Source organism: Domibacillus sp. F004, from assembly GCF_057814295.1.
This window is the reverse complement of record NZ_JBVATB010000001.1, coordinates 1-57671: the sequence shown is the minus strand read 5'-3', so window position 1 is coordinate 57671 and position 57671 is coordinate 1. Positions and strand designations below refer to the sequence as shown.

The following is a 57671-nucleotide window of genomic DNA, read 5'->3' as shown; positions in this document are numbered from 1 at the left end:
CAAGATCGAATTCATCAGCTACACGTTTCAAAATTTTCAATCCCTCAACACCAAGACCTTGGAAGTCGTATGGTGATGTACGCGGCTTGAATGCTCCGCCACGCATCATTTTCAAACCTTTGCCTTTAATCGACTTTGCCACTTCCGCAACCTGCTCATATGACTCAACCGAACATGGGCCGAATACGAATGTTGGAGTGCCATTGCCTACCTTATGGCCACGAACAGTAACGATTGTATCACTTTGTTTCTTTTTACGGGATACAAGAAGCGCTTTACGGTGGTCATCTTCTTGCAATTCAAGACTTGCTTTGAAAATTTCTTTAAAAATATGTTCAACCGTCGAACGTTCAAACGGTCCATCGTTTTTTTCTAAAAGTGTGTTAAGCATAGAACGCTCGCGGACTGGATCGTATCGATTTACACTTTGTTTTTCTTTAATGCGGCCGATATTTTGTACAAGCTCAGCTCGCTCATTGATTAGCTTTAAAATTTGGACGTTCATCTCATCCACTTTTCCTCTTAATTGATCTAGTTCTTGATTACTCACTTTTATCATCCTTCCGCAAGTTAGAAATTCAAATTATTCTCGCAATTGACTGTAAAAAAAACCATTTAAATCCTGCTACGAGTTAATAACGTTATTATAATTCATCCCTTTCAAAATGTCACGAAAAATTTGCTTTATTAATTAAACGCTTTTAAGCACTAAAGTGTTTTGGTTAAAAAAAGTCCAGACAAACAACGTCCGGACAACAATTTTATCCAATTGTTGCTAAATTATTTTTTGTGATTTTCCAGTGTGACTCGTTCCATTTCGGCTTGCCCTTTTTAAAAAAAATGACTTGCGGCGACTCATGGCGAATGTCTGTTGTTTCTGCAATGTAATTTGATAATTCACGCGAACCCTGTACAGCTAGATAATATCCTGTTTGATCGTTTTCTTCTCCATCTAAAAAGGCTTTATATTCATCAAATGCCGCTGCGCTTACCGGACATGTTGTACTATGTTTAAACAAAAAAAAGGCTTCTTTTTCTTCAAGCAACTTTTCAAATTGAGCAATTCCATCAATCTTTTCCACTGTAAAGCCTCCCTTACTCAAAAAGAAGCTGGGACACGCCCAGCTTTTTATTATCTAGTATGTGATTTCTTATTGTTTTTATTATGATTGTTCGTGCTATTAGCAATACTATTATTATTAGTATTACTATTATTATTGTTGTTCGTGGTGTTATTACTGTTTGGAGTGCCGCCGTTTGGCTTTTCCTCATCGATCCCTTTGGCAGCCGGGTCAGTCCATCCTTCTGATTTTGGTTTTTGAGAAGTGCTTGTTATATCGGCAGAAGATGATGTGCTGGATGACTTTTCCATTTCATCAAATGCTTTTTTCGCTTCATCCAGCTTTGTTTTGGCCGTTTCAGCTTCGTCAACCGATTTTTCGCCTTCTGCTGTTTCTGAATTTGTCGAACTGCCGCTAGGTTTAAGCGACTTTACTTTATCAACAATCGCTGTAGACTGCTCTTGAACCGTTTTAGTTAAAGTAGATGTTTTGTCTTTAGCTGTATCGGTTAAAGTGCTTGCACGTTCCTTTAATGAACCTGCTTGTACATTCAAGTCGTCGCGCAATTCACGTCCCGATTTTGGTGCCACCATCAGCGCTGTTGCAGCACCAACGAACGCACCGCACAATGCCCCGATAATAAAATCTTTCGTGTTAATTGAATCATTATAGTAGCGCTCTGTATCCAGCTCGAAATTTTCATATTGTGTTTGTTTTGGTGCTGTTGTTTCACTTTTTTTAATATTGAATTGATCATACGTATTATTATTTCTCATGAATAAAACGCTCCTTTTGTTTTATAATTTATTTTGTTACGAATTCGTGTGCGTGCTGACAGGAATAGCTTTATTCTGACTAGATGACGAAGCTTGATTCCTGCGTCCCATTTCTTTATCTTCTTTAAACTTATCCACCATTTGCTTCACAACATTGCCCCACTGGACAACCTGCGAAATTTTGTACTGGTTTTTCTCGACTTGTGAAGCAACCGTGGTTGTTACTTTTCTTAAAGACTGATTCAAATTATGGACGGATGATCCAACATCCTTCACTGCATAAACCACTGTGTTAAGCTGTTCCGTTTTATGTTGTACATCTTCAGCTAATACATTTGTTTTATGTAGCAGTGCCGCTGTTTCTGCTGTCACATCTTTCAATTGCCCTTCCAGTCGGTCTACCGTTCGAGACAGCGTGTCCAGTGTGTTATCGACTGATTTTAATGTTTTGGACAAATTAATGACCAAAATAAGAAACGCGATTGCCGCAATGGCTGCGCTTAAGTAAAGAATAATTTCCATTCCGTGACACCTCCTGCATGTTATATTTAATAAAATTACCCTGCCTCGCTAAATCTAAACACTAATTCATACAATTCTTTTTAATACAATTCTTTAAAATGCTCTTTTTTCCTTCTTTTGCACAAAAATAGTGATCGTCGTACAATGAAATAAATGAAAGGGAGGCGTTTTTTATGAAAGACGTAAGGATTCAAAAATTAGCAGCTAATTTAATTAACTACTCTTGTGAGATTCAGCCGGGTGAGAAAGTGTTAATTGAAAATTTCGGTCTTCAGCGTGAGCTTGTCACAGCACTTGTAGAAGAAGCATACAGAGCAGGCGGATGGCCCTTTGTTTTATTGAAAGATCATCGTGTTGATCGCTCACTTTTAATGGGCGCAATCGACAAACAGTTTGATTTAATGGCGGATTTTGAAGCAAATGTGATGAAAGAAATGGATGCATACATCGGGCTGCGTGCTGGTGATAACATTAATGAACATACAGATGTGCCAGCAGAAAAAATAAAAATTCACGGGAATACAGTCGGCAAAAAAGTACACCGTGATATTCGTGTGCCGAAAACGAAATGGGTCGTTTTAAGATATCCTACAGCATCCATGGCACAGCTTGCCAAAATGAGTACAGATGCATTCGAAGATTTTTATTTTAACGTGTGTAACCTTGATTACCAAAAAATGGCGGCGGCTATGGACCCGCTTGTTGAATTAATGAACCGGACGGATCAAGTTCATTTGAAAGGACCAGGAACCGATTTAACGTTTTCCATTAAAGATATTCCCGCGATTAAATGTGCCGGCCGTTTAAATATTCCAGATGGCGAAGTGTATACAGCACCCGTTCGCGATTCTGTGAATGGCGTTATTTCATACAATACCCCGTCTCCTTATAACGGCTTTACATTTGAAAATGTAAAGCTGCGGTTTGAAAACGGCAAAATTATCGATGCTCACGCCAATGATATAAAGCGAATTAATACGATTTTTGATACGGATGAAGGGGCTCGTTTTGTAGGAGAGTTTGCGATTGGCGTCAATCCTTACATCCTGCATCCAATGCAGGATATTTTATTTGATGAAAAAATCGCTGGGAGCTTCCATTTTACACCAGGAGAGTGTTATGAAGAAGCATACAACGGCAACCACTCAAATATTCACTGGGATATGGTGAATATTCAGCGGCCGGAATACGGCGGCGGCGAAATCTGGTTTGACGGTGTTTTAATTAGAAAAGATGGATTGTTCGTTTTGCCAGAACTGGATGGTTTGAATCCAAATAACCTGCTGTAGAAGTTTGAAGTGAACAGCAGAAAGGCCCTTCTCCAAAACCAGCGAAGGGCCTTTCTCTTTTATACACTATGCTGTTCATACGCAGCCTGGAATTTTTGAATATCACCGGCACCCATAAAGATCAGCACGCTCGTTTCATGCTGTTCAAGCACTGCTGTGCCATCTTCTTTAATCAATCTCGCTCCCGGAATTTTCATTTGTAAATCTTCGATTGTCAGCTTACCATGATTTTCGCGAGCCGATCCGAAAATATCGCACAAATAAACAGCGTCTGCTTTATTTAAAGCATCCGCAAATTCCTCAAGAAATGTTTGTGTCCTTGAAAATGTATGCGGTTGGAAGACGGCAACAATTTCACGGTTCGGATATTTTTGACGAGCCGCATTAATGGTTGCGCGAATTTCTGTTGGATGATGCGCATAGTCATCAATTAATACTTGGCTGCCTACTTTCTTTTCTGTAAAACGGCGTTTTACTCCTGAGAACGTTAAAAGGCGTTCTTTTACAATATTTGTATCAATCTCTTCATATTGACAGATCGCAATAACGGAGAGGGCATTTAAAATATTATGATCACCATATCCTGAAATACGGAATTGCGCATAGTATTCGTTGCGCACATAAACATCAAATGCTGTACCATTTTCGTCAAATACAACGTTGCGAGCTTGAAAATCATTTTCCTCGCCAAAACCATAAAATACAACCGGTACATTTGCTTGAATCCCTTGTAAATATTCGTCATCGCCACATGCAAAAATCGCTTTTTTCACCTGTTTTGCCATTTCCTGAAAAGCAGAAAATACGTCTTCGACATCAGCATAGTAATCCGGATGATCAAAGTCAATATTTGTCATCACTGCATAATCCGGTGCATAGGACAAAAAGTGGCGGCGATACTCACACGCTTCAAATGCAAAATATTGGGCATCTTTTACACCGCGGCCTGTTCCATCTCCAATTAAATAGGAAGTCGGTGATGCACCGCTAATAACATGTGCCATTAAACCCGTCGTTGATGTTTTACCGTGGGATCCGGTAATTGCTACACTTGTAAAATTTTGAATAAAATCACCTAAAAACTTATGGTAGCGAATAACAGGCACGCCTATTTCCTGTGCACGCTTAATTTCTTCGTGATCATCACTAAATGCATTTCCCGCAATTATCGTCATCCCTATTTGAATATTATCTGCGTTAAATGGCAAAATTAAAATGCCGGCATCTTCAAGTGCTTTTTGTGTAAAAAACGTTTTTTCGATATCTGAACCCTGTACCGCATACCCTTTATCGTGAAGAATATGCGCGAGGGCGCTCATTCCCGAGCCTTTTATTCCAACAAAATGATAGGTTGTCATCATTAAACCTCCAACATTCTCTAACCTGCTACATACAGTATATGTATTATCGTTTATTTTGAAACGAATGGCAGTCAAATCATTGCATTTGTACATTATAACACTTTTTTAAAAACATGACTATGCCACTTGAAAAACCGGTGCCATGGCACCGGTTTCTCAGTTCACCCTGCATTAATGGTAATGGGCAAGAAGATCCCCCAAGTCGTAGAAAAAAAGGCTTTGTTGCAGGGATCAACTGCCCGTAAAAGCCCGATTGGTTCGGGCCGTCACGAAGCCCCGATCACTGATGTATTGCCGTAGGAAGCGGCGCTTTTTGCCCGATTTCCTTTTATTCAATGGAGGCAGCAGAACGCAGAAGACTAAGACCGTCACTTCCTATGATAACGTCTTCATAACCCACGTCCTGTGGGCCTAAGTCCTCCACTGAATAACGTTTCACCTTGTCTCTTCCCAAAAAGCAAAAAGTTCTTCCTCAGATACAAGCACTTCGCGCGGCCGTCCGGCACGCTGAGCCGATATAAGCCCCTGTTCTTCCATCATTTCAATCAAATTGGCTGCCCGATTGTATCCGACTTTTAATTTTCGCTGCAACATAGATGTTGAGGCCCCGCCCTGTCGGACAACAAATTCACAAGCTTCTCGGAACAATTCATCCTCTTCATCTTGAACGACCGCTCTTTGCAGAAGCTCTTCTTGTTTAAATAAATAATCTGGTTTTTGCTGTTCTTTGACGAATTGGACAACTTCATCAATTTCTTCGTTTGTTACAAACGTTCCCTGCAAGCGGACTGCCTCACTGGCCCCATTGTCTAAAAATAACATATCGCCTTTGCCAAGCAGTTTTTCTGCTCCTACTTTGTCTAAAATGGTACGAGAATCAATTTGCGATGATACAGAGAATGCGATTCTCGTTGGAATATTTGCTTTAATAAGGCCCGTAATCACATCAACAGACGGGCGCTGTGTAGCAACGATTAAATGAATACCGCACGCACGCGCTTTTTGAGCAATGCGACAAATGGCTTCTTCCACTTCCGACGGTGCCATCATCATTAAATCAGCTAGTTCATCGATAACAATAACGAGAGAGGGTAAACGCGGTTCATTAAATTCCGACTTCTCTACTTTTGCATTATAGGAAGTGATGTCGCGTACGCTGGCATGAACAAACAGCTGATAGCGACGCTCCATTTCTTCAACAGCCCACTTCAATGCCGCAGTAGCGGCTTTAACGTCGGTAATGACAGGACTAGCCAAATGCGGAATGCCATTATAGGGCGTTAACTCGACCATTTTCGGGTCAATAAGAAGCAATTTTAATTCGTGCGGAGCTGCTTTATACAAAAGACTGACTAATATTGAGTTAATACACACACTTTTTCCTGAACCTGTTGCGCCGGCAATAAGCCCGTGCGGCATCTTTTGCAGATCCAATACGACCGGTTCGCCTGCGATATTAAGGCCAAGGGCAGACACAAGCGGAGATTTAGCTAACTGAAATTTACTATGACTGATAATTTCACTAATATAAACGGATCGGCTTTTATCGTTCGGCAGTTCAATGCCCACCACTTCCGTACCCGAAATCGGTGATTCAATTCGGATTGTTCTCGCTGCCAGACTGCGCTTTATATCATCTGTTAAGCTGGAGATTTTACTCACTTTTACACCGATTGATGGTGTGACTTCAAACCGGGTAATTGCCGGCCCTGTTGTAACACCCGTTACTTTAGCATCAATATTAAAACTTTTAAACGTTTCATTTAATCGTCCCGTTTTTTCCGCAATCCATTCCTCATCTACTGGCGTTTTCAATGGCGGTGTTAAAATAGAGAGAGGGGGACGGTCAATGGATGCTTCGATCACAACTCTTTCTGCTTTTTTCACGGCCGGTTCAGAGATTGGTTTCATTGCCGGTTCAGCTATTTTTTCACGATCTTTTTTCAGCATAATAACATTAAACGGAGAATGCCGTCTTTCTTTTGATCGTTCCGAATGATCTGTTGACGGCCGTTTCCCCTCTTCTTTATTAACTGCCGTTTGTTTATTGACTATTTCCAACGGTTTTTTTTCCTGTTTCATTTTTGCTGGTGCCGGTTTTTCCGGTTCAAGCGGACGGTTTGCCGTTTCTTTTTTAATGAAAAGAAGCGGCTTCTCCTCTTCCCGTTCTTCCCTGCGAACATCTCTTACATCTTCTTCAGTAGGCCGCGTACGGAATCCGTATATAGGAGATGGTATTTCAGTTGGACGAAATGGACGTGTTGTAATGTGGGCTGATACAGTAGGCGTCTGCTGTTCATAACGCTTCACCACAGGCTCTTCATTTTCTGTTTTAATCGTACGATCACGCTGTCTCTTACGCGGGAGAAGTGCCGGTTCATCGCCGCGCTTTATAGTCGGATAACGATAAGCGACACGCGTTGAAATTTGCTGAGCAGATGGTGCTGTGTTATTGATCAACGGCCTGTACCGTTCCTTTCTTAATTGCGATTCTAACTCTGGCAAATGCGGCTTTGTTTCCTCGCTTTTCCTTTCTTGTTCATCGTGTTTTAATTCTTTATTCTTCAGTTCGTGGATTTCTTCTTCGTCTTCAATTATGTAAATTTCTTCTCTAAAATAAGAGAGAATTTTTTTAAACATATTCATTTTTAACCACTCTTTCCACTCGAAGTTTTCTCCATTGTAACAGCATTATGAAATTTGTTAACAGAAAAACAGCATTTTGGGAAATTAGATGGGCATAAATTAAATCTTTATTCAATATCCAGGCTTTTACATGATAAAAAAAGACCGCCCTTAAAAAGAGATCAGTCTTTTTGCGGACGATTTTGTGCCATAATAAAAATTGGCTCAAGACGGCCTTCTTCATAAATAAATGAAAGAGCCGTAATCGGAACGCGTCCAGCAGCAAAAAAGCTCATGGCCATCTGAGCGAGAATATCATAACCTGTTACGTTACGAATATCCCCGATAATAAGCACGTCGCCGTGAGGAACAGAGACGGTCATATCTCCCTGGACTTTTTCACTCATCTCTTTTAAAAACCGATCGTTTAAAATACGGCTTGAATCGTAACCATCATTTGAATTCAAGAAATAGAAGACATTTCCGGCAACCGTATCTTGCTTCATCTCTAGAGGAAGTGAACGCAGATTAAATTGAGCAATTTCCCGAATCTGCTCCTCTGTCCATTTTTCCTTTGCCATCAGTTTTTCGTCAATGAGCCGGTACGTTGTGCCGAGGTCGATAGCATAATAAATACGTGTTTCCGCTGTATGATCATCGTAAAAAAGCGGTACACCTTCTTCTGCTTCTTTCGGAAAAGAGGCCGCACGAATGACCGGAAAGATGCGTTTCTCTCTCTCTTCCTTTTTTCCAGAACCGTCAAACGCATTTAACGCTTCATTTACATAATAAATCGTTTCTTCTGCAGCTTTTTCTACATTCCCTTCAAATTTAGCGAGAATGCCGCCAAGCGTAACCGTTACCCCTTTTTTTGTATCGCTGTTTTCAAAACGCATTTCTTCTTTTTCCCGATCAAACACGATCGTCCGGTTATCTGTTTTTAATTCTTCTTCCAGCCTTTTTCTCAATTTGTTTATTGACATCTGCTTTATTCCTTCTTTCAGCTGTTTTTAATCGTCTCAACCGTTGTTTTGTCTAGTTTTGCGATCAGTTTCACAAGCAATTCTTTCGCCGCATCATAATCATCGGTATGAATAATCGATGAATGCGTGTGAATATACCGAGAACAAATCCCTATCACTGCACTTGGGACACCGTTACCTGTCGTATGGACACGTCCAGCATCCGTTCCACCCGGTGAAACGAAGTATTGATAAGGAATGTTATTTGATTCGGCTGTATCAAGGACAAACTCTCTCATCCCGCTATGTGTCACCATCGTTCCATCCAGAATGCGCAGCAATACTCCTTTGCCAAGCTGGCCAAATTCATTTTTATCACCCGTTGTATCGTTCGCTGGACTCGCATCAAGTGCAAAAAATACATCTGGATTAATTAAATGAGCAGCTGTTTGTGCACCGCGCAAACCAACTTCTTCCTGTACCGTCGCACCCGAATAAAGCATGTTCGGCACAGTTTTTCCGTGTAATTCTTTTAAAAGCTCAATCGCCAGTCCACATCCATACCGGTTATCCCATGCTTTCGCCATTATTTTTTTCGGGTTGGCGAGCGGTGTAAAAGCGGAGACAGGTATGATGGACTGACCCGGTTTAATGCCGATTTCTTCAGCGTCCATTTTATCGTCTGCTCCAATATCAATTTGCATATGTTTAATTTGCATCGGTTTATTGCGTTGGTCTTCTGTTAGCAAGTGCGGAGGCGTCGATGAAATAACACCTTCTATCCGTCCTTTTTTCGTAAAAATGTGAACACGTTGAGCAAGCATCGTCTGGCCCCACCAGCCGCCAAGCGTTTGAAAACGAATCATGCCGTTATCGGTAATGGCGGTTACCATAAAAGCAACTTCATCCATATGACCTGCCACCATCACCCGCGGGCCCTTTTCATCTCCTTCTTTTACCCCGAACAGGCTGCCGAGACCATCTTGAATAATCGAGTCTGCATATGGCTCCATTGCTTTTTTCATATAGGCACGCACCGCATGCTCATTGCCTGGTGCGCCCGGCAATTCCGTTAATGTTTTAAACATATCTTTCGTTTCCTGTTTCATAACCGATCCCTCCCATTACTTCCTTTTCGTTCATTATACCGGAAATGGTCTCCGCTTTGGAATGAAGTGCCTTTTAGTTTTCCAAAAGAACGAAATCCTGTATACTCTAGAAGTATATGATTAGAGAAACAGGGGGATAGAACATGATAAAGTGTGATCGTACAGCTTTTTTGATCGGTGCGGCGGCCGGAGCAGCTGCAGCCGTTTTAATTCAAAAACAAACGTCCGAGTCGAAGAATACACCACCTGAGAAAGTGTTAAAACAAATTAAAGAAATATTTAAACAGCAAGGTCCAATCAACGGCTCATGGATTCAAATGAAACCGGAAGATTATGCACATAACGGCTTTCAAGTTTTAGTATATAAAGGTGGGATTTCCCGTCCAGGTAAAACGGGTAATGAACAATTTGAATTTGCAGCTGATGCAAAAACAGGTACACTTTTAAACGTAGATTCTGTTTAATAATCTAAAAAAAGCTCAAACGGTGATGACCGTTTGAGCTTTTTTTATCCCGCTTCTCCTTCGTTTCATTGAGCTAGAGCAGCCCTCCAAGCTAGGCCTGAAGCGACCTAAAACCGTAGTTCTAAGGAAGAAGAGCTAAGAAGTCGTTTGATCAACAATAGTGTTTAACATCACCTTTTATTTAGTAAATGAAGTTTCACTTTGTTAGACGCGGCTGAAATTTCGCTTCGGCCCGATAAATACGCTGGCCTTTTGCTGAAAATTTCTCTTCATACTCTGTCATCACATTGCCTTCAAACCCACTGTTATGTAAGTCTAGACTCACGTAAGTAAGCAGCATGCCATACTCCGAAAAACTCTTCAATGAATATTCAAAAAGGCTCTGATTATCCGTTTTGAAATGCACTTCGCCGCCTTCTGGCATAAGTTCTTCATATAGATTTAAAAACGTTTTATACGTTAAACGGCGCTTCATGTGACGGGTTTTTGGCCACGGATCGGAGAAGTTTAAGTACACTTGGTTCACTTCTCCTTTTTCAAAGTAGTCAAAAAGATTAGAACCGTCCACATTTAATAATTTCAAATTAGGCACATCAGCTTCAATTACTAAATCCAGTGCAGATACAATGACACTTTCATACAACTCAATACCGATGTAATTAATGTCTGGATGTTGTTTCGCCATACCGGTCACAAATTGCCCTTTCCCAGTTCCAACTTCAATATGTATCGGATTATTGTTACCGAAAATAGTATGCCATTGCCCTTTTTTAATGGCTGATTCTGGAATAATATATTGCGGATGAGCATCGATTTTTTCACGTGCCCACGGCTTATTTCTTAAACGCATCGTGCCTTTTCTCTCCATTTCCGTATAAATTCTTATCCTCATTCAATAACTGATGCAATGCAGCAATGCTTTTGTTCATATCATGAAAACGGCCTTTTTCACCATCCCATTCAATTGACAATAACAGTTGAGCAGTCGCATACCATTTCATCCGCCGAAAAAAAGAAGGGGTTAATTGGATGCCATACTGCGTAAGCCAGCTTGTCCAATTTTCCCGTTCAACGTAGCCAAACAGCAATGTACCAAGGTCAATTGCTGGATCGGCAATCATCGCTCCATCCCAATCGATTAAATACAAGTCATCCTCATCTGATAAAAGCCAGTTATGATGATTTACATCACCATGACAGACGACAAGCTCTGATTCTGGCACTGAGGGAGGCTTTGTTTCGAGAAATCGGACGGCTGCTGCCACATCTGGGTGTGTATACATCACGTCAATTGCCGCATGAACTTCATCAAGCATCATCGATGGCAAAAAAGGCTTTTTACCTAGCCTCTTTAGCATGGACAATAACGGTTCTGAAGTATGAATTTTCCCCATTAGTTTTGCGACACGGTCAAATTTCATTTCTTCAGGCGTAAGCTCTCGTCCGTTCATCCAATGCTGCGCTGAGATCACATCTCCATTTTCAAGACGCTTTGTCCAGACAAGTTTCGGAACGACTCCTTCAGCCGAGAGCATAGCAAGAAAAGGAGATGAGTTTCGTTTTAAAAAGAACTCTTGCCCTCCCTGTCTTGCAAAAAATGCTTTTCCGGTTATGCCACCTGCCGGTGTTATCTCCCAGTCTCCGCCGAGAAAGTGTTCCACAATACCTCACCTATTTCACAGAAAAAGACAGCAGCCGCTTCGAAAAACAATTACTGTCTTTAAAATTTATATTATTGTACTTTTATTGTAATTGTATCAAACATTGTATCATGAATATTCGCTTTCTACCAGTTCATTTCAAGACAAAGCTATCGAACAAAAACTGCACAGCTAAATCCGTCTACATGGCCGGTTACGAGTCCTTTTGCAACTGGTTTAGTACTAACAATTGAACTAGATACAATTTGATCCCATGAGTTACCTTCTGGAAGAATGAAGCTCGAGATGGAAGCACCGGTATTAAATGACAGCAATATATCGTGCCATTCACCATATAAGCCAACATCTTTTAACCAAATCGATAATGTGTCGACATTTGATGGCCATCTCACAATATGGTGACAAATTTCTTCTTCTGTTCTCATTCGCCATGCACCGTGTGATTTACGAAGCCGAATTAAACCTTTCACGTACTCCACTTGATCAATATACTCTCCGCGTCGGCGCCAGTCGATTTGATTAATGATATCCGAACTCGTATAGCTGTTTTCTACACCATGCTTCGTCCGACAAAATTCCTGTCCAGCGTGTATAAATGGAATACCTTGCGACAATAAAACAAAGGCGGTAGCGAGCCTGTGTTTTCGTTTATTTTGCAAAATATCTCCTGGGAAACAAGCTTCAAGTTTATCCCAAAGCGTATAATTATCGTGGCATTCCACATAATTCACTGATTGCGCGGGTGAATGAAACAGGCGATCAATGCCTGCACACCCTGCATTTGCTGTATACGCAGCAAATGCATGATCCATTAATTGGCTATTCCCAAAGGCAAAGCCCGGTTCGAATAATTGAAACGTGCTCCCTTTAATAGAATCCCGAAACCGGTCATTAAAAAAGGCTGTGCCCGGCAGCTGCTGTTCATTTTGAATCGTCGATTTTTTCTCGGGTGGGAGTGATGTGGTTAAATCCCATCCTTCCCCAAGAATGATGGCACCGGGTTTCTTTGCACGTACCCGCTTTACCGCCTCTTGCATCGTTTCTATGTCGATCAATCCCATTAAATCAAATCGGAAACCATCAATATTGTAGGCTGTTAACCAATAGTCAAGCGAATCGAGAATGAATTTCCTCGCCATCTTCCGCTCCGATGCAAAATCATTTCCGCACCCTGATCCATTTGACGGCATACCATCAGGTCCTTGCCTAAAATAATAACCAGGAATAAGCCGTTCAAATGAAGATGTTTCTCGAATGAATACATGATTGTAGACGACATCCATAATAACGCGTAGTTCTTTTTTATGCAGTGCCTCAATCATCCTCTTTAATTCAATTGCACGAGCATATAAATCAGCAGCATTTGTACTAAAACTTCCTTCCGGAACATTGAAATAAAGCGGATTATAACCCCAATTATAGTTCGCGGAGGCATCAACATCTGAAACACCGAAAAAATCAAAAAAGGGTAAAAATTCAACATGTGTCACACCGAGCGACGCTACGTAATCCAGTCCTGTCGGCTGTCCATCCGGACTTTGCGTCCCTTCTTCCGTTAGACCAAGATACTTTCCACGCTGTTTAATCCCGCTTTCTGGCTGAACCGATAAATCCCGAATCGATGCTTCATAAATAACTGCATCGAGCGGTGAAGAAAATGGCGGCAATTTGTTTTGTGAGACGTGCATCTGATTTTCATCCACTATACGTGCCCATTCACTATGAACGGAGACCATTTTTGCATACGGGTCTACCGCTTCATGCCAAATATTATTAATACGCACTTGATACTGGTAATAATAGCCTTCTGCCTGTTCAGGCAATGTGGCTTCGAACGTACCGCGGGGGCCCCGCTTCATCGTAATGTAGCGCAGTGGGCTGTCAGAACGTTCTTTAAACTTTACAAATGCTTCTGTGGCTGTGGGCGCCCACACACGAAAGTTTGTTTCTTCTGGACTGTACCTCGCCCCAAGCTCCCCATCATAATAAAATAAATGATCGAATTCTTCTGTTCGAATGACAGATCCCATTTGCAAATCAGTCCGCATCAACCGTTCATCGAGAATAATATGCTCAACCCCAAAAGCCGGTGTGTCCGATACGTGGCAAACATACTTCACCATCATCTCAAATTCCTGCTTTTCTACAATCGTCATTTTTGTCACATCATGTCCGCTTTCGATGTAGAAAAAGGCAGACTTCCCCTCGTAGTAGTGCTTAGGTAACAAAACGGTCACTTCATTTAATTTATCTAAATATGCATTAAATGGACGGGTGTTTATCATTATGATTCCTCCTCTTCCCATTCCGGGCGGCGGATGCTGATCGTATCTGCGTGATCTAGCAATGCTTTAGCGGCTTTTAGCTGAATCGTCTTAAGTGGTGATGACATATTTCTCATATAATGAAACCATGTGTCAAACACGCGTTTATCAACATAATCAATACCAGACGGCGCGCTGGGATAATCAATATAGCCATTACGGGATACGATTGCTTTTCGAACTGGAAGATCAATCTTTTCATACCGCAACAGCTTCTTGACGAGCGTTTCAGTTCTCGACAGTGATAAGACTGGACTAAGCAGCTTTGATTCTGACTCCCCGTAGCGTTTAGTCCAAAATCGCTCCGCAGTTCCTAAAAAAACAGCTTCATTTTGTTCTTCTAAGAAAGTAAGACACCACACTTCAATCGGCGTTACGATGACGATGTCAAGTTCAACTATTGCTTTTTGAAATCGTATAATCGGTTCATAAAAGACAAGAAATGTATCCGGCAGACGCTTCAATAAAAATTTTAATTGTTCATCAACGTAGTATTTATGATCAAGAGGTGATTTATGAAGCAATGTCGAACTTGCCCACTTCACCTGAAAATGATACATTTTTTCAACAAATAGTTTCTTCACATCTTCTTCTGTCCGTAAAAATGTCGATTCTTTCTCATTAATAGAAAACATCGTTGTATCTTCCACTTTCTGAATCGATTCTTCTTCTGGCGGCAGGTGTACTTTTTTTGAAAAGATGGAACGAAAAAAACCAGTTCGTTCTTTTTCCCGTTCAATCATCCAGTCATCTTCTATTTGGACAAGCTCTGTAAATGAGGCAGCTTGATAATGAGCCCATTTCTCTTGAAATCTTCCCCATTCCTGCTTTTTTAAACGGACATAGCGGGCTGGATAATGAAACAAATCATTTTCATAACGGGATATGTAATTTTGTAATTTAATTAACTGCGCCATGAGATTAGTCCTCTCTCGTTTCATTTAACAAGTATGACCATTTTTTTGTATATTTAGGGTTTTCCAAATGATTGGTTTCATACAAAGCCACTTCCTTGATAATAAAATCCTTCCATCCTGGCGCAGCAACAGGTTTATATGGCATATCTCCGTTCCACTTTCTTGCTGTCGTTAAATGAGGGCAATATGGCCTTTTATCAAGTTTAAACCCCGCTTTTGTGCAAACATTCACAGTGATCGACTGCAAGCGGTACAATTCCTCCGGTTCGTCTGTACCTATCCAGAAAACTCGAGGTGATGCTGGCAAACCAAAGGTAGAAAAGGTAGTGAGCTTTAATGGAAATGAGGAGATCACTTTTAACGTTTTTTCCAGCTCTATACATACTTCTTCAAGTAATCGTTCTTCTGCATTCCCTATAAACGCTAATGTGATATGATAATCTTCCGGATGTGTAAATTTCTTAAAAGGAAAGCGGCGCTGCTTCATCTCATGAAAAATAGTTTTTTTCATCTCGTCGGGTATTACAATCGCGAAAAAATAATGCGGTTTCATTTTCTCCCCCTGAATCTCTCTTAATTTAATAAAAAGTGCATAATATTTCCACTTTTAATCATTGTATATGGATTGGATTTATTTGAATGATATGATTTAATAAAAGATATAGAAAGGATGACTTTTAATGAAAGTAGTTCATACTATTGCAAATTTGATTGGCGATACACCTGTCGTCAAATTGCAGCGTCTGTCGCCTGAACATGGAGCGGACGTATACGTAAAATTAGAATTTTATAACCCAAGCAGAAGCGTAAAAGATCGGGCTGCTTATAATATGATAATGGAAGCAGAGAAATCAGGCAAATTGGCGCCTGGTGCGACCATTATTGAACCGACAAGCGGTAACACTGGCATTGGCATTGCGATGAATGCTGCAGCACGGGGGTACAAAGCCATTCTCGTTATGCCTGATACGATGACGAAAGAACGAATCAATATTTTAAAAGCATACGGCGCCGAAGTTGTGTTAACACCTGGCGATAAAAAAATGATGGGGTCGATCGAAAAAGCGAAGGAATTAGCAAAAAATATTCCCGGCAGTTATATTCCAATGCAATTTGATAATCCTGCAAATCCAGACGCTCATCGCGACACGACCTCAGCTGAAATTATCGATGCAGTTAATCAAATTGGCAAGAACTTCGCTTCATTTATTGCGAGTTCTGGAACAGGCGGCACCATTACAGGGACGGGCGAAGAGTTAAAAAAAGTATACCCAGAAATGACGGTTCATGTCGTCGAGCCTGCAGGATCTCCTGTACTATCCGGCGGCAAGCCTGGCAAACATAAACTTATCGGCACGAGCCCCGGCTTTGTTCCTAAAACACTAAACACAGATGTATACGATTCGATTTTTAAAATTGAAGATGATGATGCCTATACGATTACACGCCGCTTAGCGGCAGAAGAAGGCATTTTAGTCGGTCCTTCTGGAGGTGCGACATGTTTTGCTGCTATCCAAGTGGCAAAAACATTAACGAAAGACGACATCGTTATCTGTATCGCACCTGATACCGGTGAACGCTACTTAACAACAGACGTTTTCCATTATAACTAATAGAGGAGATCCCCTTTTCACTGAAAAGAGGGGATCTTTTACTATACGTCATGTTTGCTCTTTCTTGCCTGCTAGTTCTACTATCGCTCGCGCATATATCGCCGCAGCTTGAAATAAGTCTCCTACAAAAGCGTATTCATCTTTTTGATGGGCGACATCTGGACGCCCCGGAAACAGCGCACCGAATGCAACACCTGTTTTCAACGCCCGGGCGTACGTTCCGCCGCCAATTGACAGCAGTTCCGCTTTTTTGCCTGTCTCTTCTTCATATACATTCTTCAATGTTTCAATAAACGGATCATCCGGTTGTACATAATGAGGTTCACTGTTCGATATAACAGAAAGTTCCGCTTTTTCTGTTTGAATCCTCTTTTTCAGCTTTTGTATTTCTTCATTAAACAAAAATGATACCGGATAGCGTACATTTATGCCAATTTGAGCTATCCTCTCTTTTTCATAACGAAAAATGGCTGCATTTACAGTTACGTCCCCCATTTCACTATCAGTCGCCGCGATCCCAAGTGCCCGCCCGCGCGTGTCACCTTCAAAATAACGGATCATAAAATTAATATAAGCGAGAGAAGCTGCATCAAGATGCTGATTGCTCAAAAACCGGGCTAACGTGAGCGCTGCATTCTGTCCCCGATCCGGCTCCATGGCATGCACAGATGTTCCTTTCATTTCAAGAACGACAATACCGTTTTCAATATGGTAATTCCCCTCAAGATTGGACTCCTTTATATATTCTGTGTAGTTTTGTAAAAATAGTGTATGATTTTGATCAATTAATAACGAAACATGGGCTAAATCTGGTACCATATTGTACCTTTTTCCTGATTTAAACGCTATCATCGTAACGGCCGAGGTATCTGGCACTGGCAATGGGAGATCGATCTGCACATCAGCAATTCCTTTTTCCGCGAAAATAATAGGAAAATCAGCGTCCGGAGCAAATCCAACACTTGGCATTTCCTCCGTTTTAAAATAACGCTCAACACATTGCCAGTCACTCTCTTCATCGGTGCCAATAATCATCCGTACTCTTTTCTCAAGCGGAATCTCCAGTTCTTTTACGATTTTCATCGCGTAATAGGCTGCCATTGTTGGTCCTTTATCGTCAATAGCTCCCCTGCCGAATATTTTGCCTGATTCGAGTTCTCCAGCAAACGGTTCACGGGTCCAGCCGTCCCCTGCCGGTACAACATCTACATGGCATAATAGCCCAACCAATTCATCCCCTGAGCCTATCTCTAAATGACCGGCCACATTTTCTATGTTTTTTATGGTGAATCCGTCTTTTTCAGCAAGTGATAGCATATAATCGAGCGCTTTTTTTACTTGATTTCCAAATGGTGCTTCTGGTGTCCCTTGCTCGTCTTTAACACTTGGAATTTGAATGAGTTTTTGAAGATCAGCTATAAATCCGTCACGCCGCCTCATTATTTCCTCCATCCAATTTATATTATTCACAGCAATTCCTCCTTGTTTTTATTTTACAACGGAATGTATTAACAAACCAACTTCAGTTTTATTCATTAAATTGTAAATTTTCTGAACATATATTTACAATGAGTGTTATTTTCCGATTAAAGGCATAATATCATTAAAAAAGAGTAAACAAAGTGTAAATTCAGCCTTTTTTTCTAGCAAAATAAGTATAAATACAGTACACTTTAATTGTCAGACACTTTACACTATTATGCAAAGGAGATGTCTGAGACATTTTACTATAATGAGTAAGATCATTTGCTGCCGTCTGTTGTGATGCCTCAGGGAAAAAAGATGAGGGAGTGGTTTTTTGAAACCGACTACAAATCGGATGCTAAATCGCATTAAATCTGTCTACATGTATATTAAAGAAAACGGTACTGTGACCACACAGGATATTGTAGATGAGTTTGGCATCACCCCACGCACCATTCAACGCGATTTAAATGTACTGGCTTATAATGAGCTCGTCTTTAGTCCAACACGCGGAAAATGGACAACGACAGAAAAAAAGGTGAGAATGACATCGTAATGTACCCCTTTCATACTAAAAAAACGGCTGCCTCTGATACGGGCAGCCGTTTTTTTATTTTCCTTTTAAGATAGATACTTCTTTTTCAGTCAATTCCCTATATTCACCGAGCTCAAGTGATTCATCCAGTAAAAGGGGTCCCATTGATAAACGTTTTAAGTACAGCACTTCTTTACCAACCGCTATAAACATGCGCTTTACTTGATGGAATTTCCCTTCTGTAATGGTCAGTTCGATTTCAGATTCGGCCCCGTCCGATAAAATGACAAGTTCAGCCGGCTTCGTTACGTAGCCATCTTCCAATGTCACACCTTTAGCAAAAGCATGCACATCTTCCCCCGTTACATCTCCTTTTATTTGAGCATAATACGTTTTCTTCACATGTCGCTTCGGTGAAAGCAGGCTATGAGACAATTGTCCATCATTCGTAAGCAAGAGCATGCCCTCTGTATCTTTATCAAGCCGTCCAACCGGATGCGGGTCGAAATGTTTGTGAGATTCATCAAGTAAATCAATGACCGTTTCATCATGTTTATCTTCTGTTGCTGAGATAACCCCACCGGGCTTATTCATCATTAAATAAATAAATTCACGATACTGTACAGGTTCGTCAAAAAAACGAACATCATCCACAGCCGGGTCCACATGGATTTTTGCATCCTTGACCATCAATCCATTTACAGTCACCCCGCCGTCTTTAAGCAGTTTTTTTACTTCTTTCCTGGTGCCGACTCCTGAATTCGCAAGCATTTTATCAAGACGCATCTTTTCCCTCTTTTCTATAATTAAGCTTTTTTCAAGCGCAGTTTTCGTTTTATTCCATCTAAGCGGGAGCCGAACAATGCATCTAAAAGCCCTAACTTGCTGCTTAAGGCAAAATAGACAATCGCTCCTGCAACTCCGCAAATAATAATAATTAAGAAAGACGGCCACATGGAAGCTGGAGAAAGAACAAGTGAAAGCAAACGATATAGACCGAGTACAACAAGGGACATCACCACATTTAACAGAACAATCAAGCTGACTTTTTTCCCAATCGACTGAAATGAATAGCCGGCAAAATAACGAATAACAATTAAGTTAATTATAATCGATGACGCAAATCCAAGCGCTGTTGCATAAACAGCTCCTTCTGTTTCAAACATTTTTATAAGCGGGATATTCAATGAAAGTTTTACTAAAAGACCTGTCAGCAAACTTAAAATGGTAAATCGCTGCTCATTGATCCCCTGCAAAATGGCTGCTGTAACCGAGAAGAGCGCAAATAATATCGCCACTGGTGCATAAACACGCAATACATCTGTCCCAAGTTCACTATGAGCATAAAATACGGAATACAGCGGTTCTGCCAGCAGCGCAATGCCGATCGCCGCCGGTATCGTTAAGAACAGCAACACTTCAAATGTTTGATCAAGCTGCCGTTTCACTACAGCCTGATCACCTTTTACAAATGAACTCGTTACCATCGGCACAAGCGTCATCGCAAAAGCAGTCGCCAATGAGACAGGGATAATAACTAATTTTTGTGTACTAAAGTTCAATACACCAAATGCCGCAACGGCCTGATTCTCTAGGCCAATTTCTGACATGGCCCTCGAAAAGGTCACTTGATCAACGAGCTGATAAAGCGGAATCGCAATACCGACAAAAATAAATGGAATGGCATAAAGGACAATCTCTGAATACATGCCGTACAATGAAACATCTGTCTGCCCTTTGTCTTTTTTCAACAATTCATCTAAATGCTTTTTCCGCTTGAAAAAATACCAGAATAAAACGAGCAGACCGAAAATCGCTCCAATAAACGCGGCAAATGTTGCCACGCTGATTGCGGTAACAACGGAGCCGCCCATTAAATGAATGACAACGTATGCACCAGTAAGCAAAAAGGCGATACGGGCGATTTGCTCCACAACCGTCGATACAGCGGATGGTCCCATTGATTGATGTCCTTGGAAAAAACCGCGCATTATACTCATAAATGGAACGATGATGAGCGCAAAACTTACAGCACGAATGACCGTCGTCACTTGTTCAACTGTATAGACTTGCTCATTATCTGGAATAGACAATTCCGCAAAAAATGGTGCAAATACATACATAATAAGAAAAGCGGCAAACCCCGTCAGTATCATCAATAAAAGGCCTGACTTAAAGAGCTTTCGCCCGACTGCATATTCTTCAATCGCATTATATTTTGCTATGTATTTCGATACAGCAAGCGGTACACCCGCTGTTGCAATGCTAATAAATATTGTATACGGCACGTAGCCGTAGCTATACAAAGCAGCCGCTTCTTCTCCACCTATAATTTTATAAAATGGAATGACATAAAAAAGACCAAGAAACTTGGAAATGAACGTTCCAAGCGTTAAAATGAACGTTCCGCGTATTAAATTGGATGACATCGTTTAATCCCTCATTCTTAAAAATAGAGCAACAATTATTAGTGTAACTCTTTCGTTTGTTTCTGACAATTTTTTTCACGTCTGCTATAATGAACAAAGTTTAAATTAGGAGATGACGTTATGTACGACGTAATCGTTGTAGGCGGCGGGCCAGCCGGGCTAATGGCGGCTATTGCGGCCGGACGCGCGGGTGCACGCACACTATTAATTGATAAAGGAAAAAAACCAGGCAATAAACTGCAAATTTCTGGCGGGGGCCGATGTAATGTAACAAATCGGCTGCCGGTAGAAGAAATCATTCGCCATATTCCGGGCAATGGACGATTTTTATACAGCGCCTTTTCTGTCTTCAGCAACGAAGACATTATCCGTTTTTTCGAAAATCTAGGTGTAAAATTAAAAGAAGAAGATCATGGCCGCATGTTCCCTGTGTCCAATCGAGCACAGGATGTCGTTGAAGCACTGCTTAATGAATTAAAACGTCTTCGCGTCGATTTACGGCTTGAATCACCTGTGAAAAAATTAGTCATGAATGACCAGCGAATAATGGGTGTCCGGCTCCAATCCGGTGAAGAAATTCGCGCCGGAGCGGTTATCCTCGCAACAGGAGGCAAAGCGGTTCCGCAAACTGGATCAACAGGCGACGGATATCCGTGGGCTGAACGAGCCGGCCATACTATAACGGAGCTTTTTCCAACAGAAGTACCCATCACATCAAAGGAATCATTTATCATCAATCGATCCATGCAAGGGCTGGCGCTTCGCGACGTTGGATTATCCGTTCTAAATAAAAAAGGCAAAGCGATCGTCACGCACCGAATGGATATGCTCTTTACGCATTTCGGATTATCCGGCCCTGCAGCCCTTAGATGCAGCCAATTCGTCGTAAAAGAATTAAAAAAAAATGGCTCTCCTGTCTACATGTCCATCGACGCATGGCCGGATCGGAATGAACATGAAGCAGGCATTGAAATCCGCAAATCTTTAAAAGAAGAACCTAAAAAAGCAATAAAAAATAGTTTGAAAAGCCTGCTCCCGGAACGTTATTTACACTTTTTGCTTGAACGTGCAAACATTGATTTAGATACGCCTGGCAATCAAGTGGCAGACAACGCGATTCGCGAACTCGCTTCCTTGATAAAAACATTTAAACTAGCCGTCAATGGCACATTGCCGCTTGAAAAAGCATTTGTTACCGGCGGCGGTGTATCAGTGAAAGAAATCGAACCGAAAACGATGGCTTCCAAAAAGAAAACCGGCCTCTTTTTCTGCGGGGAAATTATCGATATTCATGGCTACACAGGCGGCTATAACATTACTTCTGCATTGATTACGGGTCATATTGCCGGCACGAATGCCGCCAAGCTTAAGTAAATGATAAAATCTAAAAAAAGGCTGTGCGAAAAAAATCGCACAGCCTCTTTTTCTTTTTTATTTCGGTGCTGTTTCACCTGTATACTCCAGCATGCCGCCTATCATATTTACTGCTTTATAGCCATTTTCGATCAAATAGCGCGACACATTTTCGCTTCGCATGCCGGAACGGCATATGATAATATATTCTGTTTCTTTATTGAGGCGGTCCAAATTTTGAGGAATTGTGCCCATCACAATATGTTCAGCTTGTGGAATCATGCCTTCTGCTACTTCTGTATCTTCACGTACATCAATCAGTTCAACGTTTTCTCCGCTTTCAACCTTTTGTCGTACTTCTTCTGCTGTAATCGTTGGAATCATTTTTATCACCCTTTCTCATTAATTAGCAACAACGTTGACCAGTTTTCCTGGAACGGCAATCACTTTACGTATCGTCTTGCCGGCAAGATCTTCCTTGAACTTTTCATCCATCAGTGCCATCTCTTCCATCTGTTCCTTCGTTGCATCTTTTGAAACCATTAATTTCATTCGTAGTTTTCCATTTAACTGAACCACGATCTCGACTTCGTCATCGATTAACTTCGATTCATCAAATGTTGGCCATTCTTCATACGTTATCGTTTCATTATAGCCGAGCTTTTCCCACAATTCTTCTGCCAAATGGGGTGCAAGGGGCGCCAACAATTTTACAAAGCCAGACGCAAAATGAACAGGGATCGTTTCCGCTTTATTCGCTTCATTTACAAATACCATCATTTGTGAAATCGCTGTATTAAAATGAAGACTATTATAGTCATCTGTCACCTTTTTCACCGTTTGATGGTACACTTTTTCAAGTTCTGTGCCGCTTTCTGTTACTTTTTTCGTTATCGTTCCATTATCTGTTACGAACAAACGCCAAATTCGATCAAGGAACCGGCGCGCACCGTCAATACCCGTTGTACTCCATGCAACAGAAGCGTCTAACGGCCCCATGAACATTTCATATAAACGCAGTGTATCTGCTCCGTGACTTTCAACAATTTGGTCCGGATTCACAACGTTTCCTTTTGATTTACTCATTTTTTCATTGTTTTCACCGAGAATCATTCCTTGGTTAAACAACTTCTGGAACGGCTCTTTCGTATGAACTACACCTAAATCATATAGTACTTTATGCCAAAAACGCGCATACAGAAGATGAAGAACGGCATGTTCTGCACCGCCGATGTAAATATCAACTGGCAGCCATCGTTTTAATTTTTCCGGATCCGCCAGTGCTTCCGCATTATCCGGATCGATAAAACGAAGATAATACCAGCAGCTTCCTGCCCATTGCGGCATTGTATTGGTCTCACGGCGTCCTTTTTTACCGGTTACCGGATCAACCACATTTACCCATTCTTCAATGATGGCAAGCGGTGATTCCCCCGTACCCGATGGACGAATTTCGGTTGTTTTAGGCAAGACGAGCGGCAATTCTGATTCTGGAACGGCTGTTGATGTCCCATCCTCCCAGTGAATAATGGGAATCGGCTCACCCCAATAACGCTGGCGACTGAATAGCCAGTCGCGCAGGCGATACGTCACTTTTTTCGTGCCGACTCCTTCTTTTTCAAGCCACCGGATCATCGTTTGAATGCCGTCTTCTTTATTTAAACCATTCAAAAAGTCGGAATTCACATGCTTGCCGTCGCCTGAATAAGCTGCTTCTTCAACATTTCCGCCAGCTACGACTTCCGTAATCGGCAGTTCAAATTTCTTCGCAAATTCATAATCCCGCTCATCGTGCGCAGGAACGGCCATAATCGCTCCGGTTCCGTATGTGATTAATACATAATCAGCAATCCAGATCGGCATTTTTTCACCATTAACTGGATTGACTGCATACGCCCCCGTGAAGACACCGGTTTTATCTTTTGCAAGATCTGTACGCTCAAGATCACTTTTCATTTTGACTTGATTTATATATGTTTCAACCGCTGATTTTTGTGCCGCTGTCGTTATTTTATCAACAAATGGATGTTCCGGCGCAAGTACCGCATACGTTGCGCCAAATAAGGTGTCGGGACGCGTCGTGAAAACCGTGAACGTCTCATCGTATCCATCGATGGCAAATGTTACTTCCGCCCCTTCAGAGCGTCCGATCCAGTTGCGCTGCATTTCTTTAATGCTTTCCGGCCAATCAAGCTCGTCTAAATCTTCAAGTAAACGATCCGCATACTTCGTAATTTTCAGTATCCATTGACGCATTGGACGGCGCTCGACCGGATGGCCGCCCCGCTCTGATTTTCCATCAATCACTTCTTCGTTCGCCAGTACTGTCCCAAGCGCCGGGCACCAATTCACTGGTACTTCATCTACGTACGCGAGATCTTTTTTATACAATTGCAAGAAAATCCATTGCGTCCATTTATAATAATTGGGATCAGTCGTGTTAATTTCGCGGTCCCAGTCATAGGAGAAACCGAGTGATTTAATTTGACGGCGGAAATTATTAATGTTCTGCTCCGTAAATTCAGCAGGATCATTACCTGTATCAAGTGCATACTGTTCCGCTGGAAGGCCGAATGCATCCCAGCCCATTGGATGAAGGACATTGTATCCCTGCATGCGTTTGAAGCGGCTTAAAATATCAGTTGCTGTGTAGCCTTCTGGATGCCCAACGTGAAGCCCTGCGCCAGATGGATAGGGAAACATGTCTAGTGCATAAAATTTCGGTTTTTCCGGTTCTTCGTTCGTTTTAAATGTTTTATTCTGCTCCCAGTATTGCTGCCATTTCTGTTCAATTTGCTTATGATCGAAATTCATTCGTTGAACCTGCCTTCCATCTTATGTAATCTACAAATGAAAAAACCCCCGCCCCAAAATATGGGACAGGAGAGAATTGTCTCTTCCTGTGGTACCACCCAATTGTGATTGTACGCGTTGAGTAAACCGGACTGCACCATCCGCCGGCTCTCTTCATTATAAACCTTTAACACCCATTGTAAAAAAATTTCGGTTAATATGCAAGCGCATTTTACCAGGGGACCCGGTTCATGTTAAAATTTTATCCGAGGAGAGATGATCATGACAAATCCGTTTCCATACGCAAGTGACGATAAGCGTTACCATACATGGAACTATCATTTACGTGAGCATTTTGGCCATAAAGTGTTTAAAGTGGCACTTGACGGAGGCTTTGACTGCCCAAACCGTGATGGTACTGTCGCGTTTGGGGGCTGTACATTTTGCAGCGCAGCCGGTTCCGGTGACTTCGCCGGCGATCGGGTGGATCCGCTTGAAAAACAATTTCACGACATAAAAGCTAAAATGCATCAAAAATGGAAAGACGGCAAATATATGGCCTATTTTCAGGCATACACTAACACACATGCGCCTGTTCAGGTGCTTCGTGCGAAATACGAACGTGTACTCGAGCAAGAGGACGTTGTCGCATTATCGATTGCAACACGTCCAGACTGCCTGCCTGAAGATGTCGTGGACTATTTAGCCGAACTAAATGAACGCACTTATTTATGGGTGGAACTTGGTTTGCAAACGGTGCATGACCAAACAGCCCAATTGATTAATCGGGCACATGACTTTCAAACTTATATTGAAGGTGTTGAAAAACTGCGGAAACACAATATTCGTGTCTGCTCCCATCTTATAAATGGCCTTCCGCTTGAAACACCCGAAATGATGATGGAAACCGCTCAGGCAGTAGCTGATTTGGATGTACAAGGAATTAAAATTCATTTGCTGCATTTATTAAAAGGAACGCCTCTTGTAAAACAATACGAAAAAGGATTGCTTAACTTTTTATCATTCGATGACTATGTTCATCTCGTATGTGATCAACTTGAAATTTTACCGCCAGAAATGGTCATTCACCGCCTCACAGGTGATGGGCCCATCCATTTAATGGTCGGGCCGATGTGGAGCGTAAACAAATGGAAAGTTTTAAATGCGATTGACGCTGAACTCGTCCGGCGTGGCAGCTGGCAAGGTAAATGGTACAATAAGGCCGTGTTGCAGCTATGACACTGGATGGCATTTTACCATTTGCTCGAATTCTGCTTGAAAAAACGATATCTTCCGGCAGTTTCGCTGTCGACGCTACAGCAGGCAACGGGCACGATACCCTCTTTTTAGCGAATCTCGTTGGCAAATCTGGACACGTTTTCTCATTCGATGTGCAGGAACAGGCGATTAACCATACAAACGAACGATTGAAACAGGCGTATATTTCAAACCGTGTATCGCTTTTTCATGCCGGGCATGAGCAAGCAGCAAAGCTCATCTCAGCTGACTATCATGGCCGACTGTCCGCGGCTATTTTCAACCTTGGCTATTTGCCAAAAGGAGACAAATCAATCGTCACAAAACCCGATACAACAATTGAAGCGGTGCAGCAATTATTTAGGATGCTGAAACCAGGCGGTGTTATTGTGCTCGTCATTTACCACGGGCATGAAGAAGGCGCTGCTGAACGCGAAGCAGTCGTTTCATTCGCAGAAACGTTGGATCAAAAACAGGCTCACGTCATGCGGTATGAATTTATCAACCAGGCTAACAACCCGCCATTTATCATCGCAATCGAGAAGCGGTGAGTTCGATGATCAAAAAGCCCGTAGACATGAGGGGCAGTCCCATGAGTGTCTACGGGCTTTTTTTGCATGAATGGGCAGTGAGGCAGTTACTGAAGATGTTTCACTATATTTTGAAACATAAAAAACCGGTTACTCTGATTTGTACATTTTTCGAATTACTCTATACATTCGCCAATTCCAGTAAAAGAAAATACTCGAAAACCCCGCTGTATGAACGAGCTTTCGGCACTGGTTTTGTACACTTTTCTTTTTAGTTGCTTTTTCTTCTGACAAATAAACGGCTACAATCCCTTCAATTAAAAAAGAATGAAACCGTGCATGAGGAAGCAATTCTGTTCCTTTTTTCGCTTGCTGTAAAAAGTACAAAAATCGATCCATCATCACCGATTCATTTTCATAATATGTACAAAAATTCAGCTCGCCATCCTCCAGATCTTCTTCTTGATCGATAAAATAATCAAGTAAAATATGGATGCCTTGACCGAATGGAAAATAGCAGTCACGTATCATTTTAGCATATGTTGGCGTAAATACAGGTCCCATTGCACATGACATTAAGCAGTACACCCCAACTGTTGAACCGGTGCAAGCAGAAAATTCATACCACGTCATCTCCGGCAAATTTTCTTGATAGCTTTCAAACCAGCGGATCAGGCGTTCTTCCCGTTCTTCTTCTCGTACATGCTTATGAATTTGCAATTCACTGTAATACTGGCTTAATTCGAGCACATACGGCTTTGCTGACGAAAAAGACGGAGTGTTCGCAACAATACGCCGGCACCCTTCAACGAGTGCGTTTAAGTAGTCCCCATCGTCCTTCGTCTCGCGAAAACGGTAATAGTCCCTTTTGGCCTCGCCTGGAAAGAAACAGTCGTGCAGCGCTTCATGAAGCGCTGCAAAATCATCCGGGTTAAAGGACGTTGTCTGATCGCACAAATTATCAAGATAATCACAGATGAGCTGATACGGAACAATAAATGCAATGGCATCTGCTGATTTTTCATCTGCAAGCATGGAAATAATACCACCGGCTTCACAGTGAAAATACTTTTTTTCATATACGTCCATTGCTTGCTGACGAAGCTCTGGGTCGGGGATGCGTTCCGCTAGCTCTTTCCATTTACTCCATTCCGTTTTTACTGCTGGATAAATATTTTTATATGCTTTTCGCATTAATAATACCGAATTTTCAGGGACATTCATTAAGTTACCTCACTTTTCAATAATAAAACCAAGTGCGCGCAGACGATTATGAACAAAATCAATCGCATAACGAAACACATCTTCCCGCTCTGGTTCGTTAAAAATTTCATGATACAATTCAGGCCATTCTTTATACTGCAGCTCCGATACATTGATTTTTTTCGCAAATACGCGAACAGCATTGCTATCGACTATTTTATCATCACCAGCCTGCATAATAAGATGAGGAGTGTCGGGTATTTCACCGGGTCCGGCAGCAACCATTTTAATTGCCTGGATGACTTCACGATACCATCTAACAGACACTTTCCGCACAAACAGTGTATCTTCCTTATCAAACGCCCGCACTTCTTCATTCCTTGTCGACATCTCTACAGTAATACCCGAGTCAAATTTCAGCGATGGTGTCACAGTGTTAAGCCCATGTGACATCATGTTTAAATGCTTTGATGGTCCATGTTTCATTTTAAACAGCGGTGATGATAATATGACACCTGCAAGTTCAGGCTTCTGTTCCTGCAAATAACGAGTAACAATCAGCCCCCCCATGCTGTGACCGAATAAAAAAACCGGCACATCAAACTGATAGGCTGCATTCACCCAGTCAGAAACTTCATTCGTATATTCAGTAAAGGACGAAATGTGACCGCGCTTGGCACGTGATGTCATTCCTTGTCCAGGCAGGTCGCCCATCACAACATTAAACCCATTCTGCCGCCACATTTCAATAAGCCAGCCATAACGGCCATGATGTTCAAGTGCACCGTGTACGATGACAATCACACCTTTTGGCCGCCCTTCACATTCCCATTTCCACATAGTTGCTCTCCCCTTCAAAAACAACAATCGTTTTTTCTATTATACAAATCTTTTGGCTTTCGATAAAATAAAACGGTGCATATCCATAAAGAAAGGAGTTACAAGATGATTTATCCTTATAAAGACAAAGAACCAGAAATTGCAGAGTCTGCTTTTATTGCAGATCATGTTACCATTACCGGTGATGTGATCATTGGCGAGGAATCAACGATCTGGTACAATACTGTTATCCGCGGCGATGTGGCCCCGACTGTAATCGGAAATCGGGTCAATGTTCAAGACAATTCGGTCTTACATCAAAGTCCGAATAACCCGCTCATAGTAGAAGATGATGTAACGGTCGGCCATCAAGTTCTTTTGCATAGCTGTAAAATTAGAAAAGGTGCACTGATTGGCATGGGGTCTATTATTTTAGATAATGCCGAAATTGGTGAAGGTGCGTTCATCGGTGCTGGCAGCCTCGTTCCGCCCGGCAAAATCATTCCGCCGAACACAATGGCATTTGGCCGTCCGGCTAAAGTTATTCGCGATGTGACTGAGGTGGATCGTAAAGATATGGAACGAATCGTCCGTGAGTATATAGAAAAAGGACAATATTATAAATCTATTCAAAAATGACATACAGAATACACGAACAAAAAAGACGGCCTGAAAGTCAGTGACTTTTGGGCCGTCTTTTTATTATTTTGCTTCTGCTTTCAAAAGCTCAGCTTTATCTGTACGTTCCCATGGAAGATCCACGTCTGTACGTCCAAAGTGACCGTACGCCGCTGTTTGACGATAAATAGGACGGCGCAGATCAAGCATGTTAATAATTCCTGCTGGACGAAGGTCAAAGTGTCTGCGAATTAAGTCTACAAGAACTTCTTCTGAGACTATACCTGTTTCAAATGTGTCAACCGCAATAGATACCGGTTGTGCCACACCGATTGCATAAGCAAACTGAACTTCACATTTATCCGCAAGACCCGCAGCTACGATATTTTTCGCCACGTAACGAGCTGCATAGGCGGCCGAACGGTCTACTTTCGTTGGATCTTTGCCAGAGAAGGCCCCTCCGCCATGACGAGCGTATCCGCCGTACGTATCAACAATGATTTTACGGCCTGTTAAGCCCGCATCCCCCTGCGGTCCGCCAATTACAAAGCGGCCTGTCGGGTTAATAAAGAATTTGGTTTTACTATCCATCAATTCAGCCGGGACAACTTCATTAATGACCTGTTCACGAACTTCTTTTTGAATTTGCTCAAGTGTAATTTCCGGATGATGCTGAGTCGAAATAACGATTGTATCAACACGAACTGGCTGACCAGCTTCATCATATTCAACCGTTACCTGCGTTTTTCCATCAGGACGAAGGTAGTTAAGCACTTCCTCTTTACGCACCTGTGTCAGACGACGTGCAAGTTTATGTGCTAATGAAATAGGCAATGGCATTAATTCCGCTGTTTCGTTACATGCGTAACCGAACATTAACCCTTGGTCACCTGCACCGATTTCGTCGATCTCTTTATTCGTCATCTGGCCTTTACGCGCTTCGAGTGCTACGTTGACACCTGCGGCTATATCAGGTGACTGTTCATCAATCGATGTCAATACACCAGCTGTTTCGTAATCAAATCCATATTTTGCTCGAACATAGCCAATTTCTTTTATCGTTTCACGAACGATTTTTGGAATATCTACATAAGATGAAGTCGTAATTTCTCCGGCGACGAGTACGAGCCCCGTTGTGACAGATGTTTCTGCTGCTACACGAGCATTCGGGTCTTTGTCAAGAATTGCATCAAGAATCGCATCAGAAATTTGGTCACAAATTTTATCCGGATGTCCTTCCGTTACAGATTCTGATGTAAATAGACGACGCTGTTTTGTCATGAAAAAGTTCCTCCTTTAAATCAGTATGTGTACGGTACTCATATTCCCCCGATGATCCGAAAAATAAAAAAACTCTCCCGGCATAGAGAGAGGAAAGGTTGTTTTTTCTCGGGCCTTTCACTCTTATCGTCCAAGGTTGATCCTTGCTCAGGTTTAGCACCTTTTCCGCGTTTTATACGGCAGGTTGCTGGGTTTCACAGGGCCTGTCCCTCCACCGGCTCAGGATAAGAGTATCCGTTCAAATGTCAATGTTACGAAAGATCATTCATCATGTCAACCCGTTTCCCCTAGAAATAAAGATAAAAGACATGTGTCGGATTATTTATCAGAGAAAAACACGCTGTATAATCCCTGTGACCTGGTAAAAGGAAACGTTATATGATCCAATATTGCTCTTTCCTATTAATATAGTACAATGATTCAATCGTTAAAATTAAAAAAACGCATTGGGACAAAAAAAGTTCCTCAATTAGTATAGACTATTAATCTTAATGTGTTATACTATTTTTAACTTAACTATAACACACCTAAAACTTTGAAAAGGATGGTCGTACAAATATGAATTCTCTAACTGTTTCCAACGAAATCGGTGAACTGCTGAAAGGCTCAAATGTATTACAACAGCCTTCTGTACCTGTGCTTGTAGAAAAGGTACTTAAACGCGGTGAAGGGCTTTTAACTGCATCCGGCGCGGTTTGTGCTGAAACAGGCAAATATACAGGACGCTCCCCAAAAGATAAATTCACGGTCGAAGAAGCGTCTGTAAAGAATAAAATCGATTGGAACTCAAACCAACCGATCTCTGAGGAAAAGTTTACTAACTTGTACGAGAAAGTCCTCCGCCATTTAAAAGAAAAAGATGAACTGTTTGTTTTCAACGGCTTTGCTGGCGCAGACCATAGACATCGCCTGCCCATTCAAGTCATCAATGAATACGCATGGCATAACCTGTTTGCTCACCAATTGTTCATCCGGCCGACAGAAGAAGAACTTCGCACGCATGAAGCAGGATTTACAGTATTATCCGCTCCAACATTCCAAGCAGACCCTCTTGTGGATGGTACTAATTCCGAAACATTCATCATTATTTCATTTGAACAGCGCATTGTATTAATCGGTGGAACAGAATATGCGGGAGAAATGAAAAAATCAATCTTCTCGGTGATGAACTACCTTTTGCCGGAAAATAACGTATTGTCTATGCACTGCTCAGCAAATGTCGGCTACGAAGGTGATGTTGCCCTGTTCTTTGGTCTTTCCGGCACAGGCAAAACGACGCTTTCTGCTGATCCAAACCGGCGCTTGATCGGTGATGATGAGCATGGCTGGTCTGCAAACGGTGTGTTCAATATTGAGGGCGGCTGCTACGCAAAAACAATCGGCTTAACCCGTGAAAAAGAACCACAAATTTACGATGCGATCCGTTTCGGTTCCGTTCTCGAAAACGTTATCCTTGATCATGATACACGCATTCCAGATTATGCTGATAACTTGTTAACTGAAAATACACGTGCTGCTTACCCGCTTCAAGCAATTGATAATATTATTGATCCAAGCGTCGCGGGTCATCCACACACAATTATCTTTTTAACAGCTGATGCATTCGGCGTTTTGCCTCCAATCAGCAAGTTGTCAAAAGAGCAGGCGATGTACCATTTCTTGAGTGGATACACATCAAAACTTGCTGGTACAGAGCGCGGCATTACAAGCCCAGAAGCAACATTCTCAACATGCTTTGGCTCACCTTTCCTTCCGCTCCCTGCAACTGTGTATGCAGAAATGCTTGGTAAAAAAATTGACGAGCATAACGTGCAAGTATTCCTTGTGAACACAGGCTGGACAGGCGGCGAATATGGAACAGGACAACGCATGAAGCTTTCATACACACGTGCGATGATTCAGGCAGCACTTGAAGGAGAACTGAATAATGTTGAAACCTATACAACAAAAGTATTTGGTCTTCATATTCCCGTTCATGTACCAGGTGTTCCAGACGATGTATTAATTCCACGTAAATCATGGGCTGATCAAGATGCATTCATGGTCAAGGCGCAGGAACTTTCTGCTAAATTCCGTGATAACTTTAAAAAATTCACTGGTGTTCCTTCTGACATTGAAACACTTGGCGGACCTAAAATGTAAAGATAAACCCCTCCTGATAAATGGGAGGGGTTTTTTATCTTAATTCGTTGATTTCAATGATAAAAGCGTATACGTAATAGTTGTCTTATCCTTTTGCCATTCTACTTTTTCAATAAGTGCTGTCCCGCTTTGTTCACTGTCTTTCATTTTGTATACGGCTATCGGAATATCAATTGGATACAGACGGTAGCCGTTCTTTGTTAGCACAAATCTATTTTCCTCTTCCCGCTTTTCATTTCCTTTCGTGACAATCATCGTATTTAATTCCATTGGCATACCCATTATACATTCCCCTCCCCTTTTTCTTTCATCCATGCCGCAATTTCCCCGACAATTTTGCGGTTTACTGCAGGCGGTATGTAATGGTCATACTCGTTAAAATATAATGTGTCTGCCCCCTTCAACTTTTTTTCAAGACGGTATGCATGCTCGATCGACACATTGTCATCAAGTCGCCCGTGGATGATAAATACAGGAGCTGTTATTTTCGCAGCTTCATTTAGCGGCGTGCGCCATTCGTATTGCTCAGGCACTTTAGTCGGACTGCCGCCTATGACACGTTTCATCATTCTGCGCATATCGCTTCGTTCCTCATAGGTTAGAACCATATCCGATACACCGCCCCAAGTTACTAGCGATGAAACCGGTCTGTGAATGGCCGTTAAGATCGCCATAACCCCTCCTCTTGAAAACCCGAATACGTGAACACGCCCCTTTTTCACACGTTCATTTTTTTGCAGCAAGTCAAACCCGGAAAATGCATCTTGACGATCCTCTCCCGCAAAATCTTCATTTCCTTCACCGCCCCGATTACCCCGGTAAAATGGCGCAAAAACAATAAATCCTTCTGCTGCAAACTCTGCTATGCGGGCTGGACGTACCATGCCAACACTTTTAATGCCACCGCGCAAGTATAAGAGACCGTCATGCTGTTCATCGTCCAACGGTTCTGCTAGAAACCCTTTGACGCGCAGTCCGTCTGCTTCATACACAACCGTATATAGACGCACATGCGGATTTGGCGACGGATATGGTGTACGCTTTATCATAAAAGTCCTTTCCTTTCCAGCTCACGGAATGAGCAGGCGATTACATCGTCTTTCATTAAAAAAGAATAGAAATCCTCAAAACGCGCATGCAATAAATCTGCCGTTTCATTGTATGGGCCATCCGTTTCCAAATAGTCTTCTTTCTTCTCTATATCCATTATATGTGCAAAAAAAACCGCTTTTAGAAACGGTTTTTTTGGATCGTGGACATAATACTCTCCTATAAAGTGCAATTCGGCAACGCGGGCACCAGTTTCTTCCCATACTTCCCGGCGTGCCGCCTCTTCCAGCGTTTCATCTTTTTCCTTTTTTCCTCCAGGAAATTCAAGACCACGCTTCCGATGTTTTGTTAACAACCAGCCTTCCTTATACCGACAAATAATAAAGACATGCGTCGGTGACTCCCTGAAAGCACCGCGCTCAAATGTCATATTGACAGAAAATCCATTTTTGTCTATAAAAGTATGCATCCATGAACCCTCATCTCTACTTCATATCACTCTATTATACTTCATTACGCATCTTTTTTATATGTGAACGCGTATCCTCATCACCGAGTTCATACAATTTATCATATACCTCCATCATGTTTTGATCATATTGATCATTATCTTCATCCATATGATATTGAACATACGGCACATGTGAACGCCAGAACGTACGAGAATCTGCTCCCTTCATCTCATTAAATATTCCGCGCAAATCTTGAATTTCCTTCTCATTTGCAAAAATACGAAAGTTCCAAGGCGACACATCGGATCTTGACTGAATTTCCCCATTTGCCATCTGTATATAATAGGCCTGTTTTTCCATGTGAATCCCTCCTTTTCCCATAGAGTGCCCTTTTAATTTTTTTTCATCCTCTGAAAAAAAATTGGAATATGATAGCGTTTTCATGTATAAATATATATATACTCTATTTAAGGAGGGAAAAAGATGAATTTCGTGGATGAGCTGTTCGAATTGTACCGAGGGAGGCTACAGGGAACGGAAGACGATCTTGATATGATTACCCTGACCGTACTTGATGAAATGTCTGAAGCGGATATTTTGAAAGTCATTCAAGATATGCCGGAGAAAGAACTGGCCTGGCTGTTCCGCGTTTATTTGCATGAAAGCTTGAAAGAAAAATTTAATCATGATCAAATACCTGTACGAAACAACAATCAGTTCCATTAATACATAAAAAAAAAGACGGCTAAACCGTAATGTTTTAGTCGTCTTTTTATTGATCTAGTTTCAAAAGAAAGGAAACCACTTTTTATTATCAACTTCTTTTTAACATTAACTGTATCAAGTCTATATTGTTATCTATAATATTCAATCTTTCACGGGAAATAACTGGCCACTCTGTATTTTGATCCATAGATGCAAAAACATGTGTAGCATTAAAAGTATATTTATTATAAAGTTCGCGAATAACATAACTTATTCTAATGTTACCATGCGTTTCTTTCTTTAAACTTTCAATGTCTTCTTTTAACCAAGCAGGAGCATGCTCGATGGCTTTTTTAACTAAAATTTCATATTCTTTTTCTTCATATCCCATGTTTTCTCTCCTTTTAACTGTTTAATTTATTTTTGTACCCTGTTACGTTTATCATACCAAAATAATATAAAAAATCGAACCTGTTCAAGGTTCGATTGTATCTTATTTTCCAAGAAATGATTTAAGCATCCAAATGTGCTGTTCAAGGCTTTGATGAATAGCAAGAAGCATGTCGCCTGTTGTTTCATCCCCTACTTCATCGGCAAGACCCATCGCTTCCTTCAATTCAGCTGTCATGGTTGAAAAGTCATCAATAACCGATTTGACCATTTCTTCCGCCGATTCTTTTCCATCTGCTTCTTTTACCGTTGCCTCATTAAGTGATTCTTGAAGTGTTGCAATCGGCTTGCCCTCAAGAGCTAAAAGGCGTTCAGCCAGTTCATCGATGTGAAGATTTGCTTCATTGTAAAGCTCTTCAAATTTCGCATGCAATGTAAAAAATTGATATCCTTTTACATACCAGTGATAGTTATGAAGCTTCGTATATAAAACGGTCCAGTTTGCAATTTGTTTGTTTACGCTGTTTGTTAATTTTTTTGACATAATAAAAATACCTCCAACTGTGAAATTAATCTCGACATTATATTTGTTCCCTCTTTATTCAAAAGTAAACACAATCATGATAAACTAGTAAGGTAAAGGGGGGGTTTTTGTGACAACCATTATCATTATTTCTGTCATTATCGTTCTGATTATACTTGCTTTATCGGTTCTGACGATTAATAAAGGCTATGATTATAATCATACGATTGATCCGCCTGTTGATAAAAAGCAGGAAATAACGCCAGATGAGACGCGTGAACAAAAATGAAAAAGCTATTTCTCAGTTTGATTCGTTTTTATCAAAAAGCGATCTCACCGCTTACGCCGCCAACGTGCCGATTTTATCCGACATGTTCTCATTATGGATATGAAGCGATACAAAAACACGGTGTGTGGAAAGGCGGATTGATGACAGTGATCCGCATTTGCAAATGCCAGCCGTTTCATTCAGGCGGCGTTGATTACGTTCCTGATCAATGGCCCAAAAAAAAACTGAATAGCTAAATAGCAGAAATATCGGACTTTTCTGATCGGGTGAATAGCTCCTTTTTTTCAAATCCAAACAGTATAGCAGTCATATTGGCTGGAAAACGGCTCATTTCATCATTCAATTGACTAGCAAGTTCATTATAATGACTGCATGCATTCGGCATTTGCTCGATCATTTTATCCACGGCCGCATGAAGCTGTATGTACATGGAAGAAGTTCGCAGACGCGGACACCTCGCAGCAGATGCTGTCATTCTGTTATAAAACGTGTCAAGTTGCCTGCATACATGCAGTTTTTCTTCTACTGTCATCTCTGCAAACCGGTCGCGAATAACCATTATCTCCGCTAACATACCCTGCTCATTTAAATCATACGCAGCAACCGTTTCCGCCCACTTTGCATATACGTTGACCCGAATGGCCATGAACCGGTCTACTTCCTGAAATGATCGTTCGGTTTTTTTTTGTAAACCATTAAGTTTCCTATGAGTTATAACAAACAGAAGAAGAGTGAGGACGGCCCCCGCACAAACGATCCATAATCCGTTTTCCAATGCTCCACCTCTTTCCTGCTTTATCCCTGCATGAACAGGATGTAAAAAATCTGTAAATAATGACTTTAGAGAAAAAACTACTATAAAAGAGTGCTTTACTTTATTTGCTACTTCCTTCTACTCTTTTTCCCCTTAAATTGTTTCACTTAAACCAAAAAAAATTATATAAAATATAGACCCTTCTCGACGGCCTTAAGCCGTTTTCGATTGATTTCATAACCGATGCCAGGTTTTTGTGCCAATGAGATACGGCCGTTTTCCACCAAGATCCCAGGCTCAATAATGTCCTCTTCCCAATAATGAGTGGAGGAGACAAGATCACCTGGGACCGTAAAGCCAGGCAATGAAGCAAGTGCCACGTTATGAGCACGGGAAATACCAAACTCAATCATTCCACCTGTCCATAGTCCAATATGGGCAGCCTTACACTCGTCATGAATACGAACAGCTTCTGTCAAACCGCCGACTCGGCTGAATTTCACATTGATGATCCGGCACGCTTCCATTTGAATCGCGCACTTCACATCGTGTAAAGACCGAATGCTTTCATCGAGACAAACAGCGGTATTCAATTGCTTTTGCAGCTTCGAATGTTCCCACAAATCCTCCTCATGAAACGGCTGTTCAATCATCATGAGCTGAAATTCATCAAAACTTTTTAATCGATCGATGTCTTGCAGCCTATACGCAGAGTTGGCATCCGCCATAATAGGCACATCCGAAAATTGGCGGCGAATATCGGTCAGCATGGTTCGATCTGTTTTCGGATTCAATTTAACTTTAATGCGTTCGTACCCTGATTCGACGAGTAGCTCTATTCTCGCGATCATATCCGCTGTTGTTTTGCCCGCTGCAACTGCACCGGCGGGGACTGATGCACGTGTTCCACCGAGTAATTCATAAAGCGGTTTTTTTTGCCGTTTAGCATATAAATCCCAAATAGCACTTTCCACACCTGCTTTTGCCATTCGATTGCCCCGAATCGGTGTAAAAAGAGCCTGAACGGCTGTTGGATGATCAATTGTTTTTCCATGCAAGAGCGGAAACAATATATCTTTTATAATGTGCCACTCTGTTTGTACTGTTTCTTCTGTATACCACGGTGTAGTAAAAGCCGACGCTTCTCCCCACCCTATTTCCCCTTGCTCATCTTCCACTTCAATAATAATGGCTTGACGGACAAATAGGGTTTCCAGATGTGTGTAAAAGGGCTGTCTCAGCGGCATTTCGATCACACGCATCGTTAACTTCTTAATGAGCATGTTTATCTCTCCATCTGGCAGCGAGTTCACGCCGCATCAGTTTATTTGACGCATTGCGCGGCAATTCAGCCATTTTGATAAAATAAGCCGGCACTTTATAGCTCGCCATCTTTTCTGCACAAAATGAAGCTAATTCTTCTGATGTAACCGGATAGTCAGCGACGTAAAAAGCGGCCGGTACACTGCCCCATTTCTCGTCTGCTACACCTGTCACACCGGCCTCCCGAATGGCTTGATGTGAGGATAGCACTGATTCAATTTCAGCCGGATAAATATTTTCACCGCCGGAAATGATTAAATCCGAACGTCGATCAAGAACATATAAAAACCCGTCTGCATCGAGACGGCCGATATCACCCGTGCGAAACCATCCTTCTTGAAATGACGATTTATTGACTTCCTCCCGGTTTAAATAACCGGTTGTTACATTCGGACCGGAGACGAGTATTTCCCCTTCTTCTCCATCAATTTTCACCTCACAAGGGAAAAGCGGTTTGCCGGCGGAGCCCAATTTCTCCATTGCATATTCAGGTGCGAGTGTCACAATTTGAGAGGCCGTTTCCGTCATCCCGTATGTCTGAAAAACAGGTATATTTTTCTGTTTGCATTGTTCTAGAACGGATAACGGTACCGGACCCCCGCCAAGAAGCATACAGCGAAACCTTGGGCTGTACGTACCAGAGAGGCTGTTTATCATCTTACTCAGCATCGCTGATACAACCGACATAATCGTTGCATCTCCATTCTGAAGCGATTCATTAATCACTGTGGCGTCAAATTTTCTAACGAGACGCACTTCCATTCCATACAGGACGCTTTTCATCAGAATGGAGTAGCCCGAAATATGAAACACTGGGACAGCACACAGCCATGAATCATCCACGTGAAGGCCGAGGTTAATTGCTGAAGCTGTCGCGCTGGCATAGTGATTTTCATATGTTTGAATAACCCCTTTTGGGTATCCCGTTGTCCCCGATGTATACATAATTGAACATATTTCATTCATTGAAAATCGTTCTCGCGGTGTAAAGAGTTTTTCAGAGGGATTATCTGAAATAGAAATAGATAGAATACCAGAAATGGCTGCTGCTTTTTTTTCATGTAAAGAGTCGAATAACAAATAGGATGCAGCGGCATCCTTCAGCTGCCATTCCATTTCTTTGGCCGTCAGCCGGCTATTTAACATTACAGCAATTGCTCCAATTTGCTGAAGAGCCTGAACCGTGAAAATCGTTTCAGGGCAATTAGCTGCCACTACACCGCAAAAGTGTCCTTTTCGTATACCTGACTCGCTAAGTGCTGCCGCTTTTCTTAATGCCTCATTGTATAGTTCCATAAATGTCCACGTTTTATTTTCAAAAACAAGCGCTGTTCGATCCGGTGTTAAAAAGGCGCGCTGTTTTAACCAGTTTGGCATGCTCATAAATTTCATCCTTCCTATTGAAAAAAAGAGTGTCCTTTTTGAGTGGACACCCTTTTGGCGTGTGTTTACGGAAATCTTGGGAATTGACCGAAGTCTGGATCACGTTTCTCTTTGAATGAATCGCGTCCTTCTTTCGCTTCGTCTGTTGTGTAATAAAGAAGTGTTGCATCACCCGCGAATTGCTGAAGACCAGCAAGACCGTCTGTGTCGGCGTTCATCGCTGCTTTAATAAAACGAAGCGCTGTCGGACTCTTTTCAAGCATCTCTTCTGCCCATTTTATTGTTTCTTCTTCCAGTTTTTCAAGTGGAACAACTGTATTCACAAGACCCATGTCGAGTGCTTCCTGTGCGTTGTATTGCCGGCAAAGAAACCAGATTTCACGAGCTTTTTTATGTCCAACAATGCGGGCAAGGTAACCCGAACCGTAACCGGCATCAAATGAACCGACTTTCGGACCTGTTTGACCGAATACCGCATTCTCTGCTGCAATCGTTAAATCACAGACCACATGCAGAACGTGGCCGCCGCCAATTGCATAGCCTGATACCATCGCGATGACGGGTTTTGGAATAACACGGATTAACCGCTGCAGATCCAGCACATTTAAACGCGGGATTTCGTCATCGCCAACGTAGCCGCCGTGACCTCGTACAGACTGATCGCCGCCTGAACAAAATGCTCGGCCTCCTGCCCCTGCAAGGACGATAACACCTACCTTAGAATCATCACGCGCACGCGAGAAAGCATCGATCATTTCCATGACCGTTTTCGGACGAAATGCATTATGTACCTCTGGACGATTAATCGTCACTTTTGCAATGCCATTATACGTTTCATACAGAATGTCTTCATATTCACGTTCTGTTACCCAATTAACTGTCATCAATATTGCCTCCCTTTTATTTCAAACAAAAACATCTTTACTATTGTACCAAATTTTTCGCGTTGCTCCACGTGAACTGCATGACCAGCACCATCAAATTCAATCCATTTACAGTTTGGTATACTTGTTTGCATACGACGAGCAATATTTGTAAACTTTTGGTCGAGCGTACCCGTCAATAATAAAACGGGCATCGTTAGGTCATGGAGCCGATTCCAGTAGGATTTTTGTGCCCCAGTACCCATTCCACGAAGCGACGAAGCAAGTCCTGATTTAGACTGACTCAACCGCTCGCGTCGCACCGATTCACGGATCGAAGCAGGCAATGATTTTTGCGTTTCAAACATCGGAATGTTTTCCCAAAAGTCTACAAATGTTTCAATCCCGTCCTGCTCAATTTTTTGCGCAAGCTTCTCATCAGACTGACGGCGTAATTCACGTTCCGCTTCTGTATCAAGTCCCGGTGAAGCACTTTCAAGGATGAGTGAGCGGACAGATGTTGGATATAAAATAGCCAATGCAAGCGCCAATCGGCCGCCCATTGAATAACCGACGACATGAAAAGACAAGATTTCTGCATCATCCATGATTTGTTTCATTGCTTTTGCTTCTGCTTCTAGATTAAATGTAGCCGATTGCGTTCGTCCGTGCCCGGCAAGATCCGGCATGACCGCATGGCAGGGAATAGACGATGCAATTTCTTTCCATGTGTCTCCTGTACCCGTAAAACCGTGCAAAAATAAAACGGGTTCCCCCTCACCTTTCTTGTCAATTCGGTAGAAGGAAAAATCGTTCATCTCATTTCCTCCAGTGCCTGTTTTGCCTGTTGAATGGCTTCTTTCCATAACGCCCGGTGAACCGATGTATTTGCAGCCCTGTCTGTGAACGCTTCTAAAATCGTCACTCCATCGCGTGATTTATTCAGCTCTTCCGCAAGTTGATCCCCATTGTCAATGCGGACATAATGGCAATCATACAATGCCGCTGCATGTTCAAATTTGAGGCCTGTCGGTGTGCCAAACAGCCGTTCAAAGTGTTTTTCTTCCCCTGACTGCGGCAAATAAGAGAAAATGCCTCCGCCATCATTATTCATGACAAGAACAGTCATCGATAGCCTGTTCATTTTTGCCCCCAGCAATCCGTTCACATCATGAAAAAAGGAAAGATCTCCTATGACGGCATACACCTTTTCACCGCTTGCCGCAATGCCAAGCGCGGTGGAGACAAGTCCATCAATGCCGTTAGCACCACGGTTCCCATGCAGACGAACACGCTGTTCACCTGCAAATAAAAATGAATCAAGGTCGCGGATCGGCATGCTGTTTCCTGTAAAAACAGATGCTCCCTCTGGAACAGCCTGTAAAAACTGTCTAAACAAAGCACCTTCATCCATTCCATCGGCTTCTTTCATCACAGCCCGTGCCGCTGCATTCACTGTTCGCCAACGTGTCTTCCAGTTTGATAACTGTTCTGGCAGCCTCTTTATCATTTCCGTACAAAAAGCGGCTTCATTGACACATACCATATGCGTTGCCAGATGAGATGGATCACGCCAGCCACCATCCATATCCACAATGACATGCGAAACATCACGGTGACGCTCCATATAAAGCTTAAGCGATTTTGACACGGGCAATGCGCCAAACCGGATAATCACGTCCGGCTTTAATGCATCTTTAATGTCATCATCCCGTAAAAACGCATCATAGCTATCCATTACATCAGCGTTTTTGCGGAGCTGTGAAAGCGGATCGGCAAGAATAGGCCAGCCTCTTTTTTCAGCAAGTGCAAGAATAGATGGCAATGCTTTCATATCAAGTAATTCACCCGCAACAATGACTCCTTTTTCAACATGAATCGTGTCTGCAATTTCGTTCATTTGCTTCTCATCCGGCATTTGTTTTCCTGTAATCAACCGGATTGGTGCAGGTATATGGATGCGTTCATAAATCCCATCATAATCCGGTAAAAGCGGTTCTCTGTAGGGAAAATTAAGATGAACCGGTCCTCCTGGTGCTGTCATCGCTTCAAATACGGCACGTGCACCTTGCATTCTTACATATCTCAGCGCATTTTCTGTTGATTCTGGAATCGCCATTTCAGCAAACCATTTTGCCGTGTGGCCGTATAGATGAATTTGATCAATCGCCTGCGGTGCACCGACATCCCTGAGTTCAGGGGGGCGATCAGATGTTAAAACGATAAGCGGTACACGCGAAATAGCTGCTTCAGCAACCGCAGGCATGTAATTAGCTGCTGCGGTGCCGGATGTACAAAGTAGTGCCACTGGTTTTTGTGTTGATTTTGCTAAACCGAGAGCAAAAAAACCAGCTGATCGCTCATCTACTTGAATAAAAGTCGTTAAATCCGGATGCTCTTCCATTAATATAGCCATCGGCGTCGAGCGGGAACCTGGGCTGATAACGGCATACTCTACCCCTGAACGATTAAGGCTGTCAATAAAATGAGCGTTATACTGTGTTATATTTTCTTGATGATTATTCATCGCTTCCCCCAATCGCCCGAAGCATCGGCCGAAGTTTCATATTGGTCTCTTCAAGTTCTGTTTCAGGATTTGAATTAGGTACGACTCCACATCCTGCATATAAAAAGGCTTCATTTTTCACGAGTAAACCGGATCGGATGGCAACGGCAAATTCGCCATTTTTTCGATAATCCATCCAGCCAATCGGTGCTGCATAAAATCCTCGGTCCATCGATTCTAGTTCGCGGATGACGTGCAGTGCTTTCTCTGCCGGCAATCCGCCAAGCGCCGGTGTAGGGTGAAAACGCTCCACAAACCGTAAAATCGATTCGCGTTCATTCGCTGTTCCAATAACCGGCGTGTACAAATGCTGAATATCACGTACTTTCATAATAATCGGTTCATCAGGTACCATTACCGCTTCGCACATCGACTGCATTTCATGGCGAATCATCTGCACGACATAATCATGTTCAATTCGATTTTTATCATCCGTTAATAACGCTGTTTCTAGACGCTGGTCTTCTTCTTCGGTTTTGCCGCGCGCAATAGAACCAGCTAGGCACGTCGTCAATAATGTACTGTTGCGTTTTTTAACGAGCCGCTCCGGAGAAGCTCCAAGAAAACAGCTGTCCATCGCTTCGATAGAAAAGATAAAGCTATCCGGCTGTCCTTCATCAAGGTGGCGCAGAACACGATCTGGTTCAATGGCTTGATCAAAAATGGCGGTCACTTTACGGGCAAGAACGACTTTCTTTAACTCATTATCTGATTCAATCGCTTCAATAGCCGATTGAACGGATTTCTTCCACACATTTGTATCACCTGAAAGAACCTTTTTGAGAACAGCTTCTTTCTTAAACTGCTGATCATTTTGCGCTAAAATCCATTTTTTTCGTTTTTCAATATAATCAAACAAAGGCTCCGATTCTGCCCCATCACAAAGCATGTTTACAGTTACATATGTTTCTCCACCATACACGGTCATCATCAGCTCTGGTACATAAAAAAAAGATGGAGCGAAGCGGGACCATTCTTCTCCTTCTTGTTGTGCGGGATCGAATGAAAAGCCACCGAATGCAACCGGACCTGTCCCATATGCATCGTACGGATTATGGACAGACGCTTGTTTCATTAAAGCATCCCAATCCGATTCCACTCCAGCGAATCGGTTTTTTCGTCCATGCTGAATGGTATGAACACTGCCAAGTCCGGCTAGTGTCATTTCACCATCACGGTCTTTAAAATAAAAACGCTCGCCCTTATACCATTCTTTCCCATGTTCATAAAAACGAATAGGATCGGCTGCTTCCACTTTTTCAACGTAGCTAAACAGCGTCGATCCATTTATTTCTTGTATAAAATGAATAAAGGCTCCTTTTAGCGGATGCCCTTTTATTTTAGCCAATGAAATCCCTCCATTGTGCAGACCCAAAATGGTCAAACTTCTTTTAAGATACACCTGTTTTCAACAGAGTGTCAACGATTCGCATTCTTCTTCCTTATTATATACCACTTGACATCGATTTTCATTTCGAATAATATTGTTCGAGTTTTTCGAAAACAGTTTCTTTCTCTTTTAATTTGTGAAAAAACATTGACACTTTTAATTTCGTTTTCTAAACTTGGTAAAGGACACATGTTTAATTGTTCACAATGGTTGATTAGGAGAGACGTATATAATGAAACAAATCCCTTCTGCGGATACGGGTTTTCAAATATGGTGGCAGCTTATGCGCCCTCATACGCTGACGGCGGCGTTTGTTCCCGTGTTTCTCGGAACTGCGCTTGCACTTGAACATACCAAATTGCATGTCTTTTTATTTTTAGCGATGTTGATTGCTTCTCTGCTTATTCAAGCGGCGACAAACATGTTCAATGAATATTTCGATTATAAGCGCGGACTTGATACAGAAGAATCGATCGGCATCGGCGGCGCCATTGTTCGTAATGGCGTTAAACCAAAAACTGTATTAAATATGGCATTTTTATTTTTCGGTCTAGCCCTTTTGCTCGGTGTTTATATTTGTTCTGTCACAACTTGGTGGATCGGCCTAATCGGTGTGATCTGCATGATAGTCGGTTATTTGTATACAGGCGGTCCTCTTCCGATTGCATATACACCTTTTGGAGAACTTGCGTCTGGTTTTTTAATGGGCGGCGTCATTATTTATCTTTCGTTTTACATTCAAACAGGTTTCATTTCAATTGGTGCGATTTTATTTTCTATTCCAGTGATTATTTTAATCGGAGCGATTATGCTGTCCAATAACATTCGTGATCGTGTTGGGGACCGGGAAGCCGGACGGAAAACAATTGCGATTTTAATTGGCCACAACCGGGCTGTTCTGCTCCTCGCTTCCATGTTTTTCATTTCATATGCATGGGTTATCGTTCTGATTTTTAGTATGTATGGCTCGTTTTGGCTGCTTTTGACGTACTTGAGTATTCCGATAGCAACAAAAGCCGTCCATGGCTTTAAAGGAAAAAACAACCCGCTTGAGATGATGCCGGCGATGAAATCAACAGCGCAGACAAATACGATGTTTGGTTTTCTTTTATCAATCGGTTTATGTTTAAGCTATTTCTTTTAACCTGCTCTCACATGAGCAGGTTTTTTCATGGGCAAAAACGGTTATATCTACACTATAATGAAAGGATGAGAACTCATGTTAACAACTGATCAATTAGCTGAATTAAAAAAAGAATTGCTTTATCAGAAAGAGCAATTAACGAAACAGATTGAACAGAATGATGACCGTACAGATACAGGTGAATTGTCTGCATATGATAATCATCCCGCGGATATAGGAACAGAGCTATATGTACGTGAGCGGGATATAACGTTGGATGAACATAGCCGCAATGAGCTTGTAAAGGTAGAAGCCGCTCTTCGGGCAATGACTGAAGGTACGTATGGCATTTGTAAGAAAAGCGGTGAAGACATTCCGTTCGAACGGCTTCAAGCTGTACCAACAACACTTTACTTGGTCGAACATACACCCGACCAAACCATTGAAACCGATCGCGTTCCGGAAAACCGTTTGCCGCACCCGGATGACGGCATTGACAGTTTCAATGATGCAGCTGATTACGGCACATCGGAATCACCGTCTGATTTTATGAAGGATAAAGACAATTACAATGAACTCTACAAAGATGAAGAAGATAAATAAGCAGCAAAAAAGCCGGCAATACAAGCGCCGGCTTTTATTAGATTTTCCAAATTTCATCTGCGTATTCTTTAATCGTTCTATCACTGGAGAAAATACCTGAACCGCTAATGTTTTTGACCATCATTTTGCGCCAGCGTTTAGGATCCTGTTCATAAATGCGTCCCGCTTCTTCCTGCGCTCTGCGATAAGCTTCAAAGTCTTTTAGAACAAAATAATGATCGTTTTCAGCTAGCAGCGAGTCATAAATGACACCGAACAATCCTTTGTCATCGAGAGTCCCATCGACAAGTTGATCAAGTGTACGTCGAACAAGCGGATCAAAATGATAGTAATCCATCGAAAGGTAGCCACCGTCTCGATCATAAGCCATTACTTCTTCTGCTTTTAAACCGAATATAAATATGTTATCGGGCCCTGTTTGCTCTAAAATCTCCACATTCGCTCCATCAAGTGTTCCCATTGTTAAAGCGCCATTCATCATAAACTTCATATTTCCTGTTCCAGAAGCTTCTTTGCTCGCCGTGGAAATTTGTTCGCTAATGTCCGCTGCCGGAATAATATCTTCTGCAAGCGATACACGATAATTTTCCATAAAGACGACCGTAATGAGGCCTTTCGTATCTGGATCATTATTGACAAGATCGGCAACAGAATGAATTAATTTAATAATCCGTTTTGCATAAAAATAACCTGGTGATGCTTTTGCACCAAAAATAAATGTGCGCGGCGGCATACGGAACGATGGATCATTTTTCACTTTGTTGTATAAAGCTAAAATATGAAGGACATTTAAAAGCTGGCGTTTATACGCGTGCAATCGTTTCACTTGTACATCAAAAATAGATGTTGGATCCACTTTAATGCCGTTCTGTTCAAAAATACGTTTTGCTAATATCTCTTTTCGCTTCAGTTTCACATCCCATAGCTTTTCAAGAAATGCTGAGTCCTCCGCAAACGGCGCAAGTTTTGATAACTCTGACGCATCTTTTTTAAACCCGTCACCAATCGTATCTGTCAAGAGCGCTGTCAACTCTGGGTTCGCCTTTAACAGCCAGCGGCGATGCGTAATCCCATTTGTTTTATTATTAAACTTTTGCGGATAGAACTGATAAAAATCGTTCATTTCACGATTTTTCAAAATTTCTGTATGCAGTCTTGCCACTCCATTGACACTGTAGCTGCCTGCAATAGCAAGATGTGCCATCCTTACTTCATGTTTTGCGATAATGGCCATCTTTTCAATGTGTTCCCATTCACCGGGGTATTTCTCCCATAAACTTTTACAGAAACGCTCATTAATTTCTTCGACTATCATAAATATACGCGGCAGCAATAGTTTGAAAATACGAATTGGCCAGCGCTCAAGAGCTTCTGATAATGTTGTATGGTTCGTATAAGCAAATGTATTTTCCGTTACATGCCATGCATCATCCCAAGACATTTGATAATCATCGAGCAATACACGCATCAATTCCGGAATCGCCAGCACTGGATGCGTGTCATTAATATGAATCGCCACGCGCTCATGCAAATTGTGCAGTTCGCCTCCGTTATTTAAATGCTGGCGCAAAATCGAACGGATACTTGCTGATACGAGGAAATATTGCTGCTTCAAACGCAAAATTTTCCCTTCATCATTGGAATCATCCGGATATAAAAACTCAGAAATGGCTTCTGTCTCTTTTTTATACTTCAGAACATCTTGATTAAGCGAAAAACTTGATGTCTCTGCAGTCCAAAGACGAAGCGTATTGACCGTCTCACCGCCATAGCCGATAACCGGTATATCATATGGTACTGCTTTTACATACTCTGCATCGACATGACGAAATTTCATGCCGTCTTTGCGTTCAATCACATCAACACTTCCCCAAAAGGGCACTTCTACAGCAAGTTCTGATTTGCGAACTTCCCATACATACCCGTAGCGAAGCCAATTTTCCGGTAGTTCCATTTGGAAGCCGTCAACCATTTTCTGTTCAAACAATCCATGTTTATAGCGTATACCAAAACCATGTCCGGGCAAGCCAAGTGAGGCGAGAGAATCAAGGAAACAAGCGGCTAGGCGGCCAAGTCCGCCATTGCCTAATCCTGCATCCGGCTCAATATTTTCTAGTTCTTCAAGAGGTATACCAATATCATGAAGCCACGTTTCAAGCGTTTCATACAGGCCAAGATTAATTAAATTTTGTCCGAGTAAGCGCCCAAGTAAAAATTCAATTGATAAATAATACGTTTGTTTTTTGCCTTGGCGGTACCGTTCATTTGTTTCAATCCATTCCTTGCTAATGTGCTCACGAACCATCTGACTTAACGTCACAAACTGCTGGGAACGGGTTGAATCATTAAAACTGATACCGTACGATTGCTCAAGCCGCTTTTTAAACGACTCTTGAAACGCATGTTTTTCAGAAAACATGGCTTTCCCTCCTCGTGGATATATCTTCATATAAACGCATATAATCCCGAGCCGACTGCGTCCAGCTGTAATCTTCATTCATTGCCTCTTCGACAATTTTCGCCCAAGTATCCGGCTCTTTCTGATAGAGATGTGTTGCACGGCGAATCGTATGCAGCATATCATGTGCATTAAAATGGCTGAATGAAAATCCGTTTCCTGATTCCGTTTCCTCATTATAGGAGTGAACGGTATCGTTTAATCCCCCTGTTTCGCGAACGATTGGAAGCGAACCGTATTTCATTGCAATCATTTGGCCAAGACCACACGGCTCAAACTGTGAAGGCATTAAAAAGAGATCCGTCCCAGCATATATTTGATGGGCCAAAGTTTCATTAAAGCCAATATACGAACGAACTTTCTCCGGATATAGCCATTCCATTTCTCTAAAAAAGTTTTCAAATTCAGCGTCGCCGCTTCCGAGCAAAATAAACTGTACATCATCTGAAATCATTTCATGAAACACATGTGTAACAAGATCCAGCCCTTTTTGCTTTGTTAAACGGGAGACCACGCCGATAACGGGTACATCTTTGCGGACAGGTAAATGGAAAAACTCTTGTAATTTCTGTTTGTTTTCTGCTTTTCCAGCGATATCTCCCACTTTATAAGGGACAATGTCATCATCTTGTTCAGGACTATAGATCGAATAATCAATTCCATTTAAAATGCCGATTAAATCTCCTTGTCTCTCCTGTAAAATACCTTCCATTTTCTCCCCGAAATAACTATTTAAAATTTCATTCCGGTATGTTGGACTTACTGTTGTAATCTCATCAGATGCAACAATCGCACCTTTCATGAAATTCGTATTTCCGTTAAATTCAAGCTGACCTGTTTGATAATGCTGGCTATGTAAATTCAATAAATCGGTTACAGCCTGGGGAGGGAAAATCCCTTGAAACATTAAATTATGAATCGTAAATACCGTCTTTATTTTTTCATATCGTGGACGATGCTGATGCTCAACTTTGAGCATAAAGGGAATCATTCCAGTATGCCAATCATGACAATGCAAAATGTCCGGATAAAAATCAAGATGATAAAGCGAATCCAGCACTGCACGTGTTAAATAAGAAAATCGCTCGCCATCATCATAATGGCCATATAAGCTATCCCGTCTAAAGTAATAAAGATTGTCAATGAAGTAATAAGTGACCCCATTTTGGACAAGCTCAAAAATAGCGCAATATTGATTACGCCATCCAACCGGCACAGTAAACTCGGCAACTTTTTTCATTTTTTCACGGTATCTTTCCGGTATCATACTGTAATTCGGCATAATAACTCGGACGTCCGCACCTAGCTTTGCTAATTCTTTCGGAAGGGTGCCTGCCACATCGGCAAGCCCTCCCGATTTGATAAACGGTACACATTCAGATACAGCAAACATCACCTTCATAAGCTTGCCACCGCATCATTCTCAACAATCGACCCTTTTTTCACAACAAGCGGTGCTTCCGCTGTCCCTCTTAATACAACCCCATCCTCAACAACCACATCTTTGTCAAGAATGACATGTTCAAGCACACAGTTATTACCGATTTTGCTTTTTTGCATAATAATACTGTTTTGAACTGTAGATTCTTTTCCAATGTACACCGCACGGAAAATAATGCTGTGATTTACTTCGCCTTCGATGTTACAGCCATTTGCAATCATCGAATTCGTAACATGTGAACCATCTATGTATTTTGTCGGTGGTTCATCTTTTACTTTTGTAAACACAGGCTGGAATTCATTAAATAATTGGCTCCATTTTTCTTTGTCAAGCAAGTTCATGCTCGTTTGATAGTAGTCTTTGATCGTTTTAATACACTTTAAAAGACCATCGTATTCATATTTACATCTGTTATACGACGATTTTTCATCCTCTGCTGCATCTTTTACAGATTTATAACCTGTTTCATGTCGATTATCAATAATCTCCATTAATAACGCGAGAGAGACAATATACATTTCTGCTGACTTGCCCTTATGTGTAATTTCAAGTATGTCACACTCCTGGTTAATAAAACGATCCAACGCTGGTGTGAAATCCATATTGGCAACCGTCGTGCAGTTTGACACGAGCACGTATTTTTGTTGACTTCTCTCCAAATAATCACGATGCTCGTCAAGACGGCTTAACTGTCCATCCTTGGACAGTGCCGGGAAGAAGAACAAGCCATCACGCTTGCGGTTCAAATCCCAGTCTTTCCCAGAACCAAGGTGATCCATTAACGAACGAGATGGCGCTGGAGGGAAAATAGCAACACTTTCAATCCCTGAATTAACCATATTAGATAATATGAAATCTACTAACCGATATCGGCCTGCAAATGGAATTGCTGCCGGTGAACGGTGAGCGGATAGCTTCCCCAATTCTCCCGGATACATCGTCACATCAATAATACCGATCATTGATTTTTTCATTAAGCTTCCTCCAATTTTGTCCGTTCTTGTACGTGCTCTACTAAGAAAGCTTCTGTAATGAGTAAAATATCATCTGATTTATTGTGAATAATCGTATTTTCTGGTACTTCAAGATCGCTCATGACAATCGCCCGTTCAATGAAAGATCCTCGCCCAATACGTGCGTTTGGCATCACAACACACTCTTTTACAACTGCTTCTTTCTCTACTTCAACACCTTGGAATATAACCGAATTTTGAATTTCACCATCAATGACGCATCCTTCATTTACAAGTGAATGTTTGATAATAGCATCATCACCAATAATTTGTGGCGGCTGATTCGGGTTAACGGAATAAATACGCCACGAATGATCAAATAAATTCAAATCTTGCTCATGATCCAGCAAATCCATATTTGCTTCCCACAAACTTTTTACTGTTCCAACATCTTTCCAGTAGCCGTCGAATGGATAAGCGACTAATTTCAACTTATCTGAAAGCATTGCCGGAATGACATCTTTTCCGAAATCGTTTGACGAATCTGGATTGCTCTCATCCATTTCTAAATACTTGCTTAGTACGGACCATTTAAAAATGTAAATACCCATGGAAGCAAGATTGCTTTCAGGCTTTTCTGGTTTTTCATCAAAGCGTGTCACATTGAAAGCTTCATCTGTATTCATGATGCCAAAACGGCTCGCCTCAACCCATGGTACTTCAATAACCGAGATGGTGACATCCGCCTGTTTTTCAATATGATAATCTAGCATAATATCATAGTTCATTTTATAAATATGATCGCCCGACAGAATAAGTACATATTCAGGATCATACTGTTTAATATAATTTAAGTTTTGATATATAGCGCTGGCTGTACCAGAGTACCATTTCACTTCCGAGGATTCACTGTATGGAGGTAAAACCGTTACTCCTCCATTTTTGCGGTCCAGATCCCATGCGCTGCCAATACCAATATATGAGTTTAAAACGAGCGGCTGATACTGAGTTAATACACCGACCGTATGAATACCAGAATTTGCACAATTAGAAAGTGGGAAATCTATAATACGATACTTTCCGCCATATGGTACAGCTGGTTTTGCCAAGTTCTCCGTCAATTCTTTTAAACGACTGCCTTTTCCTCCGGCTAGAAGCATTGCTACACATTTTTGTTTTGCCATGTTAGTTCCTCCCTTTATCTTCTACACGCCGTAAATATACTGCGCCAAATGGTGGTAAATTTATATCCACATAAGCAGGCTGTCCGTGCATTTCCTTCGCAACCGCTTCACTCTTTCTACTATTCACTTGATTTGAACCGCCAAAAGCTGCTTCATCGCTGTTTAATAGTTCTTCATACACACCAGTTTCAGGTACGCCTATTTTATAGCTACTGTACCCATATTCTCCAAAATTACAAACTGCAACAACAGCATTTCCTTCTTTATCTCTTCGTACAAAAGAAAAAATACTTTGATCTTGATTGTGTACGTCAATCCACTGGAATCCATCCGGACTATGATCTAATTCATATAAAGGAGAAACCGTTTTATATACGTGCATTAACTGTTTAAAATAATCATTAAAGCGGCGGTGCATATCATAATCCATCAAGTGCCAGTCGACTTCTTCAAGGTCTTTCCACTCAGAAAAAGGAGCAATCTCTGTACCCATAAATAACAGTTTTTTACCAGGATGTGCCATCATAAACATAAGCAAGAGTCTAAGCTGTGCAAACTTTTGCCAATAGTCTCCGGGCATTTTATCTAGCAATGATTTTTTCCCATGGACCACTTCATCATGAGAAAAAGGTAAAATATAGTTTTCAGAATACGTGTACATGAGAGAAAATGTCATCTGATGATGTTTATCTGGACGTTCATTCCAATGTGTCTCTACATAATCAAGTACATCATTCATCCAACCCATATTCCATTTATAATTAAAGCCAATGCCGCCTTGATGTACTGGAGCTGTAACTTGCGGCCAATCACTTGAATCTTCTGCGATCATAAGTGCTTCCGGTTTAAATGCAAACACTGCTTTATTTAATTTCTGTAAAAAAGAGATACCATGCGGATTTGCTTCCAGTCCATCTCTGTTGGGCCAATAAAAAATATTGGACACCGCATCAACACGAAAACCATCTATGTGATAATAATCCATCCAGAAAAGAGCATTTGAAATTAAAAAGCTATGCACTTCCGTTTTACTTAAATCAAAATTTGCTGTTCCCCAAACATAATTTTCACGATCCCAATTATTTTCATATTCGTAGCTAAATCCACCATCGAAATTATGAAGCCCATGTGAATCTTTGCAAAAATGACCGGGTACCCAATCCATAATAACGCCAAGGCCATACCGATGACATTCATCAACGAAATACATAAAATCTTCGGGTTTTCCATATCGGCGTGTTGCTGCAAAATAGCCAGTACTTTGATAACCCCAAGAACGGTCAAATGGATGTTCGGTGACCGGCATTACCTCAATATGTGTAAAACCCTGGTCTTTTACATGAGGGATTAGCATATCTGCTAACTCTCGATACGTATAAAGATCATCTTCCCCTTTACCTTTTTTCTTCCATGTACCTAAATGCATTTCATATATGGCTAATGGTTCTTCATATACATGAGAAGGACGATGATCATTTTGCCAATTTTCATCATGCCATATGTATCCATCAAGTGTATGTATAACACCCGCCGTTCTAGGACGCAGCTCCGTCATAAAGGCAAATGGATCTGTTTTGTGAATCACTCTTCCACTTTCCGAAATAATTTCATACTTGTAAAGAGAGCCTTCCAGGTTTTCTGGCACCTCAAGAAACCATACACCTTCGTTTGTTGTCTGTTTCATTTCTGCCGTATGCCCGTTCCATTCGTTAAAGTCGCCAATCACCCGTACTTTTTTTGCATTTGGCGCCCATAAAACAAAAGCAGTCTTTCCGTTTCGTACATGCGCTCCGAATAGATGATACGCTTTAAACAAATTCCCTTCATGAAACAAATGAAGATCAAAATCGCTTGGATAATATGCGTTCGATGACATGGTCCACACCCTTTTATTTATGTATTCTTGATGAAGTGGAAATAGAGGAAATTTCAAATTATTTCTTAATTTTCCTAATATTTTTAATATTCTATGTAGATGTTAAATTTCCTTCTCTCATTTTATTAAATGTTTAAATCTATTTTCCAATTAAAAATAAAGGCATCTTTGTAATTGAAATTGCATAATTAACTTGTCCAGTTCTTCGCTATATTTAAGAGTTTCACTATCTGTGAATCCCTTTTTTAAACCAGCGGCTATCAGTAACTTACGCATATCATTAATTTGAACGGATAAGTCTTCTAAACTTAATTGAGTAGATACCATCACATCTCCCCTGTGTAAGTTTATTTTCACTAACACAACAGAGACTATCATAAAATAATCTCAAAAGAATTACCATACGTTCGACAAAAGCTCTAAAAACATTACATTTTTTTGAAGAATTAAAGTAGGGATAAAAGGCCAGGGTGCTACCTAGCCGTTAATTAGTGTTTGCAACTAATAAGGGCATCTTTCGTGAAGTTAAGTTTTTATTATGTATGCTAAGTATATAATTCTCCCTTCGTTACTCATAAAAATCGTCTCTTCTATTTGTCTGTTTTTTTAAAATTAATATTCTATTAATCTTATTCCCATCACAAGAAAAGTCATCTTAGAAAGACTAACTATTACTATCTTCCCTAATTCATATTTAAATAACAATCTTAATCATGTAAAGTTTTTATGAATTTTAAAATATGAAACAAAAAAAAACGCTTTAAGGAACTGTAATAATTCCTTAAAGCGTTTTTTAAATTGATGACCCCTACGGGATTCGAACCCGTGTTACCGCCGTGAAAGGGCGGTGTCTTAACCGCTTGACCAAGGGGCCAAACTGGCGGAGAAGGAGGGATTTGAACCCTCGCGCCGGTTACCCGACCTACACCCTTAGCAGGGGCGCCTCTTCAGCCTCTTGAGTACTTCCCCGAAAAGTATATGGCTCCGCAGGCAAGACTCGAACTTGCGACCGATCGGTTAACAGCCGATTGCTCTACCACTGAGCTACTGCGGAATAAAATAATGGGCCTGAATGGACTCGAACCATCGACCTCACGCTTATCAGGCGTGCGCTCTAACCAGCTGAGCTACAGGCCCATTATATAAATATAGTGGAGCGGGTGATGGGAATCGAACCCACGACATCAGCTTGGAAGGCTGAGGTTTTACCATTAAACTACACCCGCGAAGATAATACGTTAATCAGATGGGGCGACTAATGGGAATCGAACCCACGAGTGTCGGAGCCACAATCCGATGCGTTAACCACTTCGCCATAGCCGCCAAGAAGTATAAATGGTGGCTCAGGACGGAATCGAACCGCCGACACAAGGATTTTCAGTCCTTTGCTCTACCAACTGAGCTACTGAGCCATTTAAAAAATGGCGGTCCGGACGGGACTCGAACCCGCGACCTCCTGCGTGACAGGCAGGCATTCTAACCAACTGAACTACCGGACCAACGATTGCGGGGGCAGGATTTGAACCTGCGACCTTCGGGTTATGAGCCCGACGAGCTACCGGGCTGCTCCACCCCGCGATAATAGAAATTAAAATGGAGGAGGGAAGGGGATTCGAACCCCTGCGGGATTTGACTCCCCTGTCGGTTTTCAAGACCGATCCCTTCAGCCAGACTTGGGTATCCCTCCATATAAATGAAATTGAGTCGAGTAGTGGACCTTGCAGGACTCGAACCTGCGACCGGACGGTTATGAGCCGTCTGCTCTAACCAACTGAGCTAAAGGTCCTTTTAAATAGCGGCGGAGGGGATCGAACCCCCGACCTCACGGGTATGAACCGTACGCTCTAGCCAGCTGAGCTACACCGCCTCTATAACATTAAAATGGTGGAGCCTAGCGGGATCGAACCGCTGACCTCCTGCGTGCAAAGCAGGCGCTCTCCCAGCTGAGCTAAGGCCCCATTTAAGTGGGTATTAAATAAAAGATCGGGAAGACAGGATTCGAACCTGCGACCCCTTGGTCCCAAACCAAGTGCTCTACCAAGCTGAGCTACTTCCCGATTTTAACACGTTAACCTGCCAATCACTGATCAATTTTCATGCAAGTTATGTATGGCGCGCCCGAGAGGACTCGAACCTCTAACCTTTTGATTCGTAGTCAAATACTCTATCCAATTGAGCTACGGGCGCAGGTATTCACTTTTTCAAAAAACAATGGTGCCGAGAACCGGAATCGAACCGGTACGGTAGTCACCTACCGCAGGATTTTAAGTCCTGTGCGTCTGCCAGTTCCGCCACCCCGGCACATCATTCGCTTATTGGAGCGGAAGACGGGATTCGAACCCGCGACCCCCACCTTGGCAAGGTGATGTTCTACCACTGAACTACTTCCGCAAAGTGCGGGTGAAGGGACTTGAACCCCCACGCCTTGCGGCGCCAGATCCTAAGTCTGGTGCGTCTGCCAATTCCGCCACACCCGCAATATAAATGGTGAGCCATGAAGGATTCGAACCTTCGACCCTCTGATTAAAAGTCAGATGCTCTACCAACTGAGCTAATGGCTCTCTGAAAATGGTGCCGGCAAGAGGACTTGAACCCCCAACCTACTGATTACAAGTCAGTTGCTCTACCAGTTGAGCTACACCGGCATTAAAAGATAAATGGTGGAGGATGACGGGATCGAACCGCCGACCCTCTGCTTGTAAGGCAGATGCTCTCCCAGCTGAGCTAATCCTCCACATATGTATAAAATAATTCGTCAGGCGGCGTCCTGCTCTCACAGGGGGAAACCCCCAACTACCATCGGCGCTGAAGAGCTTAACTGCCGTGTTCGGGATGGGAACGGGTGTGACCTCTTCGCTAATGCCACCTGACTGTTTAACGACATTTATTATTATAACATATTCAGTAAATATTGCAAGAACTTTTTTTGTTCTTTCAAAACTGGATAGAAGCGTGTCGTATGATCCGTGTTACACCAAGTGTTGTGTTGTCCAGCTCCAGTCGGCCAGTCCCCTCGGTCATAAGCCATCACGCTTCTGTGACAAAGAACGTCACGACAGCGGTCTGTCTTATGCCTGCCGGGCCTGAGCGGCCGACTTGCGCATTTCTATTTGGTTAAGTCCTCGATCGATTAGTATTCGTCAGCTCCATGTGTCGCCACACTTCCACCCCGAACCTATCTACCTCGTCTTCTTCAAGGGATCTTACTTACTTGCGTAATGGGAAATCTCATCTTGA

53 protein-coding genes, 21 tRNA genes, 2 rRNA genes, 1 pseudogene and 1 riboswitch (1 of these 78 running past the window's edge) are annotated in these 57671 nt (G+C 41.9%); of the genes and pseudogenes, 14 read left to right on the top strand and 63 right to left on the bottom strand.

Features of this window, described 5'->3' with window-relative positions; all coding sequences use genetic code 11:
- The 4 genes from ACZYRN_RS00385 to ACZYRN_RS00370 all read right to left on the bottom strand — a co-directional run.
- Window positions 1–550 carry the 5' portion of a bifunctional 3-deoxy-7-phosphoheptulonate synthase/chorismate mutase gene (locus tag ACZYRN_RS00385; protein WP_488909526.1) on the bottom strand. Its footprint begins 527 nt before the window's first position, so only the first 550 of its 1077 coding nucleotides appear in the window; its start codon is at window positions 548–550; its stop codon lies off the left edge, out of view.
- 211 nt (window positions 551–761) lie between these two features.
- Window positions 762–1082 carry a bacillithiol system redox-active protein YtxJ gene (gene ytxJ / locus ACZYRN_RS00380; RefSeq protein WP_488909525.1) on the bottom strand — a complete coding sequence of 107 codons (321 nt, stop codon included), beginning with the start codon at window positions 1080–1082 and terminating at the stop codon, window positions 762–764.
- 50 nt (window positions 1083–1132) lie between these two features.
- The gene (locus ACZYRN_RS00375) at window positions 1133–1837 is read right to left on the bottom strand and encodes a YtxH domain-containing protein (protein WP_488909524.1); all 705 of its coding nucleotides are present in this window, start codon (window positions 1835–1837) and stop codon (window positions 1133–1135) included.
- Window positions 1838–1873: 36 nt separating this feature from the next.
- A complete protein-coding gene (locus ACZYRN_RS00370; RefSeq protein WP_488909523.1) occupies window positions 1874–2359 on the bottom strand; it encodes a DUF948 domain-containing protein in 486 nt (161 codons plus the stop codon).
- A gap of 173 nt (window positions 2360–2532) precedes the next feature.
- Here ACZYRN_RS00370 and ACZYRN_RS00365 point away from each other — a divergent pair, with 173 nt between their 5' ends.
- Entirely contained in the window at window positions 2533–3648 is a 1116-nt protein-coding gene (locus ACZYRN_RS00365) for an aminopeptidase (RefSeq protein WP_488909522.1), read from the top strand.
- A 59-nt stretch (window positions 3649–3707) separates the two neighbouring features.
- Here the strand turns inward: ACZYRN_RS00365 and murC are convergent, their stop codons facing one another.
- The 4 genes from murC to ACZYRN_RS00345 all read right to left on the bottom strand — a co-directional run bounded on the left by murC (window position 3708) and on the right by ACZYRN_RS00345 (window position 9705).
- Complete coding sequence (gene murC / locus ACZYRN_RS00360; RefSeq protein ID WP_488909521.1) at window positions 3708–5006, bottom strand: UDP-N-acetylmuramate--L-alanine ligase; 1299 nt, start codon at window positions 5004–5006, stop codon at window positions 3708–3710.
- A 438-nt stretch (window positions 5007–5444) separates the two neighbouring features.
- Window positions 5445–7655 carry a DNA translocase FtsK gene (locus ACZYRN_RS00355; RefSeq protein WP_488909520.1) on the bottom strand — a complete coding sequence of 737 codons (2211 nt, stop codon included), beginning with the start codon at window positions 7653–7655 and terminating at the stop codon, window positions 5445–5447.
- A 161-nt stretch (window positions 7656–7816) separates the two neighbouring features.
- A complete protein-coding gene (locus ACZYRN_RS00350) occupies window positions 7817–8617 on the bottom strand; it encodes a DUF1444 domain-containing protein (RefSeq protein WP_488909519.1) in 801 nt (266 codons plus the stop codon).
- Between the two features lie 17 nt (window positions 8618–8634).
- On the bottom strand, window positions 8635–9705 hold the full coding sequence (locus ACZYRN_RS00345) for a M42 family metallopeptidase (protein ID WP_488909518.1): 1071 nt from the start codon (window positions 9703–9705) through the stop codon (window positions 8635–8637).
- 143 nt (window positions 9706–9848) lie between these two features.
- Between ACZYRN_RS00345 and ACZYRN_RS00340 the strand changes: the two genes are divergently transcribed.
- Window positions 9849–10169, top strand: a complete 321-nt coding sequence (locus tag ACZYRN_RS00340; protein WP_488909517.1) for a PepSY domain-containing protein — start codon at window positions 9849–9851, stop codon at window positions 10167–10169.
- 196 nt (window positions 10170–10365) lie between these two features.
- Here the strand turns inward: ACZYRN_RS00340 and trmB are convergent, their stop codons facing one another.
- The 5 genes from trmB to thpR all read right to left on the bottom strand — a co-directional run bounded on the left by trmB (window position 10366) and on the right by thpR (window position 15624).
- Window positions 10366–11019: a tRNA (guanosine(46)-N7)-methyltransferase TrmB gene (gene trmB, locus ACZYRN_RS00335; protein ID WP_488909516.1), complete on the bottom strand. Its 654-nt coding sequence runs from the start codon at window positions 11017–11019 to the stop codon at window positions 10366–10368.
- Complete coding sequence (locus tag ACZYRN_RS00330) at window positions 11003–11830, bottom strand: phosphotransferase (protein WP_488909515.1); 828 nt, start codon at window positions 11828–11830, stop codon at window positions 11003–11005. Before ACZYRN_RS00330 ends, trmB begins: the two co-directional genes overlap by 17 nt.
- Window positions 11831–11979: 149 nt before the next feature.
- Window positions 11980–14115, bottom strand: coding sequence for a type I pullulanase (pulA, locus tag ACZYRN_RS00325; RefSeq protein WP_488909514.1), 2136 nt, complete (start codon window positions 14113–14115; stop codon window positions 11980–11982).
- Entirely contained in the window at window positions 14115–15071 is a 957-nt protein-coding gene (locus ACZYRN_RS00320; protein ID WP_488909513.1) for a nuclease-related domain-containing protein, read from the bottom strand. Before ACZYRN_RS00320 ends, pulA begins: the two co-directional genes overlap by 1 nt.
- 4 nt (window positions 15072–15075) lie before the next feature.
- Window positions 15076–15624, bottom strand: coding sequence for an RNA 2',3'-cyclic phosphodiesterase (thpR, locus tag ACZYRN_RS00315; RefSeq protein ID WP_488909512.1), 549 nt, complete (start codon window positions 15622–15624; stop codon window positions 15076–15078).
- A gap of 127 nt (window positions 15625–15751) precedes the next feature.
- Between thpR and cysK the strand changes: the two genes are divergently transcribed.
- Window positions 15752–16684, top strand: a complete 933-nt coding sequence (gene cysK, locus ACZYRN_RS00310; RefSeq protein WP_488909511.1) for a cysteine synthase A — start codon at window positions 15752–15754, stop codon at window positions 16682–16684.
- Window positions 16685–16732: 48 nt separating this feature from the next.
- Here cysK and pepV read toward each other — a convergent pair whose 3' ends face one another.
- Window positions 16733–18154 (bottom strand): dipeptidase PepV, encoded by a 1422-nt coding sequence (gene pepV / locus ACZYRN_RS00305; protein WP_488909510.1) that lies wholly within the window; start codon window positions 18152–18154, stop codon window positions 16733–16735.
- A gap of 328 nt (window positions 18155–18482) precedes the next feature.
- On the opposite strand from pepV, the gene ACZYRN_RS00300 reads away from it, so the two are divergent.
- Window positions 18483–18704: a DeoR family transcriptional regulator gene (locus tag ACZYRN_RS00300; protein WP_018394194.1), complete on the top strand. Its 222-nt coding sequence runs from the start codon at window positions 18483–18485 to the stop codon at window positions 18702–18704.
- 54 nt (window positions 18705–18758) lie between these two features.
- Here the strand turns inward: ACZYRN_RS00300 and ACZYRN_RS00295 are convergent, their stop codons facing one another.
- On the bottom strand, window positions 18759–19469 hold the full coding sequence (locus tag ACZYRN_RS00295; protein ID WP_488909509.1) for a pseudouridine synthase: 711 nt from the start codon (window positions 19467–19469) through the stop codon (window positions 18759–18761).
- 20 nt (window positions 19470–19489) lie between these two features.
- Window positions 19490–21112: a putative polysaccharide biosynthesis protein gene (locus ACZYRN_RS00290; RefSeq protein WP_488909508.1), complete on the bottom strand. Its 1623-nt coding sequence runs from the start codon at window positions 21110–21112 to the stop codon at window positions 19490–19492.
- Window positions 21113–21232: 120 nt separating this feature from the next.
- Here ACZYRN_RS00290 and ACZYRN_RS00285 point away from each other — a divergent pair, with 120 nt between their 5' ends.
- Complete coding sequence (locus ACZYRN_RS00285; protein ID WP_488909507.1) at window positions 21233–22486, top strand: BaiN/RdsA family NAD(P)/FAD-dependent oxidoreductase; 1254 nt, start codon at window positions 21233–21235, stop codon at window positions 22484–22486.
- Window positions 22487–22543: 57 nt separating this feature from the next.
- Here ACZYRN_RS00285 and ACZYRN_RS00280 read toward each other — a convergent pair whose 3' ends face one another.
- A complete protein-coding gene (locus ACZYRN_RS00280; RefSeq protein WP_488909506.1) occupies window positions 22544–22849 on the bottom strand; it encodes a rhodanese-like domain-containing protein in 306 nt (101 codons plus the stop codon).
- A gap of 18 nt (window positions 22850–22867) precedes the next feature.
- Window positions 22868–25279: a leucine--tRNA ligase gene (gene leuS / locus ACZYRN_RS00275; RefSeq protein ID WP_488909505.1), complete on the bottom strand. Its 2412-nt coding sequence runs from the start codon at window positions 25277–25279 to the stop codon at window positions 22868–22870.
- A gap of 255 nt (window positions 25280–25534) precedes the next feature.
- Here leuS and mnmL point away from each other — a divergent pair, with 255 nt between their 5' ends.
- Together mnmL and mnmM are read left to right on the top strand one after the other, a co-directional pair.
- A complete protein-coding gene (gene mnmL / locus ACZYRN_RS00270; RefSeq protein WP_488909504.1) occupies window positions 25535–26497 on the top strand; it encodes a tRNA modification radical SAM protein MnmL/YtqA in 963 nt (320 codons plus the stop codon).
- Entirely contained in the window at window positions 26494–27066 is a 573-nt protein-coding gene (mnmM, locus tag ACZYRN_RS00265) for a tRNA 5-(aminomethyl)-2-thiouridylate-methyltransferase MnmM (RefSeq protein ID WP_488909503.1), read from the top strand. The genes mnmL and mnmM overlap by 4 nt, the downstream gene beginning before the upstream one ends.
- Window positions 27067–27195: 129 nt before the next feature.
- On the opposite strand, the gene ACZYRN_RS00260 is transcribed toward mnmM, so the two are convergent.
- On the bottom strand, window positions 27196–28269 hold the full coding sequence (locus tag ACZYRN_RS00260) for a tetraprenyl-beta-curcumene synthase family protein (protein ID WP_488909502.1): 1074 nt from the start codon (window positions 28267–28269) through the stop codon (window positions 27196–27198).
- Window positions 28270–28278: 9 nt separating this feature from the next.
- Window positions 28279–29088 (bottom strand): alpha/beta hydrolase, encoded by an 810-nt coding sequence (locus ACZYRN_RS00255; protein WP_488909501.1) that lies wholly within the window; start codon window positions 29086–29088, stop codon window positions 28279–28281.
- Window positions 29089–29193: 105 nt separating this feature from the next.
- Between ACZYRN_RS00255 and ACZYRN_RS00250 the strand changes: the two genes are divergently transcribed.
- Window positions 29194–29706: a gamma carbonic anhydrase gene (locus tag ACZYRN_RS00250; protein WP_488909500.1), complete on the top strand. Its 513-nt coding sequence runs from the start codon at window positions 29194–29196 to the stop codon at window positions 29704–29706.
- A 63-nt stretch (window positions 29707–29769) separates the two neighbouring features.
- On the opposite strand, the gene metK is transcribed toward ACZYRN_RS00250, so the two are convergent.
- Window positions 29770–30966 carry a methionine adenosyltransferase gene (metK, locus tag ACZYRN_RS00245; protein WP_488909499.1) on the bottom strand — a complete coding sequence of 399 codons (1197 nt, stop codon included), beginning with the start codon at window positions 30964–30966 and terminating at the stop codon, window positions 29770–29772.
- 120 nt (window positions 30967–31086) lie between these two features.
- A riboswitch (SAM riboswitch) is annotated at window positions 31087–31197 on the bottom strand.
- Between the two features lie 327 nt (window positions 31198–31524).
- Here metK and pckA point away from each other — a divergent pair.
- Window positions 31525–33108 carry a phosphoenolpyruvate carboxykinase (ATP) gene (pckA, locus tag ACZYRN_RS00240; protein WP_488909498.1) on the top strand — a complete coding sequence of 528 codons (1584 nt, stop codon included), beginning with the start codon at window positions 31525–31527 and terminating at the stop codon, window positions 33106–33108.
- 39 nt (window positions 33109–33147) lie between these two features.
- Here pckA and ACZYRN_RS00235 read toward each other — a convergent pair whose 3' ends face one another.
- Genes ACZYRN_RS00235 through ACZYRN_RS00220 form a run of 4 tightly spaced genes read right to left on the bottom strand, consistent with a single transcriptional unit; the run spans window position 33148 to window position 34970 of the window.
- Window positions 33148–33390 carry a DUF2584 domain-containing protein gene (locus tag ACZYRN_RS00235; RefSeq protein ID WP_488909497.1) on the bottom strand — a complete coding sequence of 81 codons (243 nt, stop codon included), beginning with the start codon at window positions 33388–33390 and terminating at the stop codon, window positions 33148–33150.
- Window positions 33390–34157, bottom strand: coding sequence for an alpha/beta hydrolase family protein (locus ACZYRN_RS00230; protein ID WP_488909496.1), 768 nt, complete (start codon window positions 34155–34157; stop codon window positions 33390–33392). Before ACZYRN_RS00230 ends, ACZYRN_RS00235 begins: the two co-directional genes overlap by 1 nt.
- Window positions 34154–34627, bottom strand: a complete 474-nt coding sequence (ytkD, locus tag ACZYRN_RS00225) for an RNA deprotection pyrophosphohydrolase (RefSeq protein ID WP_488909495.1) — start codon at window positions 34625–34627, stop codon at window positions 34154–34156. Before ytkD ends, ACZYRN_RS00230 begins: the two co-directional genes overlap by 4 nt.
- A gap of 34 nt (window positions 34628–34661) precedes the next feature.
- Window positions 34662–34970: a hydrolase gene (locus ACZYRN_RS00220; RefSeq protein WP_488909494.1), complete on the bottom strand. Its 309-nt coding sequence runs from the start codon at window positions 34968–34970 to the stop codon at window positions 34662–34664.
- Window positions 34971–35093: 123 nt separating this feature from the next.
- On the opposite strand from ACZYRN_RS00220, the gene ACZYRN_RS00215 reads away from it, so the two are divergent.
- On the top strand, window positions 35094–35336 hold the full coding sequence (locus tag ACZYRN_RS00215) for a DUF6154 family protein (RefSeq protein WP_488909493.1): 243 nt from the start codon (window positions 35094–35096) through the stop codon (window positions 35334–35336).
- An 88-nt stretch (window positions 35337–35424) separates the two neighbouring features.
- Here the strand turns inward: ACZYRN_RS00215 and ACZYRN_RS00210 are convergent, their stop codons facing one another.
- Window positions 35425–35706: a hypothetical protein gene (locus ACZYRN_RS00210; protein WP_488909492.1), complete on the bottom strand. Its 282-nt coding sequence runs from the start codon at window positions 35704–35706 to the stop codon at window positions 35425–35427.
- A 102-nt stretch (window positions 35707–35808) separates the two neighbouring features.
- A complete protein-coding gene (locus ACZYRN_RS00205) occupies window positions 35809–36249 on the bottom strand; it encodes a Dps family protein (protein ID WP_488909491.1) in 441 nt (146 codons plus the stop codon).
- A 109-nt stretch (window positions 36250–36358) separates the two neighbouring features.
- On the opposite strand from ACZYRN_RS00205, the gene ytzI reads away from it, so the two are divergent.
- Together ytzI and yidD are read left to right on the top strand one after the other, a co-directional pair.
- Complete coding sequence (gene ytzI / locus ACZYRN_RS00200; protein WP_488909490.1) at window positions 36359–36517, top strand: YtzI protein; 159 nt, start codon at window positions 36359–36361, stop codon at window positions 36515–36517.
- Window positions 36514–36753 (top strand): membrane protein insertion efficiency factor YidD, encoded by a 240-nt coding sequence (gene yidD / locus ACZYRN_RS00195; RefSeq protein WP_488909489.1) that lies wholly within the window; start codon window positions 36514–36516, stop codon window positions 36751–36753. Before ytzI ends, yidD begins: the two co-directional genes overlap by 4 nt.
- On the opposite strand, the gene ACZYRN_RS00190 is transcribed toward yidD, so the two are convergent.
- From ACZYRN_RS00190 to ACZYRN_RS00160, 7 genes are all read right to left on the bottom strand, one after another.
- Window positions 36750–37292, bottom strand: a complete 543-nt coding sequence (locus ACZYRN_RS00190) for a LemA family protein (protein WP_488909488.1) — start codon at window positions 37290–37292, stop codon at window positions 36750–36752. The two genes, yidD and ACZYRN_RS00190, sit on opposite strands and share 4 nt — an antisense overlap.
- A gap of 161 nt (window positions 37293–37453) precedes the next feature.
- Window positions 37454–38554: an o-succinylbenzoate synthase gene (menC, locus tag ACZYRN_RS00185; RefSeq protein ID WP_488909487.1), complete on the bottom strand. Its 1101-nt coding sequence runs from the start codon at window positions 38552–38554 to the stop codon at window positions 37454–37456.
- Entirely contained in the window at window positions 38544–39977 is a 1434-nt protein-coding gene (locus tag ACZYRN_RS00180) for an o-succinylbenzoate--CoA ligase (protein WP_488909486.1), read from the bottom strand. The genes menC and ACZYRN_RS00180 overlap by 11 nt, the downstream gene beginning before the upstream one ends.
- 65 nt (window positions 39978–40042) lie before the next feature.
- Entirely contained in the window at window positions 40043–40861 is an 819-nt protein-coding gene (gene menB / locus ACZYRN_RS00175) for a 1,4-dihydroxy-2-naphthoyl-CoA synthase (RefSeq protein WP_488909485.1), read from the bottom strand.
- Complete coding sequence (gene menH / locus ACZYRN_RS00170; protein WP_488909484.1) at window positions 40861–41658, bottom strand: 2-succinyl-6-hydroxy-2,4-cyclohexadiene-1-carboxylate synthase; 798 nt, start codon at window positions 41656–41658, stop codon at window positions 40861–40863. The genes menB and menH overlap by 1 nt, the downstream gene beginning before the upstream one ends.
- Complete coding sequence (gene menD / locus ACZYRN_RS00165; RefSeq protein WP_488909483.1) at window positions 41655–43367, bottom strand: 2-succinyl-5-enolpyruvyl-6-hydroxy-3-cyclohexene-1-carboxylic-acid synthase; 1713 nt, start codon at window positions 43365–43367, stop codon at window positions 41655–41657. Before menD ends, menH begins: the two co-directional genes overlap by 4 nt.
- On the bottom strand, window positions 43360–44754 hold the full coding sequence (locus ACZYRN_RS00160) for an isochorismate synthase (RefSeq protein ID WP_488909482.1): 1395 nt from the start codon (window positions 44752–44754) through the stop codon (window positions 43360–43362). The genes menD and ACZYRN_RS00160 overlap by 8 nt, the downstream gene beginning before the upstream one ends.
- A 274-nt stretch (window positions 44755–45028) precedes the next feature.
- On the opposite strand from ACZYRN_RS00160, the gene ACZYRN_RS00155 reads away from it, so the two are divergent.
- Both ACZYRN_RS00155 and ACZYRN_RS00150 read left to right on the top strand, forming a co-directional pair.
- On the top strand, window positions 45029–45940 hold the full coding sequence (locus ACZYRN_RS00155) for a 1,4-dihydroxy-2-naphthoate polyprenyltransferase (protein ID WP_488909481.1): 912 nt from the start codon (window positions 45029–45031) through the stop codon (window positions 45938–45940).
- Between the two features lie 75 nt (window positions 45941–46015).
- Window positions 46016–46522: a TraR/DksA C4-type zinc finger protein gene (locus ACZYRN_RS00150; protein WP_488909480.1), complete on the top strand. Its 507-nt coding sequence runs from the start codon at window positions 46016–46018 to the stop codon at window positions 46520–46522.
- Window positions 46523–46559: 37 nt separating this feature from the next.
- Here ACZYRN_RS00150 and ACZYRN_RS00145 read toward each other — a convergent pair whose 3' ends face one another.
- The 29 genes and pseudogenes from ACZYRN_RS00145 to ACZYRN_RS00005 form a co-directional block, all read right to left on the bottom strand.
- Window positions 46560–48941, bottom strand: a complete 2382-nt coding sequence (locus ACZYRN_RS00145; RefSeq protein WP_488909479.1) for a glycogen/starch/alpha-glucan phosphorylase — start codon at window positions 48939–48941, stop codon at window positions 46560–46562.
- Window positions 48931–50382 (bottom strand): glycogen synthase GlgA, encoded by a 1452-nt coding sequence (gene glgA / locus ACZYRN_RS00140; protein WP_488909478.1) that lies wholly within the window; start codon window positions 50380–50382, stop codon window positions 48931–48933. Before glgA ends, ACZYRN_RS00145 begins: the two co-directional genes overlap by 11 nt.
- Window positions 50379–51395, bottom strand: coding sequence for a GlgC family sugar phosphate nucleotidyltransferase (locus tag ACZYRN_RS00135; RefSeq protein WP_488909477.1), 1017 nt, complete (start codon window positions 51393–51395; stop codon window positions 50379–50381). The genes glgA and ACZYRN_RS00135 overlap by 4 nt, the downstream gene beginning before the upstream one ends.
- The gene (locus ACZYRN_RS00130) at window positions 51395–52558 is read right to left on the bottom strand and encodes a glucose-1-phosphate adenylyltransferase (RefSeq protein WP_488909476.1); all 1164 of its coding nucleotides are present in this window, start codon (window positions 52556–52558) and stop codon (window positions 51395–51397) included. Before ACZYRN_RS00130 ends, ACZYRN_RS00135 begins: the two co-directional genes overlap by 1 nt.
- A 4-nt stretch (window positions 52559–52562) precedes the next feature.
- Window positions 52563–54434: pseudogene (glgB, locus tag ACZYRN_RS00125) on the bottom strand (1,4-alpha-glucan branching protein GlgB); the annotation flags it as partial.
- Between the two features lie 150 nt (window positions 54435–54584).
- Window positions 54585–54761: an aspartyl-phosphate phosphatase Spo0E family protein gene (locus tag ACZYRN_RS00120; RefSeq protein WP_018394230.1), complete on the bottom strand. Its 177-nt coding sequence runs from the start codon at window positions 54759–54761 to the stop codon at window positions 54585–54587.
- A gap of 475 nt (window positions 54762–55236) precedes the next feature.
- A tRNA-Glu gene (locus ACZYRN_RS00115) sits at window positions 55237–55308 on the bottom strand.
- A gap of 4 nt (window positions 55309–55312) precedes the next feature.
- Window positions 55313–55403, bottom strand: a tRNA-Ser gene (locus tag ACZYRN_RS00110).
- A gap of 10 nt (window positions 55404–55413) precedes the next feature.
- Window positions 55414–55488: transfer RNA gene (locus ACZYRN_RS00105), tRNA-Asn, on the bottom strand.
- A 9-nt stretch (window positions 55489–55497) separates the two neighbouring features.
- A tRNA-Ile gene (locus tag ACZYRN_RS00100) sits at window positions 55498–55571 on the bottom strand.
- Window positions 55572–55586: 15 nt separating this feature from the next.
- Window positions 55587–55660 (bottom strand) — tRNA-Gly (locus ACZYRN_RS00095).
- 21 nt (window positions 55661–55681) lie between these two features.
- Window positions 55682–55757: transfer RNA gene (locus ACZYRN_RS00090), tRNA-His, on the bottom strand.
- A gap of 13 nt (window positions 55758–55770) precedes the next feature.
- Window positions 55771–55846, bottom strand: a tRNA-Phe gene (locus tag ACZYRN_RS00085).
- A 10-nt stretch (window positions 55847–55856) separates the two neighbouring features.
- A tRNA-Asp gene (locus ACZYRN_RS00080) sits at window positions 55857–55933 on the bottom strand.
- Between the two features lie 5 nt (window positions 55934–55938).
- A tRNA-Met gene (locus tag ACZYRN_RS00075) sits at window positions 55939–56012 on the bottom strand.
- Between the two features lie 16 nt (window positions 56013–56028).
- Window positions 56029–56121 (bottom strand) — tRNA-Ser (locus tag ACZYRN_RS00070).
- A 25-nt stretch (window positions 56122–56146) separates the two neighbouring features.
- Window positions 56147–56220: transfer RNA gene (locus ACZYRN_RS00065), tRNA-Ile, on the bottom strand.
- 7 nt (window positions 56221–56227) lie between these two features.
- A tRNA-Met gene (locus ACZYRN_RS00060) sits at window positions 56228–56301 on the bottom strand.
- A 15-nt stretch (window positions 56302–56316) separates the two neighbouring features.
- Window positions 56317–56392 (bottom strand) — tRNA-Ala (locus ACZYRN_RS00055).
- Window positions 56393–56417: 25 nt separating this feature from the next.
- Window positions 56418–56491: transfer RNA gene (locus ACZYRN_RS00050), tRNA-Pro, on the bottom strand.
- A 53-nt stretch (window positions 56492–56544) separates the two neighbouring features.
- A tRNA-Arg gene (locus ACZYRN_RS00045) sits at window positions 56545–56621 on the bottom strand.
- 25 nt (window positions 56622–56646) lie between these two features.
- Window positions 56647–56735 (bottom strand) — tRNA-Leu (locus ACZYRN_RS00040).
- 15 nt (window positions 56736–56750) lie between these two features.
- A tRNA-Gly gene (locus ACZYRN_RS00035) sits at window positions 56751–56825 on the bottom strand.
- A gap of 4 nt (window positions 56826–56829) precedes the next feature.
- Window positions 56830–56911 (bottom strand) — tRNA-Leu (locus tag ACZYRN_RS00030).
- Window positions 56912–56919: 8 nt separating this feature from the next.
- A tRNA-Lys gene (locus tag ACZYRN_RS00025) sits at window positions 56920–56995 on the bottom strand.
- A gap of 8 nt (window positions 56996–57003) precedes the next feature.
- Window positions 57004–57079: transfer RNA gene (locus ACZYRN_RS00020), tRNA-Thr, on the bottom strand.
- Window positions 57080–57092: 13 nt separating this feature from the next.
- Window positions 57093–57168 (bottom strand) — tRNA-Val (locus ACZYRN_RS00015).
- A gap of 20 nt (window positions 57169–57188) precedes the next feature.
- Window positions 57189–57304 (bottom strand): 5S ribosomal RNA (gene rrf / locus ACZYRN_RS00010).
- A gap of 240 nt (window positions 57305–57544) precedes the next feature.
- Window positions 57545–57671: ribosomal RNA gene (locus ACZYRN_RS00005) — 23S ribosomal RNA — on the bottom strand; the annotation flags it as partial.

Coding starts and splice junctions, on each gene's coding strand:
- ACZYRN_RS00375 (WP_488909524.1), bottom strand. CDS start 1,837: ATGAGAAATAATAATACGTATGATCAATTCAATATTAAAAAAAGTGAA.
- ACZYRN_RS00370 (WP_488909523.1), bottom strand. CDS start 2,359: ATGGAAATTATTCTTTACTTAAGCGCAGCCATTGCGGCAATCGCGTTT.
- ACZYRN_RS00365 (WP_488909522.1), top strand. CDS start 2,533: ATGAAAGACGTAAGGATTCAAAAATTAGCAGCTAATTTAATTAACTAC.
- murC (WP_488909521.1), bottom strand. CDS start 5,006: ATGACAACCTATCATTTTGTTGGAATAAAAGGCTCGGGAATGAGCGCC.
- ACZYRN_RS00355 (WP_488909520.1), bottom strand. CDS start 7,655: ATGAATATGTTTAAAAAAATTCTCTCTTATTTTAGAGAAGAAATTTAC.
- ACZYRN_RS00350 (WP_488909519.1), bottom strand. CDS start 8,617: ATGTCAATAAACAAATTGAGAAAAAGGCTGGAAGAAGAATTAAAAACA.
- ACZYRN_RS00345 (WP_488909518.1), bottom strand. CDS start 9,705: ATGAAACAGGAAACGAAAGATATGTTTAAAACATTAACGGAATTGCCG.
- ACZYRN_RS00340 (WP_488909517.1), top strand. CDS start 9,849: ATGATAAAGTGTGATCGTACAGCTTTTTTGATCGGTGCGGCGGCCGGA.
- trmB (WP_488909516.1), bottom strand. CDS start 11,019: ATGCGTTTAAGAAATAAGCCGTGGGCACGTGAAAAAATCGATGCTCAT.
- pulA (WP_488909514.1), bottom strand. CDS start 14,115: ATGATAAACACCCGTCCATTTAATGCATATTTAGATAAATTAAATGAA.
- ACZYRN_RS00320 (WP_488909513.1), bottom strand. CDS start 15,071: ATGGCGCAGTTAATTAAATTACAAAATTACATATCCCGTTATGAAAAT.
- thpR (WP_488909512.1), bottom strand. CDS start 15,624: ATGAAACCGCATTATTTTTTCGCGATTGTAATACCCGACGAGATGAAA.
- cysK (WP_488909511.1), top strand. CDS start 15,752: ATGAAAGTAGTTCATACTATTGCAAATTTGATTGGCGATACACCTGTC.
- ACZYRN_RS00295 (WP_488909509.1), bottom strand. CDS start 19,469: ATGCGTCTTGATAAAATGCTTGCGAATTCAGGAGTCGGCACCAGGAAA.
- ACZYRN_RS00290 (WP_488909508.1), bottom strand. CDS start 21,112: ATGTCATCCAATTTAATACGCGGAACGTTCATTTTAACGCTTGGAACG.
- ACZYRN_RS00285 (WP_488909507.1), top strand. CDS start 21,233: ATGTACGACGTAATCGTTGTAGGCGGCGGGCCAGCCGGGCTAATGGCG.
- ACZYRN_RS00280 (WP_488909506.1), bottom strand. CDS start 22,849: ATGATTCCAACGATTACAGCAGAAGAAGTACGACAAAAGGTTGAAAGC.
- leuS (WP_488909505.1), bottom strand. CDS start 25,279: ATGAATTTCGATCATAAGCAAATTGAACAGAAATGGCAGCAATACTGG.
- mnmL (WP_488909504.1), top strand. CDS start 25,535: ATGATCATGACAAATCCGTTTCCATACGCAAGTGACGATAAGCGTTAC.
- mnmM (WP_488909503.1), top strand. CDS start 26,494: ATGACACTGGATGGCATTTTACCATTTGCTCGAATTCTGCTTGAAAAA.
- ACZYRN_RS00260 (WP_488909502.1), bottom strand. CDS start 28,269: ATGAATGTCCCTGAAAATTCGGTATTATTAATGCGAAAAGCATATAAA.
- ACZYRN_RS00255 (WP_488909501.1), bottom strand. CDS start 29,088: ATGTGGAAATGGGAATGTGAAGGGCGGCCAAAAGGTGTGATTGTCATC.
- ACZYRN_RS00250 (WP_488909500.1), top strand. CDS start 29,194: ATGATTTATCCTTATAAAGACAAAGAACCAGAAATTGCAGAGTCTGCT.
- metK (WP_488909499.1), bottom strand. CDS start 30,966: ATGACAAAACAGCGTCGTCTATTTACATCAGAATCTGTAACGGAAGGA.
- pckA (WP_488909498.1), top strand. CDS start 31,525: ATGAATTCTCTAACTGTTTCCAACGAAATCGGTGAACTGCTGAAAGGC.
- ACZYRN_RS00235 (WP_488909497.1), bottom strand. CDS start 33,390: ATGGGTATGCCAATGGAATTAAATACGATGATTGTCACGAAAGGAAAT.
- ACZYRN_RS00230 (WP_488909496.1), bottom strand. CDS start 34,157: ATGATAAAGCGTACACCATATCCGTCGCCAAATCCGCATGTGCGTCTA.
- ytkD (WP_488909495.1), bottom strand. CDS start 34,627: ATGCATACTTTTATAGACAAAAATGGATTTTCTGTCAATATGACATTT.
- ACZYRN_RS00220 (WP_488909494.1), bottom strand. CDS start 34,970: ATGGAAAAACAGGCCTATTATATACAGATGGCAAATGGGGAAATTCAG.
- ACZYRN_RS00215 (WP_488909493.1), top strand. CDS start 35,094: ATGAATTTCGTGGATGAGCTGTTCGAATTGTACCGAGGGAGGCTACAG.
- ACZYRN_RS00210 (WP_488909492.1), bottom strand. CDS start 35,706: ATGGGATATGAAGAAAAAGAATATGAAATTTTAGTTAAAAAAGCCATC.
- ACZYRN_RS00205 (WP_488909491.1), bottom strand. CDS start 36,249: ATGTCAAAAAAATTAACAAACAGCGTAAACAAACAAATTGCAAACTGG.
- yidD (WP_488909489.1), top strand. CDS start 36,514: ATGAAAAAGCTATTTCTCAGTTTGATTCGTTTTTATCAAAAAGCGATC.
- menC (WP_488909487.1), bottom strand. CDS start 38,554: ATGCTCATTAAGAAGTTAACGATGCGTGTGATCGAAATGCCGCTGAGA.
- ACZYRN_RS00180 (WP_488909486.1), bottom strand. CDS start 39,977: ATGAGCATGCCAAACTGGTTAAAACAGCGCGCCTTTTTAACACCGGAT.
- menB (WP_488909485.1), bottom strand. CDS start 40,861: ATGACAGTTAATTGGGTAACAGAACGTGAATATGAAGACATTCTGTAT.
- menH (WP_488909484.1), bottom strand. CDS start 41,658: ATGAACGATTTTTCCTTCTACCGAATTGACAAGAAAGGTGAGGGGGAA.
- menD (WP_488909483.1), bottom strand. CDS start 43,367: ATGAATAATCATCAAGAAAATATAACACAGTATAACGCTCATTTTATT.
- ACZYRN_RS00155 (WP_488909481.1), top strand. CDS start 45,029: ATGAAACAAATCCCTTCTGCGGATACGGGTTTTCAAATATGGTGGCAG.
- ACZYRN_RS00150 (WP_488909480.1), top strand. CDS start 46,016: ATGTTAACAACTGATCAATTAGCTGAATTAAAAAAAGAATTGCTTTAT.
- ACZYRN_RS00145 (WP_488909479.1), bottom strand. CDS start 48,941: ATGTTTTCTGAAAAACATGCGTTTCAAGAGTCGTTTAAAAAGCGGCTT.
- glgA (WP_488909478.1), bottom strand. CDS start 50,382: ATGAAGGTGATGTTTGCTGTATCTGAATGTGTACCGTTTATCAAATCG.
- ACZYRN_RS00135 (WP_488909477.1), bottom strand. CDS start 51,395: ATGAAAAAATCAATGATCGGTATTATTGATGTGACGATGTATCCGGGA.
- ACZYRN_RS00130 (WP_488909476.1), bottom strand. CDS start 52,558: ATGGCAAAACAAAAATGTGTAGCAATGCTTCTAGCCGGAGGAAAAGGC.
- ACZYRN_RS00120 (WP_018394230.1), bottom strand. CDS start 54,761: ATGGTATCTACTCAATTAAGTTTAGAAGACTTATCCGTTCAAATTAAT.